Annotated in this window: 48 protein-coding genes and 1 pseudogene (1 of these 49 only partly in view); 27 read left to right on the forward strand and 22 right to left on the reverse strand. The window is 70.7% G+C overall.

The features are described from left to right. From ACZ4XD_RS18425 to ACZ4XD_RS18435, 3 genes are all read left to right on the forward strand, one after another. Positions 1 to 1,974 carry a cellulase family glycosylhydrolase gene (locus tag ACZ4XD_RS18425; RefSeq protein ID WP_468043275.1) on the forward strand — a complete coding sequence of 658 codons (1,974 nt, stop codon included), beginning with the start codon at positions 1 to 3 and terminating at the stop codon, positions 1,972 to 1,974. Positions 1,975 to 2,045: 71 nt separating this feature from the next. Then, entirely contained in the window at positions 2,046 to 2,948 is a 903-nt protein-coding gene (locus ACZ4XD_RS18430; protein ID WP_468043277.1) for an aminoglycoside phosphotransferase family protein, read from the forward strand. 116 nt (positions 2,949 to 3,064) lie between these two features. Next, positions 3,065 to 3,367, forward strand: coding sequence for a hypothetical protein (locus ACZ4XD_RS18435; protein ID WP_468043279.1), 303 nt, complete (start codon positions 3,065 to 3,067; stop codon positions 3,365 to 3,367). Between the two features lie 43 nt (positions 3,368 to 3,410). Here the strand turns inward: ACZ4XD_RS18435 and ACZ4XD_RS18440 are convergent, their stop codons facing one another. After that, on the reverse strand, positions 3,411 to 4,559 hold the full coding sequence (locus ACZ4XD_RS18440) for a Glu/Leu/Phe/Val family dehydrogenase (RefSeq protein ID WP_468043281.1): 1,149 nt from the start codon (positions 4,557 to 4,559) through the stop codon (positions 3,411 to 3,413). Next, entirely contained in the window at positions 4,552 to 7,524 is a 2,973-nt protein-coding gene (locus tag ACZ4XD_RS18445) for an FAD-binding and (Fe-S)-binding domain-containing protein (protein WP_468043283.1), read from the reverse strand. The genes ACZ4XD_RS18440 and ACZ4XD_RS18445 overlap by 8 nt, the downstream gene beginning before the upstream one ends. Positions 7,525 to 7,680: 156 nt before the next feature. Here ACZ4XD_RS18445 and ACZ4XD_RS18450 point away from each other — a divergent pair, with 156 nt between their 5' ends. Further along, a complete protein-coding gene (locus ACZ4XD_RS18450; protein ID WP_468043285.1) occupies positions 7,681 to 8,595 on the forward strand; it encodes a LysR family transcriptional regulator in 915 nt (304 codons plus the stop codon). A gap of 79 nt (positions 8,596 to 8,674) precedes the next feature. Here the strand turns inward: ACZ4XD_RS18450 and ACZ4XD_RS18455 are convergent, their stop codons facing one another. After that, on the reverse strand, positions 8,675 to 10,072 hold the full coding sequence (locus tag ACZ4XD_RS18455; RefSeq protein WP_468043287.1) for an amino acid permease: 1,398 nt from the start codon (positions 10,070 to 10,072) through the stop codon (positions 8,675 to 8,677). Positions 10,073 to 10,459: 387 nt separating this feature from the next. Beyond that, positions 10,460 to 11,374 (reverse strand): LysR family transcriptional regulator, encoded by a 915-nt coding sequence (locus ACZ4XD_RS18460; protein ID WP_468043289.1) that lies wholly within the window; start codon positions 11,372 to 11,374, stop codon positions 10,460 to 10,462. A 182-nt stretch (positions 11,375 to 11,556) separates the two neighbouring features. Between ACZ4XD_RS18460 and ACZ4XD_RS18465 the strand changes: the two genes are divergently transcribed. The 4 genes from ACZ4XD_RS18465 (at position 11,557) to ACZ4XD_RS18480 (ending at position 17,911) form a co-directional block, all read left to right on the forward strand. Continuing rightward, positions 11,557 to 12,726 carry an NAD(P)/FAD-dependent oxidoreductase gene (locus ACZ4XD_RS18465; protein WP_468043398.1) on the forward strand — a complete coding sequence of 390 codons (1,170 nt, stop codon included), beginning with the start codon at positions 11,557 to 11,559 and terminating at the stop codon, positions 12,724 to 12,726. A gap of 29 nt (positions 12,727 to 12,755) precedes the next feature. Continuing rightward, positions 12,756 to 14,147 carry a 2-oxoadipate dioxygenase/decarboxylase gene (gene hglS, locus ACZ4XD_RS18470; RefSeq protein WP_468043291.1) on the forward strand — a complete coding sequence of 464 codons (1,392 nt, stop codon included), beginning with the start codon at positions 12,756 to 12,758 and terminating at the stop codon, positions 14,145 to 14,147. A 45-nt stretch (positions 14,148 to 14,192) separates the two neighbouring features. Continuing rightward, a complete protein-coding gene (gene amaB, locus ACZ4XD_RS18475) occupies positions 14,193 to 15,722 on the forward strand; it encodes an L-piperidine-6-carboxylate dehydrogenase (RefSeq protein ID WP_468043293.1) in 1,530 nt (509 codons plus the stop codon). A gap of 377 nt (positions 15,723 to 16,099) precedes the next feature. Then, positions 16,100 to 17,911 carry a M28 family metallopeptidase gene (locus ACZ4XD_RS18480; RefSeq protein WP_468043400.1) on the forward strand — a complete coding sequence of 604 codons (1,812 nt, stop codon included), beginning with the start codon at positions 16,100 to 16,102 and terminating at the stop codon, positions 17,909 to 17,911. A 78-nt stretch (positions 17,912 to 17,989) separates the two neighbouring features. On the opposite strand, the gene ACZ4XD_RS18485 is transcribed toward ACZ4XD_RS18480, so the two are convergent. The 4 genes from ACZ4XD_RS18485 to ACZ4XD_RS18500 all read right to left on the reverse strand — a co-directional run bounded on the left by ACZ4XD_RS18485 (position 17,990) and on the right by ACZ4XD_RS18500 (position 22,011). Next, on the reverse strand, positions 17,990 to 18,316 hold the full coding sequence (locus tag ACZ4XD_RS18485; RefSeq protein WP_468043295.1) for a hypothetical protein: 327 nt from the start codon (positions 18,314 to 18,316) through the stop codon (positions 17,990 to 17,992). A gap of 138 nt (positions 18,317 to 18,454) precedes the next feature. After that, positions 18,455 to 19,297 (reverse strand): DUF1206 domain-containing protein, encoded by an 843-nt coding sequence (locus ACZ4XD_RS18490; RefSeq protein ID WP_468043297.1) that lies wholly within the window; start codon positions 19,295 to 19,297, stop codon positions 18,455 to 18,457. Positions 19,298 to 19,449: 152 nt separating this feature from the next. After that, complete coding sequence (locus ACZ4XD_RS18495; RefSeq protein ID WP_468043402.1) at positions 19,450 to 20,739, reverse strand: PP2C family protein-serine/threonine phosphatase; 1,290 nt, start codon at positions 20,737 to 20,739, stop codon at positions 19,450 to 19,452. A gap of 378 nt (positions 20,740 to 21,117) precedes the next feature. Next, positions 21,118 to 22,011: a Vgb family protein gene (locus tag ACZ4XD_RS18500; protein ID WP_468043299.1), complete on the reverse strand. Its 894-nt coding sequence runs from the start codon at positions 22,009 to 22,011 to the stop codon at positions 21,118 to 21,120. 484 nt (positions 22,012 to 22,495) lie between these two features. Here ACZ4XD_RS18500 and ACZ4XD_RS18505 point away from each other — a divergent pair, with 484 nt between their 5' ends. Next, positions 22,496 to 23,383 carry a SigB/SigF/SigG family RNA polymerase sigma factor gene (locus tag ACZ4XD_RS18505; RefSeq protein WP_468043301.1) on the forward strand — a complete coding sequence of 296 codons (888 nt, stop codon included), beginning with the start codon at positions 22,496 to 22,498 and terminating at the stop codon, positions 23,381 to 23,383. A 111-nt stretch (positions 23,384 to 23,494) separates the two neighbouring features. Here the strand turns inward: ACZ4XD_RS18505 and ACZ4XD_RS18510 are convergent, their stop codons facing one another. The 6 genes from ACZ4XD_RS18510 to ACZ4XD_RS18535 form a co-directional block, all read right to left on the reverse strand. Beyond that, positions 23,495 to 23,914: a PPOX class F420-dependent oxidoreductase gene (locus ACZ4XD_RS18510; RefSeq protein WP_468043303.1), complete on the reverse strand. Its 420-nt coding sequence runs from the start codon at positions 23,912 to 23,914 to the stop codon at positions 23,495 to 23,497. A 246-nt stretch (positions 23,915 to 24,160) separates the two neighbouring features. Next, the gene (locus ACZ4XD_RS18515; RefSeq protein WP_468043305.1) at positions 24,161 to 25,396 is read right to left on the reverse strand and encodes a SpoIIE family protein phosphatase; all 1,236 of its coding nucleotides are present in this window, start codon (positions 25,394 to 25,396) and stop codon (positions 24,161 to 24,163) included. Between the two features lie 101 nt (positions 25,397 to 25,497). Continuing rightward, positions 25,498 to 26,256 carry an IclR family transcriptional regulator gene (locus tag ACZ4XD_RS18520; protein WP_468043307.1) on the reverse strand — a complete coding sequence of 253 codons (759 nt, stop codon included), beginning with the start codon at positions 26,254 to 26,256 and terminating at the stop codon, positions 25,498 to 25,500. 130 nt (positions 26,257 to 26,386) lie between these two features. After that, a complete protein-coding gene (locus ACZ4XD_RS18525; protein WP_468043309.1) occupies positions 26,387 to 27,181 on the reverse strand; it encodes an aminotransferase class IV in 795 nt (264 codons plus the stop codon). Between the two features lie 158 nt (positions 27,182 to 27,339). Further along, positions 27,340 to 28,758 (reverse strand): hypothetical protein, encoded by a 1,419-nt coding sequence (locus ACZ4XD_RS18530; protein WP_468043311.1) that lies wholly within the window; start codon positions 28,756 to 28,758, stop codon positions 27,340 to 27,342. Beyond that, the gene (locus tag ACZ4XD_RS18535; protein ID WP_468043313.1) at positions 28,751 to 30,187 is read right to left on the reverse strand and encodes a GDSL-type esterase/lipase family protein; all 1,437 of its coding nucleotides are present in this window, start codon (positions 30,185 to 30,187) and stop codon (positions 28,751 to 28,753) included. Before ACZ4XD_RS18535 ends, ACZ4XD_RS18530 begins: the two co-directional genes overlap by 8 nt. Before the next feature lie 378 nt (positions 30,188 to 30,565). Here ACZ4XD_RS18535 and ACZ4XD_RS18540 point away from each other — a divergent pair, with 378 nt between their 5' ends. Then, the gene (locus tag ACZ4XD_RS18540; protein WP_468043315.1) at positions 30,566 to 31,192 is read left to right on the forward strand and encodes an alpha-ketoglutarate-dependent dioxygenase AlkB family protein; all 627 of its coding nucleotides are present in this window, start codon (positions 30,566 to 30,568) and stop codon (positions 31,190 to 31,192) included. An 88-nt stretch (positions 31,193 to 31,280) separates the two neighbouring features. On the opposite strand, the gene ACZ4XD_RS18545 is transcribed toward ACZ4XD_RS18540, so the two are convergent. The 3 genes from ACZ4XD_RS18545 to ACZ4XD_RS18555 form a co-directional block, all read right to left on the reverse strand. Then, a complete protein-coding gene (locus tag ACZ4XD_RS18545; RefSeq protein WP_468043317.1) occupies positions 31,281 to 31,559 on the reverse strand; it encodes a hypothetical protein in 279 nt (92 codons plus the stop codon). A gap of 253 nt (positions 31,560 to 31,812) precedes the next feature. After that, positions 31,813 to 32,577 carry an ankyrin repeat domain-containing protein gene (locus ACZ4XD_RS18550; protein ID WP_468043319.1) on the reverse strand — a complete coding sequence of 255 codons (765 nt, stop codon included), beginning with the start codon at positions 32,575 to 32,577 and terminating at the stop codon, positions 31,813 to 31,815. 119 nt (positions 32,578 to 32,696) lie between these two features. Beyond that, positions 32,697 to 33,305, reverse strand: a complete 609-nt coding sequence (locus tag ACZ4XD_RS18555; protein ID WP_468043321.1) for a TetR/AcrR family transcriptional regulator — start codon at positions 33,303 to 33,305, stop codon at positions 32,697 to 32,699. A 119-nt stretch (positions 33,306 to 33,424) separates the two neighbouring features. Here ACZ4XD_RS18555 and ACZ4XD_RS18560 point away from each other — a divergent pair, with 119 nt between their 5' ends. Beyond that, positions 33,425 to 34,339, forward strand: a complete 915-nt coding sequence (locus ACZ4XD_RS18560; protein ID WP_468043323.1) for an alpha/beta fold hydrolase — start codon at positions 33,425 to 33,427, stop codon at positions 34,337 to 34,339. A 254-nt stretch (positions 34,340 to 34,593) separates the two neighbouring features. Beyond that, on the forward strand, positions 34,594 to 36,051 hold the full coding sequence (locus tag ACZ4XD_RS18565) for an NF041680 family putative transposase (RefSeq protein ID WP_468043325.1): 1,458 nt from the start codon (positions 34,594 to 34,596) through the stop codon (positions 36,049 to 36,051). A gap of 243 nt (positions 36,052 to 36,294) precedes the next feature. On the opposite strand, the gene ACZ4XD_RS18570 is transcribed toward ACZ4XD_RS18565, so the two are convergent. The 3 genes from ACZ4XD_RS18570 to ACZ4XD_RS18580 form a co-directional block, all read right to left on the reverse strand. After that, entirely contained in the window at positions 36,295 to 37,542 is a 1,248-nt protein-coding gene (locus tag ACZ4XD_RS18570; protein WP_468043327.1) for a glycosyltransferase, read from the reverse strand. Between the two features lie 133 nt (positions 37,543 to 37,675). Further along, entirely contained in the window at positions 37,676 to 38,737 is a 1,062-nt protein-coding gene (locus ACZ4XD_RS18575) for a class I SAM-dependent methyltransferase (protein WP_468043329.1), read from the reverse strand. 224 nt (positions 38,738 to 38,961) lie between these two features. After that, a complete protein-coding gene (locus ACZ4XD_RS18580; protein ID WP_468043331.1) occupies positions 38,962 to 40,125 on the reverse strand; it encodes an acyltransferase family protein in 1,164 nt (387 codons plus the stop codon). Between the two features lie 475 nt (positions 40,126 to 40,600). Between ACZ4XD_RS18580 and ACZ4XD_RS18585 the strand changes: the two genes are divergently transcribed. After that, the gene (locus ACZ4XD_RS18585) at positions 40,601 to 41,680 is read left to right on the forward strand and encodes a S1 family peptidase (protein WP_468043333.1); all 1,080 of its coding nucleotides are present in this window, start codon (positions 40,601 to 40,603) and stop codon (positions 41,678 to 41,680) included. Positions 41,681 to 41,877: 197 nt separating this feature from the next. Further along, positions 41,878 to 43,728, forward strand: a complete 1,851-nt coding sequence (murJ, locus tag ACZ4XD_RS18590) for a murein biosynthesis integral membrane protein MurJ (RefSeq protein ID WP_468043335.1) — start codon at positions 41,878 to 41,880, stop codon at positions 43,726 to 43,728. Positions 43,729 to 43,765: 37 nt separating this feature from the next. Here the strand turns inward: murJ and ACZ4XD_RS18595 are convergent, their stop codons facing one another. Continuing rightward, entirely contained in the window at positions 43,766 to 44,197 is a 432-nt protein-coding gene (locus ACZ4XD_RS18595; RefSeq protein ID WP_468043337.1) for a phosphatase domain-containing protein, read from the reverse strand. A gap of 453 nt (positions 44,198 to 44,650) precedes the next feature. Here ACZ4XD_RS18595 and ACZ4XD_RS18600 point away from each other — a divergent pair, with 453 nt between their 5' ends. From ACZ4XD_RS18600 to ACZ4XD_RS18645, 10 genes are all read left to right on the forward strand, one after another. After that, positions 44,651 to 45,325, forward strand: coding sequence for a hypothetical protein (locus ACZ4XD_RS18600; protein ID WP_468043339.1), 675 nt, complete (start codon positions 44,651 to 44,653; stop codon positions 45,323 to 45,325). Positions 45,326 to 45,449: 124 nt separating this feature from the next. Next, positions 45,450 to 46,193 (forward strand): IPT/TIG domain-containing protein, encoded by a 744-nt coding sequence (locus tag ACZ4XD_RS18605; RefSeq protein WP_468043341.1) that lies wholly within the window; start codon positions 45,450 to 45,452, stop codon positions 46,191 to 46,193. A gap of 171 nt (positions 46,194 to 46,364) precedes the next feature. After that, the gene (locus tag ACZ4XD_RS18610; protein ID WP_468043343.1) at positions 46,365 to 47,429 is read left to right on the forward strand and encodes an IPT/TIG domain-containing protein; all 1,065 of its coding nucleotides are present in this window, start codon (positions 46,365 to 46,367) and stop codon (positions 47,427 to 47,429) included. A 194-nt stretch (positions 47,430 to 47,623) separates the two neighbouring features. Beyond that, positions 47,624 to 48,271 carry a GNAT family N-acetyltransferase gene (locus ACZ4XD_RS18615; protein ID WP_468043345.1) on the forward strand — a complete coding sequence of 216 codons (648 nt, stop codon included), beginning with the start codon at positions 47,624 to 47,626 and terminating at the stop codon, positions 48,269 to 48,271. A 370-nt stretch (positions 48,272 to 48,641) separates the two neighbouring features. Next, complete coding sequence (locus tag ACZ4XD_RS18620; protein WP_468043347.1) at positions 48,642 to 49,649, forward strand: AraC-like ligand-binding domain-containing protein; 1,008 nt, start codon at positions 48,642 to 48,644, stop codon at positions 49,647 to 49,649. 152 nt (positions 49,650 to 49,801) lie between these two features. Further along, positions 49,802 to 50,038, forward strand: coding sequence for a hypothetical protein (locus tag ACZ4XD_RS18625; RefSeq protein ID WP_468043349.1), 237 nt, complete (start codon positions 49,802 to 49,804; stop codon positions 50,036 to 50,038). An 84-nt stretch (positions 50,039 to 50,122) separates the two neighbouring features. Continuing rightward, positions 50,123 to 50,653, forward strand: a complete 531-nt coding sequence (locus ACZ4XD_RS18630; protein WP_468043351.1) for a MauE/DoxX family redox-associated membrane protein — start codon at positions 50,123 to 50,125, stop codon at positions 50,651 to 50,653. Positions 50,654 to 50,666: 13 nt separating this feature from the next. Continuing rightward, entirely contained in the window at positions 50,667 to 51,218 is a 552-nt protein-coding gene (locus ACZ4XD_RS18635) for a TlpA disulfide reductase family protein (RefSeq protein WP_468043353.1), read from the forward strand. Beyond that, entirely contained in the window at positions 51,215 to 53,116 is a 1,902-nt protein-coding gene (locus tag ACZ4XD_RS18640; RefSeq protein ID WP_468043355.1) for an ABC transporter ATP-binding protein, read from the forward strand. Before ACZ4XD_RS18635 ends, ACZ4XD_RS18640 begins: the two co-directional genes overlap by 4 nt. Continuing rightward, the gene (locus tag ACZ4XD_RS18645) at positions 53,113 to 53,709 is read left to right on the forward strand and encodes a S26 family signal peptidase (RefSeq protein ID WP_468043357.1); all 597 of its coding nucleotides are present in this window, start codon (positions 53,113 to 53,115) and stop codon (positions 53,707 to 53,709) included. The genes ACZ4XD_RS18640 and ACZ4XD_RS18645 overlap by 4 nt, the downstream gene beginning before the upstream one ends. 87 nt (positions 53,710 to 53,796) lie before the next feature. On the opposite strand, the pseudogene ACZ4XD_RS18650 reads toward ACZ4XD_RS18645, so the two are convergent. Beyond that, a pseudogene (locus tag ACZ4XD_RS18650) lies at positions 53,797 to 54,331 on the reverse strand (hypothetical protein); the annotation flags it as partial. Positions 54,332 to 54,501: 170 nt separating this feature from the next. Between ACZ4XD_RS18650 and ACZ4XD_RS18655 the strand changes: the two are divergent. The 3 genes from ACZ4XD_RS18655 to ACZ4XD_RS18665 form a co-directional block, all read left to right on the forward strand. Continuing rightward, positions 54,502 to 55,065: a GNAT family N-acetyltransferase gene (locus tag ACZ4XD_RS18655; protein ID WP_468043359.1), complete on the forward strand. Its 564-nt coding sequence runs from the start codon at positions 54,502 to 54,504 to the stop codon at positions 55,063 to 55,065. A gap of 125 nt (positions 55,066 to 55,190) precedes the next feature. Next, positions 55,191 to 56,690: an MFS transporter gene (locus tag ACZ4XD_RS18660; protein WP_468043361.1), complete on the forward strand. Its 1,500-nt coding sequence runs from the start codon at positions 55,191 to 55,193 to the stop codon at positions 56,688 to 56,690. Positions 56,691 to 56,829: 139 nt separating this feature from the next. After that, positions 56,830 to 56,967, forward strand: the 5' end (the start) of a protein-coding gene (locus ACZ4XD_RS18665) for a hypothetical protein (RefSeq protein ID WP_042158598.1). The gene runs 378 nt beyond the window's last position; 138 of the gene's 516 nt are visible here — the first part of the coding sequence; its start codon is at positions 56,830 to 56,832; its stop codon lies beyond the right edge, outside the window.

Raw genomic sequence — 56,967 nt, forward strand, 5'->3', positions numbered from 1 at the left:
ATATGCCGCGTGCTGACGGGACTCGCCGTCTCCTGGGCGGCCGCGGCCTTGCCGGCTGCTGCCGCGGCCTTGCCGGCTGCTGCCGCGGCCTTGCCGGCTGCTGCCGCGGCCTTGCCGGCTGCTGCCGCGGCCGGACCGTCCGCCGCCGGGAAGGCCGCGGAGGCGTGGACCGCTCCGCTCTCCACCAGGGGCCGTTACATCGTCGACGCCGACGGCCGGCGCTTCCGGCTGAAGTCCGCCAACTGGGACGGGGCACAGGGTTCCTGGAACGGTTCGGGCGATATCGATGACCCGGCCGGCCACCACGGCGGCCAGAACTCCCACGGCATACCCCTCGGCCTCGACCGCGTGGGGATCGGCGCTCTGCTGGCGGACTTCCGGGCGCTGGGCCTGAACAGCGTCCGGCTGCCGTTCTCCAACGAGATGCTCCATGCCACGGCCCCCGTGCCCGATGCCGCGGTCGCCGCCAACCCGCAACTGCGCGGCAAAACACCGTTGCGCGTCTTTGACGCCGTGGTCGAGGCGCTGACCGCGGGCGGCTTCGCGGTCATCCTCAACAACCACACCAACACCACCCGATGGTGCTGCGGTCTCGACGGCAACGAGCGGTGGAACAGCCGCCAGTCCACCCGGCAATGGGCCGATGACTGGGTCTTCATGGCCCGCCGCTACCAGCACAACAGCCGCGTGGTGGGGGCGGACCTCTACAACGAGGTGCGCCGTGACGTCCTGGACGACCCCAACTGGGGCCTGGGCGACAGCCACGACTGGCAGGCCGCCGCGCAGGAGGCGGCGGACCGGATCCTCACCGAGGCCAACCCCCGTCTCCTCATCGTCATCGAGGGCATCAACTGGACCGGCGTGCCGGTGGACGGTCTGCCACACGGCCGCCCCACCCTGGCCCCGGTCCGTACGCTCTCGCACACCCTCGTCACCTCCGGGAAACTCGTCTACTCGGCCCACTTCTACGGCTACACCGGCCCGCACCACAGCGGCGCCACAGGGGTGGGGGAGACCAGTGACCCCCGCTACCAGGACCTGACCCGCGACCAGCTCCGTGCCGTACTGCACGACCAGGCGTTCTACGTCTCCGCGGAGAGCGGTCAGCATTTCACCGCACCCCTGTGGATCAGCGAATTCGGCGTCGGCTCCGAGGAATCAAACCCGGCTGCCCGTGCCTGGTTCGGCAACCTCACGGACTACCTCGCCGACACCGACACGGACTTCGCCTACTGGCCGCTCGTCGGCTGGAGCACCGACGGCCAGGACCGGCCGGCCGGGGACAACTGGGCCATGCTGCGGTACGACAACACCGGGCGCCGCAGCGAAATCCTCGACGGCGCCGACTGGCGGGCGGCCGCATGGCACCGGCTCATGACCGCGCCGCAAAAGACGGGACCGGTGCCGCCGGCCCCCGCCTGGCACCTGCTCACCACCGACCACCGCGACTTCGTGCAGTCCCTGAGCGCCCGCTCGCTGGGCGACTGGGACAGCGGCGCCCGCAAGGCGGCCTGCCCCGACGGCGAACGGCTCATCGGCCTCAGCCACACCCGGGGCCGCGGACTGTGCACCGACGCCCCCACGGCCCGCCCTGTGCACACACCCGGCAGCACCCCCACCGTGGTGCGGGACGAACGCCATGTCCCCGCCGGCGGCGACTGGGCACCCGGCTACAGCAAACTCCAGTGTCCCGACGGCCACTTCCTCACCGGCTACAGCCTGCGGGGTGAGAGGGTCTCCGCCGCGTTGTGCACACCGGCCCGCACCGCTCTCGGCACGGGCGGCAGCACCCTCTGGTTCGACCGCGGCGACAACCGCCCGCCCGGCGGTCCCGGCGGCGACTTCGCCCACGGTCACTACAAGGGACAGTGCCCCACCCGCTCCTACGCGGCATGCATCGCCTATACCCACCGCATCGGCCACCTGGGCCGCCCCGACGCCCTGCTCTGCCGCCCCCTGACCGGAGAAAACTGAGTCGCCCCGAAGGGCCGGCCGGGGTATCAAGGGAGGCTGTCCACGACACCGTTCCGATGCGGAGGGCGCCCATGTGCGCGCGCAGGATGCACCCCGACGAGGCGGACACCGACGTGCCTCTCGTGCGCCGTCTGGTGGCTGCGCAGTTTCCCCGGTGGGCGGACCTGCCCGTCACGATGGTCGACTCCGCCGGCACCTCCAACGCCATGTTCCGGCTCGGCGACGACATGGTCGTACGGCTCCCGCGCATCGAGGGGGCCGCCGCCGACGTGGCCAAGGAGCACCACTGGCTGCCACGGCTGGCCCCCTCGCTCCCGGTTGCCGTACCGGGACCGCTGGGCAAGGGCGCGCCCGCCGAGGGCTACCCCTGGCCGTGGTCCGTCTACCGCTGGCTCGACGGGGAGACACCGGCCACCGGCCGCCTGGCCGTGCCCCACGCGCTCGCGGCGGAGCTGGCGGAGTTCGTCACCGCGCTGCACCGGATCGACCCCGCGGACGGGCCGCCGTCCTACCGCAGCGAATCCCTGGCGGCCCGGGACCACGCGACCCGCGCCGCGGTGGCGGAGCTGCCCGGCATCATCGACACCGGCGCGGCGATCGCCGCCTGGGAGACGGCCCTCCAGGCGCCCGCCCGGCCCGGCCCGGCCGTCTGGATCCACGCAGACCTGCAACCAGGAAATCTGCTGACCGTCCGGGGACGGCTCGCCGCCGTCATCGACTTCGGCTGCCTCGGCCTCGGCGATCCCGCCGTTGATCTGATCGTGGCGTGGTATCTGCTGCCGGCCGATGCGCGCGGCGCCTTCCGTACGGCCCTGGGGGCCGATGACGCCACCTGGGCCCGCGGCCGCGGCTGGGCGCTGTCGATCGCGCTCAACGAACTCCGCTACTACCGCGAGACCAACCCGGTGATGGCGGCCACCGCCCGGCAGGTCATCGAGGAAGTCCGCATCGAGCATGCGCAGGGCGCCGTCTGACCGCGGATCACCGTCGGGCGTGCGGTCCGCCGGGCCCGGCCGCACGGCCTCGGCCCAGGCGCGTGGGGCCGGTCGTGGAGCCGGAGGTGACCGATGCCCGGAATGATCGTTCTCAGGTGGTGAAACGTATCGTCACCACCTCGTTCCTTGTCCTGTCCTGCCTGGTCCCGGCCGCTCCGGCGCAGGCCGACGGCCCCGAGCGGATGCCCCGGGTGGCGGGCCAGGGCCTGGTCGCCGCCTACCGGGCCCTGAACTTCGACACCTCCGTCCAGCTCCGGGACGGGCGCGGCGCCGGCCGCCATGTGCTGTGGCCGGCGAGCTGGAAGGTCTGCTCGCAGAGCCCGGAGGAAGGCGCACCCCTACAGGGCCGCCATGCCACGCTCACCGTCGTCAAGACCCATGAGGCGTGTCCGGTCTGATACCCCTCGCGTGCGGTGCTGCGGTGCTCCGGTGCCGCGGGGCTCAGTCGCGCGGCAGACGGCCCTTGCTCCGCATGGCGGCGCGGACCCGGTCCTCGGCGAGGCGGCGGCCGGCGGCATGCGGGGTGATGTCCTGCTGCCGGGCCTCGTCCAGGACCGTCACCGTGTTGGCCCGCAGCCTGGCCGAGACCGATGCGAAGATGCTCGCTGTGCCGGGCCGGAACCCGGAGTAGCGGGCATCCATCGCGAAGGCGGCCGCGACCACACCGCCGGCATTGGCCACGAAGTCGGGCAGCACGGTCACACCGCGCTCGGCGAGAATGCTCCGGGCCTCCGCCGAGGTCGGCAGGTTCGCGCCCTCCACGATGAGCTTCGCCTTGATCTCGTGCGCGGTGCCGCGGTGGATCACGTCCTGGAGCGCGGCGGGCACCAAGATGTCGCAGTCCACGGTGAGTTCGGCGCCTGCGGGCAGCGCGGTACCGGCCGGGTAACGGGTGACGAAGTGGTCGCCGTGCTCGTCGCGCGCCGCCAGCAGGGCCTCCACGTCGAGACCGCTGGGGTCGTACCGCACCCCGTGGGCCGTGGACACCGCCACGATCGTGGCACCCAGCTCCGCGAACCGCGTGGCGGCCGCGCTGCCGACCGCACCGAAGCCCTGGAGGGCGACCCGGGAGCCGGCCAGCGGCAGCCCCTGGTGCTGCGCCGCGGCGTCGGCCGCCTCGGCGACCCCGTAGCCGGTGACGCCGAGCTTGTCGTAGGCCACCCCGCCGAGATGCTCGGGGGTGCCGACGGCGGCACCGCGGTCGCCCAGCTCGTCCTGGATGATGGCGGCATCACTCTCGGTCAGGCCCATGTCGAGCCCCATCACATACTCGCGGGGCACCTCGTTGGACAGCGCACGGGCGAAGGCGCGCAGCACCGCCTCCTTGTCGCGGGACGCCGGGTCGGCGACGATGCCGGCCTTGGCGCCGCCGTAGAAGAGGTCGACAGCCGCCCACTTCCACGTCATGACACGGGCCAGCCGGGAGACCTCCTCCACGGTCACGCCGGGGCTCATCCTCGTGCCGCCCTTGCCGATACCGCGGGCGGTGTTGTCGATCACCAGGACGCCCTTCATGCCGGTGCGCCGGTGCGAGACGACGACGATTTTCTCCGGGCCCCACTCGTCGACGAGGGAGAGTGCGTCAGTCACGGGAGTGTTCCTTCTCGGTAGGAAGCGTAGGAAGTGTAGGAAGCGAAGGGAGGCCGGCCCGGGCGGTGGTGCCGGCCGGGCGCAGTGCCTGGGCGATCAGCTGGGCGAGATGGGTGCCGCGGCGCGAGGTCTGCTGGGCGATCTGGGTGCGGCAGCTGAAGCCGTCGGCCAGGATCCGGGTGTCCGCCGGGGCCGAGCGCACCGCGGGGAGCAGGACCTGTTCGCCCGCGGCGACGGAGACGTCGTAGTGGCCGCGTTCGAAGCCGAAGTTGCCGGCCAGGCCGCAGCAGCCGGAATCGAGTGCGGTGTTGTCGATGCCCAGCCGGTCCAGCAGCGCGCTGTCGGCGCTGAAGCCGGAGGTGGCGTGCTGATGGCAGTGGGTCTGGCTGATCGAGCGGGCCTCGATCCGCGGGGGCTGCCAGTCGGGGACGTGGTGGACGAGGAGTTCGGCGAGGGTGAGGGTGGCGCGGGAGAGGGCACGGGCGTCCTCGTCGCCGTCGAGGAGTTCGGGCAGATCGGTCTTGAGGGCTGCCGTGCAGCTCGGCTCCAGTCCGACGACGGGGAGGCCGGCGGCGACGGCGGGGGCCAGCGCGGCGGTGGTGCGCCGGGCGATGCGGCGGGCCGTGCCGAGTTGTCCGGTGGTGATCCAGGTGAGTCCGCAGCACTGCGTGCCGTCCGGGACCTGGACCCGGAACCCGGCGTCTTCCAGCACGGCCACCCCGGCCTGGAGGACCTCGGGGCTGAAGTGGTTGTTGAAGGAGTCGACCCACAGCACGACCGGGCCGCGCCGTCCGTCGCCCCGGGGCGTCCGGCCGCGGAACCAGGCCAGGAAGGTCTGCCCGGCGAACCGGGGGAGTTCCCGCTGTGCGTCGATCCCGCCGAGGCGTTTGACGGCCGGGGCCAGGCGGGACGAGGTGAGCGCGTTGACCAGCCGGGGAGCCCGGGCGGCCAGCCGCGACAGCAGCGGCAGCCAGCCCATGGTGTAGTGCGAGGCGGGCCGGAGCCGTCCCTTGTAGTGGTGGTGCAGGAACTCCGACTTGTAGGTGGCCATGTCCACTCCGACGGGGCAGTCGGCGCTGCATCCCTTGCAGGACAGACACAGATCGAGGGCGTCGCGGACTTCGGTGGAGCGCCAGCCGTCGGTGATCACTTCGCCCTGTGTCATCTCGTACAGCAGACGGGCGCGGCCGCGGGTGGAGTCCTTCTCGTCCCGGGTGACCCGGTAGCTGGGGCACATGACGTCGCCGCGGTGGTCGGCGGAGCGGCATTTGCCGACGCCGACGCAGCGGCGGGTGGCCTTGGCGAAGTCCCCGTCGTCGGCGTGGAAGGGGAAGACCGTGGCCAGGGGAAGCGGTGTGCGGTGCGGGCTGACGCGCAGATTCCCGTCGACCGGCAGCGGCTGGACGATCATGCCGGGGTTGAGGCCGTTGTCGGGGTCCCAGATGCTCTTGAACTCCTCGAACAGCGCGATGATGTCGGGTCCGTACATCAGCGGCAGCAGCTCGGAGCGGGCCTGCCCGTCGCCGTGCTCACCGGACAGCGAACCACCGTGGGCGGCGATCAGCCGGGCGGCGTCGGTGACGAAGGCGCGGAAGACGGCGGTGCCCTGTTCGGTGCCGAAGTCGAAGTTGATCCGGACGTGCAGACAGCCTTCGCCGAAGTGCCCGTAGACGGCGCCCTGGAGCCCGTGGTGAGCCAGCAGCTCGGTGAACTTGCGCAGGTAGGAGCCCAGTTGGTCGGGTGGAACGGCCGCGTCCTCCCATCCGGGCCAGGCTTCGGCGCCCTCGGGCGAACGGGTGGCCAGCCCCGCGCCGTCCTCCCGGATCCGCCACAGTGTGCGGGCGCGCACGGGGTCGGTGATGACCTCGCTGCCGGTGCATCCGGCGGCTCGGCGCGCGGTCTCGGCCAGCGCCTCGGCCTGCCGGGGCAACGCGTCCGCGGTACCGCCGAGTTCGGCGAACAGCCAGGCCCGTGCGGCCGGCAGGGTGTCGATGGCGGCCCGGGTCGCGGGCCGGGTGACGATGTCGGTCAGCGCGTGGTCGAGCCCTTCCAGCGCCAGCGGCCGATGCGCCAGCAGGGCGGGGACCGCGTCGGCCGCGGCGCAGGCGTCCGAGAACCCGAGGACGACCAGGGCCCGCGCGGGGGGAGGGGAGAGGAGACGGACGGTCGCCGAGAGGATGACGGCCAGTGTGCCCTCGCTGCCGACCAGCGCGCGGGCGAGGTTGAAGCGCCGCTCGGGCAGCAGCTGTTCCAGTGCGTAGCCCGATACCTGCCGCGGGAACCGCCCCAGTCCGGTGCGCAGCACCGCCAGATGGCGTTGGGCGAGACCGTGCAGCGACGCGATCAGTTCGCCGCGGTCGTCGCCCGCCGCGATGGCCTCGTCGATCTCCTCCGCGGTCATCTCGCCGAGCCGGACCACCGTGCCGCGGTAGGTGATCACTTCGAGTTCCACGATGTTGTCCGCGGTGCGGCCCCAGGCCAGGGAGTGTGATCCGCAGGCATTGTTGCCGATCATGCCGCCGAGCGTGCAGCGGCTGTGGGTGGACGGATCGGCGCCGAACAGCAGGCCGTGCGGTGCGGCGGCCCGCTGGAGATCGTCCAGCACGATGCCGGGCTCGACGGTCGCGGTCCGGGCCTGGGGGTCCAGTGCGAGCAACCGGTGGAAGTAGCGGGAGAAGTCGAGCACCCCGCCCGGTCCGACGGCCTGCCCGGAGGTGCTGGTGCCCGCGCCGCGTGCGGTGACCGGCACGCCCAGCCGACGGCAGACATCGAGCGTGTTCCGGATGTGCCGCCGCTCGCCGGGGAAGACGACGGCCAGCGGGATCTGCCGGTAGTTGGAGGCATCGGACGCGTACTGTGCCCGGCGGCCGGCGTCGCCGGCGACCTCTCCGCAGTCCCCCGCGCCGAGGGCCTCGGTCACGGCCGCCGCGTCGAGGCTGCCGGGGCCCTGCGCTGTTGTGGTCACCGTGCTTGCTCCTTTGTGCTCACCGGTCGCGTTCGGCATGGTGAGACCACGATGTGGGCCCGAGGGGGCAGGGACAAGGCCCAGCAGGGCGCGAGTATTGACGCTTGAGGGCAATGAATGCTTATGCTCGCCCACCGCGTCCCCGGGGAGCCCGCCTTGCTGAAGCCACTGCATCTGCTCACGCTGAAGGCCGTCGTCCGCAGCGAGTCGTTCGCACTCGCGGCCCGCGACCTCGGCTACACCGCTTCCGCCATCTCACAGCAGATCTCCGCCCTGGAGAAGGAGACCGGGCTGGTGCTGTTCGAGCGGGAGGCGCACGGTATCCGCCCCACCGCCGCCGCCCACCGGCTGGTCGATCTCAGTACCCATGTGCTGGCCGCCATGGACGATCTCGACCACCAGGTGCAGGAGCTCGCCACCGGCGCCACCGGCCGGCTGCGGCTGGGCAGCTTTCCCACAGCCGATGTCCGGCTGCTGCCCTCGGCGCTGTCCGCCCTCGTCGAGACCCATCCGCACGCCCGGATCCAGCTGGAGGAGGCCGAACCCGACGAACTCCTGACCGCGCTCAGCCAGGGTGATCTGGATATCGCGCTGGTCTACGAGTACGGCCTCAGCCCCCGCCAGTGGCCCGCCGGCCTGACCCGCCATCATCTGCTGCGGGAGGACCTCATCCTGCTCAGGGCCCGGGGCAGCGGCCTGAGCGCGCAGCTGTCCCAGCTGTCCCGGGCCCGCTGGATCACCAGCCGGGAGGACACCGCCGGGGCGCGGTCCTTCGTCCGGCTGTGCGCGGCCGCGGGCTTCGAGGCCGCCGTCGCCTTCCGCAGCAACAACTACGCCGTGGTGCGGGAGCTGGTCTCGGCCGGCCTCGGCGTGGCGGTGGTCCCGGCACTCGGCCACCTGCCCAGTGACGAGGTCGAAGCCACCCGGCTCACCCAGCGCTCCGCGCACCGTCAGGTGATGGCGCTGCACCGCAGTGAGAACAGCAATCCGCTGCTCCCCGCCGTGCTGAGCTGTCTGCGCCGCGCGGTGCCGTCCGGTGAGCCGTATCTGCATCCGGCGGAGGACGCCTGACGGTGACGGCGGAGGCGGGCTCCGTCCCTCCCGGGGAGGAGGGAGGGACGGAGCGCCGGCAGGGGTGGCCGACCGCCCGTCACGGGACGGGTGTGGGCTCGGCCTCGTCGGATTCGGACAGGTCGTCCAGGGTGTCGAGATCCACCGAGCCGCCCGGCATGACCTGGCGGGTGTGCCGGTAGCCGTACGCGGCGTAGATGACCAGGCCGACGGCCAGCCAGCAGCCGAGCCGCACCCAGGTCTCCCACTGGAGGAACGACATCAGCCAGAGGGAGAAGACGATGCCGAGGAGGGGTACCACCGGCATGCCCGGACACCGGAAACCCCGCTTGAGGTGCGGCTTCCGGTAGCGCAGCAGCAACACGGAGGCGGACACCACCACGAACGCCAGCAGCACGCCGATATTGGTGAGTTCGGCGACGGCGTTGATGGGCAGCACCCCGGCCAGCACGGCGGACACCCCACCGATCAGCCAGGTGGCGCGGTGCGGAACCTTCCGCTTGGGGTGGATGGCGCCGAACCAGGCGGGCATCAGGCCGTCCCGGCTGAGGGCGTACCACAGCCGGGAGGCGCCCATCATGAAGGAGAAGGTCACGGTGACGATGCCGATGACCGCGCCGACCGCGATCACATTGGCCAGTCCGCTCAGCCCCACGCTCTGGAACGCGCTGGAGATACCGCTCTTCGGATTGATCTCGCTGTAGTGCTGCATACCGGTGAGCACCACACAGACCAGCACATACAGCACCATGGAGACCGCCAGCGACAGCATCATCGCCTTCGGCAGCTTGCGCCGCGCCTCCAGTGACTCCTCCGCGGCCGTACTCAGCGCGTCATAGCCGAAGACGGCGAAGAAGACCGTCGCCGCCCCGGTGAACGCCCCGCCGAGACCGAACGGCGCGAAGGGCTGGAGATTGCCGCTGTCGACCTTGGTGAAGCCGACCACGATCACCAGCAGCACGATCGCGATCTTGACGATGGTCAGCACCGTCTCCACCCGGGCCGAGGTGCGGGTGCCACGGGTCAGCAGCCAGGCCACACCGAGGCAGATCGCCACCGCCAGCAGGTCGATCTTGTGCCCGGCCCCGGTGCCGGGAGCGCCCAGGGCCCAGGCCGGCAGATGGATGCCGACGGCCTCCAGCAGGAAGCCCAGATAGCCCGACATCCCGATCGCCACGACGGCGACGATCGCGGTGTACTCCAGGAGCAGATCCCAGCCGACGATCCAGCCCACGATCTCCCCGAGCACCGCGGCACAGTAGGTGTAGGACGAGCCGGCCTTCGGCACCATGCCGGCGAATTCGGCGTAGGCGAAGGCCGCGCAGAGCGAGGCGGCTCCGGCCACCAGGAACGAAATCAGGACGGCGGGACCGGCGACATCCCGGGCGACGGCCGCGGCCAGACTGAAGATGCCGGCCCCGATGATGGCGCCGATGCCGATCATCGTCAGCTGGGTCAGGCCCAGCGTGCGCACCATGCGCGCACCGGTGGGCTGTTCTTGGGGAAGAGTTCGCCTGAATACCCCCTTGGGGCCTCTTCCCAGCAGCGCGGGGAGTGCGGATTTCGGGGTGTGATGAGGGGACATCGATCGCTCCCTGTCAGGCACCGGCAGCACGACGGGCCACCGTTGTGGCGTGGGTCACCACTGGCCTGAAACCATCGCTCACGAGGTCCCCTGGCAAAAGAGACCGCAGGGCGACAACTTGCGGTGCTGAGCGCAAGGAGAACTGGCGCAGTCGCATCACAGGGTGAGGGCGTCGGGCTCTCGTGTAAGTCGCATCTTGTTCCTCGGGGCAGGCCGACTCGCCTCGGAATCAAGGACGTTGTGCGGGCGGGTGGGCCGTCCCTGACTCACGGGGCGGGCCTATTCGGAGGGCTCGTTGCGCTCCCCGGACACCGCCCGCAGGACATCGACCAGAGCCGTCACCGTGGGCCGGTGCTCCACGGAGGAACGGAACATCACCACGATGTGCCGCTCGATCCGCTCCCGCAGCCGCAGCACGTCCAGGCGGGACGCCCGCAGGCCGAGCATCAGATCCGTCACCGTGCTCACCCCGATCCCCGCCTCGACGAGCGCCAGCGTGGCCGCGGTATCGGTCACCTCGTGCCGGACCCGCGGTTCGACACCCGCCCGCCGGCAGGCGGTGCGCACCGCACGCCCGTAGTAGCTGTCCGCCGACGGCAGGATCCAGCCCAGCTCCTGGGTCTCCGCCAGGCCGATCACCTCGCGGCCCGGCATCGATCCGGCCGGTACCGCCAGCGCGAACCGCTCGCGGTACAGCCGCCGCACCCGCAGGGCGGGCTCGCGCGGAATCGGCACATCCGGGTAGTCCAGACCGAGCGCCAGGTCCACCGCGCCGGACGCCACGGCGTCATAGACCTCGTCCACATCCATATCGCGGCTCTGCACCGTCAGCGCGGGATGGGTCCGCCGGACCTCCTGGAGCGCCGGCGGCAGCAACTCGGCGGCCGCCGTGGCGAACAGCCCCACCTGGAGGACGCCGGAGATCTCGTGCCGGGTGCGCTCCAGGGCCTCGACGGCTTCCGCCTCCGTGGACAGGATCCGCTCCGCATGGCGGGCCAGCGTCCGGCCGGCATCGGTCAGCTCCACCCGCCGCCCGACCCGCCGCAGCAACTCCATGCCCGCGGCCTTCTCCAGCGCGGCGATCTGCTGGGAGACCCCGCCGGGCGTGTATCCAAGGGCCTGGGCCGCCGCGGTGATCGTGCCGCGCCTGGTCAACTCCACCAGGGACCGCAGCTGGGCACTCGTCCAGTCCATATAGAGATCGTAATAGATCAGACGCAGGAACTGTTCGTAGACGTCAACGGTCGGGGTGCTGCACGATGACGGGCAGCTAGCTGATCAGCACTCCTCGCCATGCATTGACAGCCCAGTCCAGGTGCCGGACGGACGCCCACCGGCACCGGGCCGGGCCTCTGGAAGGGATCGGCCTCTTGTCCATGTCATCCACCTCCCGCACCGTCCCGCCCACGGCCGACGTGGTGATCGTCGGCGGCGGTGTGATGGGCACCAGCATCGCGTTCCATCTGGCCGAGGCCGGGGTCCACAACATCGTCGTCGTCGAACGCGGTGAGCTGGGCAGCGGCAGCTCGGGCAAGCCGATCGGCGGCGTACGGGCGCAGTTCTCCGACCCGCTCAACATCGCCCTGGGCAGCAGGAGTCTGCGTGCCTGGCAGGACTTCCCGCAGCGGCCCGGTGCCGACATCCGGCTGGACAGCGTCGGCTACCTCTTCCTGCTCACCAGCGACCAGCAGGCCGCGGATTTCGAGACCGGCGTCCACCTCCAGAACGGCCTCGGCGTCCCCAGCCGCATGATCGGGCCCCGCGAGGCACAGCAGCTGTGCCCCTACCTCAGCACCGACGGGCTGGTGGCCGCCGCCTACTCACCGACCGACGGCCATGCCCGGCCCGGACTCGCGGTCCAGGGCTATGCGCGCGCCGCCGCACGTGCGGGGGTGGTGTTCGCCCCGCACACCGCCGTCACCGGTCTCGACACCACCGGCGACCGGGTCACCACCGTCCACACCGACCACGGCCGGATCTCCTGCTCCACGGTCATCTGTGCCGCGGGCGCCTGGTCCGCACGGATCGGTGCGATGGCCGGCGTTCACCTCCCGGTGCGCCCGGTGCGCCGCCAGCTCGCCTTCACGGCGCCGCTCGCGCCGCCCGCCCCGCGCATCCCCTTCACCATCGACTTCGCCTCCACGGCCTACTTCCACAACAGCGACGACGGACTGCTCTTCGGTCTCGCCGACCCCGAGCAGGCCGACGGTTTTGACACCACCTGGACACCGGACTGGCTCCGGCTCTTCCGCGCCGCCGCACGGCGCCGGGCCCCGGCCCTCGCCGACATGGAGACCCACGACGGCTGGGCCGGACTGTACGAGGTCACCCCCGACCACAACGCACTGATCGGACGCTCCGGCACGCTGCCCAACTTCCTGTACGCCACGGGGTTTTCCGGCCATGGCTTTCTCCAGGCCCCCGCGGTCGGCGAGATCATGCGCGACCTCCACCTCGACCGCACCCCGTTCGTGGACATCACCCCGCTCAGCGCCGACCGGTTCACGACCGGTGCCGAAACCCGCCCCGAAGCACACGTGGTGTGACTTCCCCCGACCGAAAGGCAGACCTGTCGATGTTCAGTCAGTGGCAACTGCGCGCCGCCTTCGCCCGGCGGCTCTCCGACATGTACGGGCGGGAAGTCCCTGCCTACACGACGCTGGTGGACGTCTCGCACGAGGTCAACGAGGAGGTGCTGCGGGAGCGGGGCGCCGACGCCGAGCGCCTGGGGTCGATCGGGCGGGTGACCGCGGAACGGCACGGCGCCATCCGGGTCGGCACACCCGAGGAACTCGGACAGGTCGCCCGGATCTTCGGCGCCCTGGGCATGCACCCGGTCGGCTTCTACGACCTGCGGGAGGCCGCCGGCAGCGCGATCCCCGTCGTCTCGACCGCCTTCCGGCCCGTAGGCGGTGCGGAACTGGCGCGGAATCCGTTCCGCGTCTTCACCTCCCTGCTCACCCCGGCGGACCCCCGCTTCTTCGACCCCGAACTCCGCGCCCGACTGGAGAACTTCCTCGCCGGACGGCAGCTGTTCCCCCCGGAACTGCTGGCCCTGGCCGACCGCGCGGAAGCCGCCGGAGAACTGTCCGACACGGACGCCGAACGCTTCCTCCACCTCGCCGTGCAGGTCTTCGAACTCTCCCCGGAGCCGGTCGACAGGGCCTGGTACGAAACCCTGGAGAAGGTCTCCGCGGTCGCCGCGGACATCGGCGGCGTACGCAGCACCCACATCAACCACCTCACCCCCCGTGTGCTGGACATCGATGCGCTCTACCGGCGGATGACCGAGCGCGGTATCGAGATGATCGACGCCATTCAGGGGCCGCCCCGGTGGCCGGGCCCCGATGTCCTGCTGCGCCAGACCTCCTTCCGTGCCCTCGCCGAGCCCCGCGCGATGCGCACCCCGGACGGCGAGGTGATCAGCGGGGCCCTGCGGGTGCGCTTCGGTGAGGTCGAAGCCCGTGGCATCGCCCTCACCCGCCGGGGCCGGGCCCGTTACGACGCGCTGCTCGCCCGCGTCGACGAACTGACCGCCCGTGATCCGCAGGCCGACCGGGCCGATGTCGCCCGCGCCGTGTGGATGGCGGAACTCCCCGACACCGAACACGCCTTCGCCGCCCAGGGCCTGGCGCACTTCACCTATCACGTCGTGCCCGGCCGGCCGGCGGACGGCAGCCGCCCGCCCGCGGGCCTCGACGCCCTGCTGGACCAGGGCTGGGTGCGGGCCGAACCGATCGTCTACGAGGACTTCCTGCCGCGCTCCGCAGCAGGCATCTTCCAGTCCAACCTCAGCGACGAAGGCTCCAGGAACAACGACCGCACCGGCATCGCCTACGACAGCGCCTGGCTCTCCGGCGCCATCGGACGCGAGGTCCTGGACCCCTTCGACCTCTACGAGGAACAGCAGAACCGCTCCCTCGCCCAGGTCGCCCGAGAACTCGCCCTGGACGGACTGCCCGGCTGACCCGGCCGAGCCGTCACCCCACCCCTCCCCACCCCAAGGAGCATCATGACCGCCACCGCCCTCCCCACCACCGAGGACCTGCGCACCCGCGCCCGCGCCGCCCTCGCCCGCGTCGGCGTCACCGTCGAGGAAGGCGGCGACTTCCACGCCCGCAGCCCCATCACCGGTGAAGACCTCTTCGGCCTGCGCGCCGCCACCGCCGCCGACACCGAGGAGGCCCTCGCCGCCTCCCGCGAGGCGTTCCTCACCTGGCGTACCACCCCGGCGCCCCGCCGCGGCGAACTCATCCGCCGACTGGGGGAGTTGCTGCGGGAACACAAGAGTGACTTGGGCGACCTCATCACCATCGAAGCGGGCAAGATCCGCTCCGAGGCACTGGGCGAGGTCCAGGAAATGATTGACATCTGTGACTTCGCCGTCGGGCTGTCCCGTCAGCTCTACGGCCGGACGATCGCCTCCGAGCGCCCCGGCCACCGTCTCGCCGAAACCTGGCACCCGCTCGGTGTGGTCGGTGTGATCTCGGCATTCAACTTCCCCGCCGCCGTCTGGTCGTGGAACACCGCCGTCGCCCTGGCCTGCGGCGACACCGTGATCTGGAAGCCCTCCGAGCTCACCTCGCTGATCTCGCTCGCCTGCACCCGGCTGCTGGACCGGGCCGCCGAGGAGGTCGGGGCACCGCGTGATGTGCACCGCCTGCTGCTGGGGGACCGCACTGCTGGGGAAAAGCTCGTCGACGATCCCCGGGTCGCGCTGGTCAGCGCTACCGGTTCGACCCGTATGGGACGCGAGGTCGGCCCCCGCGTCGCGGCCCGCTTCGGCCGCAGCCTCCTGGAACTCGGCGGGAACAACGCCGCGGTCGTCGCCCCCTCCGCCGACCTGGACCTCGCCGTCCAGGGCATCGTCTTCGCCGCGGCCGGCACCGCGGGGCAGCGCTGCACCACCCTGCGCCGTCTCATCGTCCACCGGGACATCGCCGACACCCTGATCGCCCGGCTGACCGCCGCCTATCAGAAGCTCCCCATCGGCGACCCCTTCGACGAGACCACCCTCGTCGGGCCGCTGATCACCCCGCAGGCCCTGGACACCATGCAGGACGCCCTGGTCCGCGCACAGGCGGAGGGCGGCAAGATCCTGGCCGGCGGCAACCGGCGCCTCACCGACGCCGCCCCCCGGGCCAGTTACGTCGAGCCGGTCATCGTCCGCGTCGACGCACAGACCGATGTGGTCCGCGAGGAGACCTTCGCCCCCATCCTGTACGTACAGACCTACGAGACCCTGGAGGAGGCCATCGCGCTGCACAACGATGTCCCGCAGGGCCTCTCGTCCAGCATCTTCACCCGTGACCAGCAGGAGGCCGAGCTCTTCCTGTCGGCGGAGGGCTCCGACTGCGGTATCGCCAACGTCAACATCGGCACCTCCGGAGCCGAGATCGGCGGCGCCTTCGGCGGCGAGAAGGAGACCGGCGGCGGCCGTGAGTCCGGTTCCGATGCCTGGCGCGCCTACATGCGCTCCGCCACCAACACCATCAACTACTCCAGCCGGCTCGCCCTCGCCCAGAACGTCAGCTTCCTTTAGGCCACGACCGCTTGACGGGACGTCATCCGCGTGAGCGGAACCTGTGCCCCCGCCCTGGCTTCCCAGCCGGGGCGGGGGTTCGTCGTGTCACGGAGGGCCCGGCGCCGGGTCCGGGAGCCGCCGCAGGCACCGGTAAGTGCCCGGATATCGGGCGCCACCTGCCGTTTTTCGACAAACACCGCTCCACGCGGGGACATCCGTTGACGTCGTGGGTGCGGTGGTGTGATGGTACGGCGGCTTGGGTCATGGACATGCCTTCCCCCGCCGCGCATGAGCCCCACCTCGTCGCAGCCGGCCGGACGGCAAGGCGCTGCCACGGCCCGGCGCTCCACCAGAACCTCCGTCGGTAGCACTCCCTACCCCCTCAAGGAGTCATGGTGTTTCGAAGATTCGCGGTGGCCGGGGTTTCCCTCGCCGCCACCATCGGAGCGGCCGCACTGGCCGTGGCCCCCGCGGCCGCGGTGACCCCCCGGACCCACCCGCCCCACTCCGCGATATCCACCGGCCAGGCCGCAGGCGGCGCTCCCGGAACAGCGGTCAACGGCCCCTCCGTCCCCGGCGCTTCGGCGGCCGACGCCCCGGACATCGATGTGGCCAAGGTCCAGGCACATCTCACCGAGCTGAACGCCATCGCCACCCGCAACGGCGGCAACCGCAAGTCCAGCGGGCAGGGCTACCGGGACTCCGTCGCCTACGTCAAGAACAAGCTCCAGGCGGCCGGCTACACCGTCACCGAACAGCCCTGCACCTCCGGCTGCGCGAGCGGGGCCGGACCCAACGTGATCGCCGAATGGCCGCAGGGCGACGCCACCAAGGTCTATATGTTCGGCTCCCACCTCGACAGCGTCGGCGCCGGTCCGGGCATCAACGACAACGGCTCCGGCTCGGCCGCGCTGCTGGAGACGGCACTGACCCTCGCGGAACAGCACCCGGCCATGGCTGCCCGGGTCCGCTTCGGCTGGTGGACCGACGAGGAACAGGGCCTCAACGGCTCCGACTTCTACGTCGGTTCGCTCTCCGCCACCGAGCGGTCGAAGATCAAGGCGTACTACAACTTCGACATGGTCGCCTCGACCAACGGCGGCTACTTCATCAACCACATCAACTCCACCGCCGCCCAGCCGATGAAGGCGTACTGGGACTCCCTCAACCTCCAGCCCGAGGAGAACACCGAGGGCGCCGGGCGCTCCGACGATTACTCCTTCGAGCAGGCCGGCATCCCGACCTCCGGATACGCGATGGGGGCCGGCGCCAGAAAAACCTCGGCGCAGGCGGCCAAGTGGGGCGGCACCGCCAGCCGTGCCTACGACCCCTGCTACCACCAGTCCTGTGACACCACCAACAACATCAACGCCACCGGACTGAACCGCAGCGCCGACGGCATCGCCTACACCCTGTGGAAGCTCGCCGTCACCAACTCCACCCCGGCGAACGACTTCTCCCTGGCCACCAGCCCGGCCACCGGCAGCGTCGACCCGGGCGGCTCGGCCACCAGCACCGTCTCCACGGCCACCACCAGCGGATCCGCCCAGACCGTGCAGCTGTCGGCCACCGGCGCTCCGGCCGGGGTGACCGTCTCCTTCAACCCTGCCTCGGTGACCTCCGGCAGCAGCTCGGCCATGACCGTCGCCACGACCTCGGCCACCGCACCCGGCACTTACCCCCTCACCATCACCGGTACCGGGTCCGTCACCCACACCACGACCTACACCCTGACCGTCCGGGGAACCGGCGGCTGCACCGCCCAACAGCTCCTCACCAACGGCGGATTCGAGAGCGGCACCACCCCGTGGACAGGTGACACCGGGACGATCGGCGCCCACGCGGGTCAGTCCGCCCACAGCGGCAGCAGATTCGCCTGGCTCGGCGGCTACGGCTCCTCCGCCACCGATACCCTCAACCAGTCGGTGACCGTGCCCGCCGGATGCGCCAAGGCCACGTTGACCTACTGGCTGCACATCGACACCGATGAGTCCGACCGCGTCGCCTACGACACCTTCAAGGTCAAGGTGGGCAGCACCACCCTGACCACCCTCTCCAACACCGACGCCTCCAGTGGCTACACCCAGCGCACCCTGGACCTGAGCCGCTATGTCGGACAGCGCATCACCCTGACCTTCACCGCCACCGAAGACGCCAGTCTCCAGACCAGCTTCGTCGTCGACGACGTGGCGCTCCAGACCGGCTGATCCCGGCTGTTCCCGGCTGATCCGACGGCATCGGAGGGGCGGGCGCCGGTGTGCCCCGCCCCTCCGGTGCCGGAGGCGTCAGGCCGTCGTCCCGCCCGTCGGGTAGCACACCGCGCTGTAGTGGCCTCGGTCGCCGGTCGGTGTCCAGCCGCCGGCGCCATGGTCCGGGTCGGCGAGGACGAAGCCGTTCTCGTGCAGTTGCACGCCGAGCGGGCCGGCCGGGAAGCCGCTGCCGTCGGGGGTGTCCTCGACGGGCCACAGGGTGACGAGCAGGGCCTCGGTGTCGCCGGTGTCGGGCTCACGGTCAAGGCTGGCGATTTCGAGGTGCCAGCGACCGTTCCGGACGAAGGCCTCCGCCCGGAACACCGCTCGTACCGTTCGGGCGTTCTGATGGGTCTCGGTCATGCGCGAGGAACTCCTGTCATGGGGCAGGGGAGTGGTCGGTGCGCGGCGCGAATTCGGTAGGCCGTGCGGCGAGGCTGAGCCGTGCGATGACGCGGGAGAGGCGCTGCCTGCGCGGCGCGGCGCGGCGTGGTGGCGTGGTCAGACGTTGCGCCACCGGGCCATGGTGAACGAGAAGAGGCCGAACAGGGCGAGACCCGCGGCGATCGCGGCCAGCAGCCAGGGGCCGGCCGAGGTGTCCGCGAAGGAGCGGAGGGTGTCGTCCATGCCCTTGGCCCGGTCGGGATCGTAGGTCACCGCGGCCTTGACGACGAACACCCCGGCGGCCGCGAACACCCCACCACGGGCGAGACCGCCGGATATGCCGAGCACATCGATCCCGCGCCGCAGCCGAGGCGACATTCCGCTCCGGTCGAGATGCTTGTGGAACGTGCGGAGAACGGCGCGCACCGCGATCCAGACCCCGGCGAGGGCAACGCCCACACCCGCGGCGGCCACCAGCCAGGGGCCACCGGGCAGGCCCAGGGCCTGGGCCGTGGCATCCCGGGACTGCTGATCGCTCGACCCGCTTCCGCTGCCCTTCTCACCTGCGGCGAAGGACACCACGGAGAGCGACACCACGGCATAGAACACGAAGCGGGCGAACGACAGCAGTCGGGTACCGGCCTTGTGCCCGTCGGGCCCGGCCGCGCCGAACCCCGCCTCGGACAGGCGCCACAGCGCCATCCCCGCCAGGCCCACACCGAGCGCCCAGATCAGTACGTTGCCGAACGGCCGGGCGGCGAGCTCTGCCAGCGCCCCGCCCCGGTCGGCCTGCTCACCGGAGTCACCGAACGCGATCCGCAGGGCCAGCACCCCCACGAGCAGGTAGATCACGCCCCGGGCCACGAAACCACCACGTGCCGCAACGCGGACCGCCGAGCTGCGGGCCGCGCGGTGGGCCGTGCCTCGTCCGAGGTGGGGTACCGCGGTGGTGGTGTGCATATGTGGCCTCCAGAGGCTTGACCCAGCTGTCGGGTGCCCTCCGTTTGCCCCTGGCCGCAGAACGGAAACCACCGGGCCCGCCGGCCGCAGCCGCTCCGCATACGCCGTCGTCGTCCCGCTCCACCGCGAAGGCGCCCCCGGCGCGGACCGCGTCACGGGGCGTCCGTGCCGGGCGTCGTCCACGGGGTGGGCAGGGCGGTGGCGGGGGTGGTGTGCTCGGGGAGACCGGCGAGGGCCTCGACACGGGCGGGGCGGTACGGGGTGGGGCCGCTCCACTCCAGCAGCAGCACGGTGGCATCGTCCTCCAGCCGTCCGTCGTGGTAGGCGAGATGACGCCGGATCAGCCGCCGCAGCGTCTCGGGTACGGGCAGTCCATCGGCGTGGTGCTGGATGAGGAAGTCGGTGAAGCTCTCCAGGCCGAATTCGTGTCCCCTGCGATCACGTGCCTCGGTGATGCCGTCGGTATAGAGCAGCAGCCGGTCGCCGGGCTCCAGTTGGTCCCGGCACAGTGTCGGCGGCACGCCCAGGTCGGTGCCCATGGGAGGGGCGGGCGAGCAGGACAGCGTCACGGCCGTACGCCCCTGGCGGATGATGACCGGCGGAGGGTGTCCGAGGCTGGTCCAGGTCAGCGCTCCGGTGCCGGCGTTCAGCTCGGCGAGGATGCCGGTGGCGAAGCGGTTCGAGCTGAACTGCGCCACGAGGGCCCGTTCCACCTCCCCGGCGATCTCCAGGATGCCGCGGTCCTGCCGGCGGTGGTTACGGCTTGCGGCGAGCGCGAGGTTCGCGGTCAGCCCGGCGGCCGTGTCGTGGCCCATGGCGTCGAAGAGCGCCAGGTGCACGGTCTCCTCGGCGATGGCGTAGTCGAACACATCGCCGCTGACCTCATAGGCCGGCTCCATCACCGCACTGATCAGCACCCGGTCGGTGGCGAAGGTCCGGGGCGGCATGACGCGCCACTCCATCTCTGCGGCCACCTTCATCCTCCGGCGCCGCACCAGCCGGGCGTAGGTATCGCTCACGCCTCGCTTGCTGACCAGCATCAAGGCGATCAGCCCGCCGAGGTTGCGCAGGTCCTGGGCCGCTTGGGCGTCCATCTCCGAGTCCGGGGCGGCGGTGGCGCGCAGCACCCCCAGCCGTTCGGTGCCGTCGAGCATCGGCACCCACCACTGGTCCGCCTCGGAGCTGCTGCCCGCGACGATGGCCCCGGTCTGGAACGCCCGGCCGGCGAGCGTGCCTTCCACCCGCACCACGTCCGCCGCCGACTCCGTCTCGCCTTCGGGACCGGAGTCCTGCCCGCCGAGCCGGCACAGGATGACCTGCTGGAGGTCGGCCAGGTAGATCTGCACATCCAGCCAGCCGACCTTGGCCGCGTGCTTGGCGACCACGTCCGGGATCTGCTCCAGGGTGACCACATGGCTCGCGGCGATGAGGTCACCCAGCATCCGCCCCCGGGCGGCAGGACTGCTCATGGAGGCACCTTTCCTCGGGCGTCGGCCCACCGGGCCGTCCGGCCCGTGGGCTGTCCCTTCCGCGGCATCCTCGGCTGCCCCTGCGGCCAGTGGCGATGCCTGTGCTGTCGATGGTGACACCCGGACGGAGCTCGCCGACAGCGACACCGCGGTACGGCACCGGAGCGACCCCTCCGGGTTGCGGACGGTGGGCGCTGAGTGACCGGAAGCGATGCGTCACTCACGCCGCGACCCAGCGGGGTGACAAGGCCACCGGTTCCGTGCCGCCATCGCCCGCAGGCAGCCCTGCCGACGCCACCGCAGGCAGCCCTGCCGACGCCACCGCAGGCAGAGATGAACCGCTCGCTCTGCCTAGAGCGCCAGCCGGGCCACCACGCCGACCTCCAGCGCCACATAGAGAGCACCGTCCGGCCCGAAGGCCAGGCCATGCGGTTCGGACGAGGCGATCGGCAGGTCGTACTCCTCGATGCGGCCGTCCGGGGTGATGGACCCGACGCGGTTGGCTCCCCATTCGGTGAACCAGTAGTCACCGGCCGGTCCGGCGGCGATCGCATGGGGCCGGGACGCGGGGTCCGGGAGCGGGAACTCATCGATCCGGCCGTCGGTGGTGATCCGGCCTATTCGGCCGGCGCCTATCTCCACGAACCAGAGTGCGCCGTCCCCGCCGCAGGTGATGCCGACCGGCGCGGCGTTCTCGGTGGGGAGGGGGTGGAGGGTGATGTCCCCGTCGAAGCTGATGCGACCGATCGCATGCGCTTGATTGAGGGTGAACCAGAGGGCGTCATCGGGCCCGGTGGTGAGGGCTGAGGGGAACGCGCCGCTGAGCGGCAGCGGAAATTCCGTCACCCGGCCGTCCGCGGTGATCCGTCCGATCCGGTCGCCGTGCAGCTGGGTGAACCACAGCGCTCCATCGGGGGCGGACACCATGCCGAAGGGGCCACTGCCCGGAGTGGGGAGGGGGAACGAGCTCACCTCGCCGGTCACGGTGATCCGCCCGATCCGATGGTCCCGGCTCCGGGTGAACCACAAGGCGCCGTCGGGGCCCGAGGTGATGATGGACGGTCCACAGTCCGTGGAGTCGAGGGCGAAGCGGTCGAGTTGGCCGTCCGGGGTCAGGCGGGCGATCTGCCCCGCGTGGACCAAGGTGCACCACAGGGCGCCATCTGGTCCGGTGGTGAGGGCATACGGGCCCGCGTCCGCGTCGGAGACGGGGATCTGCTGGAACGAGGCGGTGCGTCGGGTCATCGGTGGGGCTGGTCCTTTCGACGGGGTGCGGGGTGCGGGGTGGGGCGTGCGGGGCCGTGGTCGGGAGTGGGGGAGCGGGCGTACGTGCGGGAGCGGCAGCGTCGGAGCAGGCCGACCGGAGCGTCGCTACTGCTACTTCAGTTGCATTAAGAATGCTGCCACGGCGCCGCCGCAGAAGCAACAAGAAATTTGGCGAGCTCTCCGTCGCGGCGAGCGGCGCTGCCGGAGGGGCGAGTGCGTCCGCAGATGTCAGCCGGCGGAGGGGCTGGCCCCGGAAATCTCCAACGTCAGGTACCCCGCGCGCAGTTGATTGCCCGTCGAGGACTCCCGCCGAGGGAACGCCGCCCGCCGCCCGCACTCACCGAAAACTCCGGTCGCCACCGCTCGCCCCGGGGCAACGCACCGGAAAGAGTGGACATGCATGTGTCAGCGTCGGGTAGGGGAGCGTGCGACGGGGGCTCAGCAACAAGGCGGGAGCCAGAGCATGAGGACCAACAGCACCACGGCGGCCGGAATGGAGCCGGAGACCACGTCGAAGGTGTGTGCCGTTCCGGCTCTGACGGTGCTGCCGCACATCGAGGCGCCGCAGCGCGTCGCCCCGGCCGACGCACGGGAGTTGTCCAAGCTCTTCCTCGCGCGGCTGGAGTCGGTGGAGGAGGGCACGCCCGAGTACCAGTACGTGCGGAACACCCTCATCGAGATGAACCTCTCCCTGGTGCGCTATGTCGCCCGCCGGTTCTCCAGCCGCAGGGAGTCCATGGAGGACGTCCTTCAGGTCGGGACGATTGGTCTGATCAAGGCGATCGACCGCTACGACCCCTCCCGTGACGTGGAGTTCACCACGCTGGCCGTCCCCTACATCCAGGGCGAGATCAAGCGCTTCTTCCGCGACACCACCTGGTCGGTGCGGGTGCCGCGGCGCCTCCAGGAGCTCCGGATCGACCTCGCCCGCGCACGGGAGCAGCTGGAGGGGGAGGGCAGTCACGAGCCGTCCGTCGCGGAGCTCGCCGACCACCTCGACCTGCCCGAGAGTGAGGTGGCGGAGGGCCTGGTGGCCTGCAACGGCTACGACAGCGACTCCATCGACCGGCCGATCCAGGCCGGCGGTGGCGGCAAGCAGCAGACCGGTTTCGTCGCCGACCTCATCGGTGCCGAGGACCCTGCCCTCGGCCTCGCCGAAGACATCCAGGCCCTCAAGCCACACCTGGCCAAGCTCGACGACCGCGACCGCACCCTTCTCCAGCTGCGCTTCGGGGCGGAGATGACACAGGCCGAGATCGGCGAGGAGCTCGGCCTCTCGCAGATGCATGTCTCGCGCCTGCTGACCCGCGCCTGCACCACCCTGCGCGAGGCATTGCTCGCCGAGGGCTGAAGCGCCGGCCGTGACGCCGGCTCAGAGGCGTGACCAGGGAGTCCCCCGGCGGCCAGGGCAGGTGCCGACCGGGCGCGGGTCCAACCCCCACCGCGCCGGGCCCGCTCGTGATCAGCCGGCCTGGCTGCTGTCCTTCAAGCTGCCCCAGCCGTGCCAGCGGTCGATCTCGATCCAGGCGCTGACCCGACGGCGGTCCCGCTGCGGGTACGGCTTGCCGAGGTACTGCTGTGCCAGTCGGTCGATATCGGTGAGTGCGTCGTCCGCCCGGATGTCGGCGACGCGGCCGATGAGGCTGAGGTGCGTGTACCAGTTGCCCTCGTCCAGCACGGTGAGCGTGACCCGCGGATCGTTGCGGAGGTGTGCCAGCCGTTTGCGGCCTTCATCCATGTTGACCAGCACCCGGCCGTGGTCCCAGAGATACCAGGTGGCCGTGGAGACCGGCTGCCCGTCCGCCCGCAGCGTCGTGATGACCGCGGGGTTCGCCTTCCCCAACATGGTGACTGCCGCATCGGGAAGCGGTGGTTTCGACATCTGAGGTGCCCTCCACTACGGTGCCGCCCGCCGGTCGGGACGTTCGACATGATCGACATCAAAGACTGTACTCAGCTCACCTTTCCCCTTCCTGCTGACCGGGGCGACCGGGCGCCGGGGTGACCGGGGGCGACGGGGCTACCGTGGCCCCGGCACCCCCCCGGCGTCCCCCGCCCACGCCACCGCCGTCCGACCGGGCACCGATCACGAGAAACGAGGCCCAGGGTCCGCTCCCACCCCCGCTTCCTATTCGGCGGGCACCGGCCGCGAAGGGCACCGTTCGACCGGCCCATCGACGGCACTCGATACCACCGGGGCGACGACCGGCTTCCGGAGCAGCAGCATCGCGGCGTCGTCATGGAGCTCTCCGCCCACATGTGTGAGCAGATCTTCATGGAGCGCGGCGAGCGTGCGGGACGGCTCCTCGGAGAGATGCACCGCCAGCCGCTCCACGAGCGGGTAGAACTCCCGCTCGTGGTCGCGGGCCTCGGTCACGCCGTCGGTGTAGAAGAGCAGCTGGTTTCCGTCGGCCAGCGCTACTTCCTGGAGGGCCGGGGACTCGTCGGCCAGGGCCCGCAGGCCGAGCGGCGGGGTCGGCCGGGCGGGCTCCACGGGCAGCACGCCCGAGTCCTGGACCAGCAGCGGAGCGGCATGCCCGCAGTTGACCAGCTCCATCCGGTCGGCGTCGGGGTAGCCGGCGATCACCGCGGTGACGAAGTCGTCCGGTCCGAGGTTGCGCGCCAGGCTCCGTTCGATGCGGTGCACGACGTCGAGCAGATCCGGTTCGTCGTAGGCCGCTTCCCGGAAGACGCCCAGGACCAGAGCGGCGACGCCGACCGCCGGCAGTCCCTTGCCGCGGACGTCGCCGACGATGAGCCGGATGCCGTACGGGGTGGGTACCAGTGCGTACAGGTCCCCGCCGATCCGCGCCTCGGCCGCGGCGGCGCTGTACCGGACCGCCGCCTGGAACGGCCCCACGGTCGCGGGGACCGGCTTGAGGAAGGCGTGCTGCGCGGCCTCGGCGACCGAGCGGACCGCGGCCAGTACCTGTTCCCGACGCCTGCGCAGGGTCGCGGCCAGACTGCTGGCCAGGGTCACGGCGGACAGGGCGGACAGCACGATCGCCAGCTCACGATCCGGCGTCCCGGCATGGATTCCGACGGCCGCGCCCAGTGCCACGGCCAGCGCCCCGATCCGGAGCACTCCCCACCGCCCGCTGGTCGCGGCGGCCAGCGCGGGGCCGACGGCGAGCAGCGGCAGCCAGCTCATCCCGGTACCGCCCGTCAGGGCGAGGAGCGTGACGGCCGCGATGATCAGAACCGGTACTACGGAGGCGAAGTGCCGGCGGACGCCCGCGCCGCGGGACGGCGCCTCGCCCCGCGGCCGGACGGCGCGCCGGGCAGCCATCCGCAGAGCGGACAACGGATGCGCAAGCTGCCACTGTGGCCGGTGGTCGTGGTGGTGGGTTCGGGGTGGGCGCATCCTCGTCCGGGGCTCGCTTCCCTGCTCATGACACTTACGTGCCTAAATGTCCGTTTCATCTAGGAAACGGGTGCAGAGTGGCGGCCGCAAGGACCGGAATTTCAGATAGTGAGCGACAGTCCCCTGGTCACGCGGTCCGCGGTCGGAAGCAGCCGGTCCCGGATCTCGTCGATGCGGGCGATCCGGTCCGCCCGGAGGGAGACGCCGAGGGAGCCGAGCGTGTCACCGCTGTACACCGGTACCGCGACACAGAACGTCCCGAGGGCGTACTCCTCCATGTCCGTCACCGCCGGTGTCAGGGGTGTCGTGCCGAGCCGTCGGAGGAGTTCGGCGCGGCCGGTGATGGTGCGCGGGGTGAGATCCACAAGGGGATGCCGTGCGAGATAGTCGTCGCGGGTCTCGTCGTCCAGCTCGCGCAGTACGCATTTGCCCAGCGCCGTGGCGTGCCCGGCGTCCTCGAAGCCCACCCAGAGGTCCACCCTCGGCGCTCGTGGGCCGTCGACGATCTCGGCGACCCGGATCTCGCCGTCCTCGTAGAAGGTCAGGTAGGCGGCGGCCGAGAGTTCGTCGCGCAGCGCCGCGAGCGCCGGGCGCACCCGGCTCAGCAGCGCCTGGCCCCGTCCGCCGGCATGCAGCGTGGTCAGCTTCTCGCCCAGGACGAAACCGCCGTCGTCCAGCTTCCGGATGTATCCGTCGTGCGCCAGCGTGCGCAGCAGGTGGTACGTGGTGGCCAGGGGCAGCCCCGTCTCCCGAGCCAGCTGCTTCGCCGGCGCACCACCTTCGTGCGCGCCGACCGCTTCCATCAGCCGGAAGGCTCGCTGGACGGAGGTGATGAGGGTGGGGCCCTCTCCGTTGCCCATACGTTCAGCCTGCTCCTGGCGCCCCACGCGGGCAAGGGTCGTCCGGCCGAAGCTCACCCTCGCTTGCGGACGGTATGCGCCGGAGCGCACACGGCGAGCAGGAGGGCAGCAGGCGCCTCGGTGGCGGTGATCAGATCTCGTCCCAGGCGGCGGCTCCGTACAGGCTCCGCACCGTACGCACCAGCTCCGTATCCGCCGGATAGCGGGTGTCGTCGATCGCCGAGACGGCGGCCACTCCTTGGGAGTTGGAGATGAACGCCCCGTCGAAGGAGGCCAGGTCGTCGGTGTGGACCGGCCGTTGTGTCCAGGAAATCCCGGCCCGGTCCAGTTCCCGTCGGAGCACCAGCATGGTGGTGCCCTGGAGGGCAGGCGCGTCGGGCCAGACGACCGTCGCGCCCTCGACGAAGCCGATGTTGGTGGTCGCGCCCTCGGCCACCGCACCGTCCGGCGCCGCCAGAAGCGCCTCGTCGTACCCCTCCTGCCGCACCCGGTCCAGGTGGTACCGCTGCCCGAAGCCGCCGAGATGCTTGAGATGGGCCGCGGGCCGCTGGTACGCCACACTGCGCAGCCGCTTCGCTGCCTCGGCCTCGGGCTCGGGCACCGGGGGACGGACGGTCACGACCGTGACGGGCCCGTCGCCGGGCTCGGGGTGGTAGACGTAGACCCGGACCGCAGCGTCCTGGCTCCGTTCAGGCAGCGCGTGACGGATCCTGCCACGGACCAGCTCGCCGTCCAGCTCCACACCGAAGAGCTCACGGGTGGCCTCGTCCAGCCGCCGCAGATGGAGATCCAGCCCGCGGACCCGGCCTCCCCTGACCTGCATGGCCGTGAAATGTCCCTGGCCGCTCAGCATCTCGAACAGCAACGGATCGGCCTCGGTGCCACGGCCGTTGATCTCTATGCGGGGTGCGGACGAATCGGTCATGATCAACATGTTAGGTGCCGGTCGGGTGGTGAGGGCACCCGTCTCAAGTGGTGGGAGGGGCGGCCCGCGACGACGCCGGGGTCGCGCGGCGCCGGACCGGCCACCACGGTGGCGCGGTGCGTGCCCGTCCGCAGCCGGGTGGGCACGCACCGTCCGGGTCAGCCTTGTTCGGGCGGGCAGGCAGGAACGATGGTGTGCACCCAGCCGATGATCTGGAGGCCGGGCTGGGTCAGCGTCCGGCCGTCCCACTGTGCGCGCAGGTGGTGGCTCCTGGCGCTGTCGCTGGAGTGGAAGCCGCCCATCTTGAACGGTCCCCATCCGACGTCCGCGCTGGATTTGCTGGCCCGTTGGGCGTTCTCGATGTCCTTACGGCCCCACTTCGCCGTGATTTTCACGTCCCGTACGCACAGAAAGGCCGTGGGCAGCATGGGGAGCGAGGTGCCCTCCTGGGCGCGGGTCCCGTCGGATACCTGGTGGCGCGGCCAGCCCGAGACGCTCCAGTACGGGGCCCGGAAGAGCGTGCCGTCGAGCCAGGGGCGCGAAATGGTGCAGAGGCAGTATTTGAAGGAGACCTCCAGATCCCTCGTCGCCTCGTCGGACCGCTCCCGCTCTTCCCTCCCTTCGCCGCTGCCGCCGACATTGAAGCCCCAGAAGCCGAGGCCGTAATTGCCGTTGACCGCGTAGTCGTATGCTTCCTTGCTGTCGTTCTCCACCGTCGTGCCGGCGGAGATGGTCACGGTCGGCCAGTCCTCCGCCTCCTCCGCCGACACCCAGCCGCTGGGGATGACGGTGCTGCGGTAGGTCACCGCGGACGAGGGCCCCTGGAGGCTGGTCGCATACGACGAGAACAGTTCGTTGGCCTGGTTGAAGGCGATGGCCACCGCTTTGTTCTCGGTGGTGTTGACGACCGCGAGGGCGCTCTCGATGGTGTTGGCGTCCGCCCCGCGCCAGTCGTCCCAGGCCGCGGTGACGGGCATCCGCTGGGTGGGGGCGATCAGCGGCCAGGTCTCCGCGCCCTCCGGCGTCTTTTGGGCCTCCAAATAGGCCCCCTGATAGGCGGAGAGGGCTGCCTGGTAGGCCTGTTCGAGCTTCCGGTACTCGCGGTACGCGACGGAGGGGACGGTCTTTTCGGTGACCTCGCCGGTGTCCTCATCCGTGACCTTGACCGTCCGGTAGAGAACCCTGAACGCCGCCTCGTGCTTTTCCTTGATCTCTTGGGAAGGTTCGGGTTCATTGACGTTGGCGCGCAGGATGGTGCCGTACACGTCCGACACCTTGTCCGTCGACCGGGTGGTGACCGGGTTCGTCAGGTGGATCTCGTTGGCGAGTCGGGCCAGATTGACCGCAGCGCTGGTACTGCCCTTCATATTGCCCGGCGTCCAGGGCCGCGCGTAGTCCTTCGGGTCGACGAACCGTCCGGCCGGTTCGAGCGTCAGATACGTCTGGTCGGCCTGGAACGCCGGTTGCAGACGGGAGCCGCCGGCCCCCGGCGAGGTGCCGGTCAGTGCGGCGAAGAGCTGGTTGTAGATGGTCAGCGCCATCAAGTGGTCCTTGTTGAGTGCCGGGCTGTCAGTCATGGTTCTCTCCGGTCCTTCCGTTGTCGGCCGTCCCCGATGACACCGGGGAGAGTGCTGTGTCAGGAGGCCTGTTGGCCGGTGACCTCGGGCCGGGTACGGCCTCCAGCCGCATATGTGTGAAGTCCTTTCCGGGGGTGTTCTCGCAGGCCCATTCCTGGGGCCGGTCGCTGTCCGCCACCTTCTTGTGGAACCGTTCGAGGCAGTTGCCGAGCGCGCGTTGTCCGTAGTAGTTGGGGTGGAATGCCTCTTCCGTCTGCCCCTGGGAGTAATAGAGGCCGGTTCCCAGGAAACGCACCCATTCCGCCTCTTCCGCGGGAAGGGGGTGGTGCAGGCTTTCGCCCTGATGCGCCTGACGGGGGCCCTGGGCACAGACTTCGCGGTGCGCGAACGTCTCACGCAGGTCCAGGAAATGCACCTCCCGGGTTGCCGCGACGCTCTTCAGCCGGTCCGCGAGAGGGTCGACAAGCGCATCGCGCGCCCAGGCGGAATCCGCGTTGTAGAAGGGGCAGCCGCCGGTGAGATACCTGTCCCGGTACGTTTCCGGATAGCGGTAGCCGTTGCCCGGCGGGATCGGGGAGGGGTAGGTCTGCACGGCGATCTGGGCGCCGCTCTGGTGACGGCTGCGCAGGACCTTCTGAATGTCTTCGATGACCCGGTCCACCCGCTCCCCGAGGCCGTCGAGCAGGCCGGGGAGCTTCCGGTTCCAGGTGGTCTGGCAGGGCTTGGTGACCCTGGGTGCCATGAAGTTCGCCGCGCAGTCCCTGATGATTTTGGAGAACTGCAGGTCGTTCCCGCCGATCGAGAGCTGGACGAGCTTCACCTTGTGGTCGTTGAGGAATTCTCTGAGCTGATTGAGCTGTGGGTCCTCCCCTTTGAAGTCGGTGCCGTCCAGGCGGACATTCTCGGTCGTGGCGCCCGAGCAGGCGAAGTTCTTGGTATGCCAAAACCTCGCGGATTCGATTTCCGACGCGTCGGAGCGGTGGCACCCGTTGAACTTTCCGGTGACGGGATTGCGGTAGGACTCCACATAGACCTTCGCGGGGTCGTTCTTGGTGCACCTCGTCCCGTCGTGGTGGCAGCCAAGGGCCGCGCGGTCGGTGCCGTACATATCCGTGGTCTCGTCCTCGCGCAGGGAGATGTTGCCCTGCCAGCGGCCTCCCTCGCCGGAGATGAAACTGTCCCCGAGGGAGACCGCGTAGGTGGTCCATGGAAGTGCCGCCGCTGTGCCGGCGGCGGCGCGCTGTGTCCCCGCGGCCGGGGAGGCGGCGGGCACCAGAGGCCAGGTGAAGACGGCGCACCCCGCAGCCAGGGCCAGCAGCCTGGTCGCACGTGACCGGCTGCGATTCGATGACGCGGACTGCCGTATGGGGGCGTCAAGTTGTTTGCCGAAACGGGGAGTTAATCGGGTCCATTGAGTGGGAGATGTCATGGGGCAGGTTCCCTTCCCTGGGTTCCCACGGCTGCGTCAGGTGTTGCGGCGCTCATGCCGGAGCCCGCGCCGTAGGGAATTCCACGGGGTGACGTGGTGCCGGGGAGGGCATACCCGTGGCACCGGCCCAGCCCTTCGGCGACGCATCCTCTCACCCGGAGAAGAATCAGGACGCACGAAAGTGTGAGGGAAAACGTTTCGCGGACGCCGTTTCCCTCGTACGGAGGAGCGAGAGGCGGAACCTCGGCCGCCGACCCCGGGCGGGAGGTACCGGACCTCGGCCCCGCGCTGCTCCGGATCCCGTGAGCCCCAGCCCCCTGTTCCCGCTCGCCCCGCCTCACCAGAACACGCATTCGATTAAGGGCGTACCCTGACGGCATGGCCAGGCATCTTCAGGGCTCGCTCTTCGATCAGACCGACGAGGTCCGGCTCGGTCCGCTGCGCGGGATACATCGGTCCGAGCTCGGCGACGGTGCCTGGATCGACCTGCTGCCCGGTTGGCTGAGCGGCGCCGACGCCCTGTTCGAGCAGCTCGCCGCGGAGGTTCCCTGGCAGGCCGAGCGCCGGCGAATGTATGAGCAGGTGGTGGACGTACCGCGACTGCTTGCCTTCTACCAGGCCGAGGATGCCCTGCCGCACCCCGTCCTGGATGAGGCGAGGGAAACCCTCTCCGTCCACTACGCCGCCGAGCTCGGCGAACCGTTCACCACGGCCGGCCTCTGCTATTACCGGGACGGCCACGACAGCGTGGCCTGGCACGGCGACCGGATCGGCCGCGGCAGACAGGAGGACACGATGGTCGCGATCCTGTCCGTAGGCGCGCCGCGCGATCTGCTGCTGCGACCGCGGCGCGGCGGCGGCTCGATACGGCACCCGCTCGGGCATGGCGATCTGCTCGTGATGGGCGGCTCCTGCCAGCGGACCTGGGAGCATGCGATCCCCAAGACCGCCCGAGGGGCCGGGCCGCGGATCAGCATCCAGTTCCGGCCGCACGGCGTGCGCTGAACGCCGGGACGAGGTTCCCGCGTCATGGCAGAGGGCCCCCGAGCCGGTGATCGGCTCGGGGGCCCGGGAACTGCTGGGGGCGCCGCGATCAGTGTCTGTGACACACCAGGTGGCCGCGGTGCCACGTCCGCGTCCAGTGGCCCGGGTGGCGGTGGCCGTGCCGGTCGCGCCAGGCCGGGTGCCAGACCCGGACCCAGTGTCCGCGAATCACATGACACCGGCCCCGGTCGACATGCTTCGTGGCGTAGTGGTCGCCGTGGTGCGACGGCGTGGCCGAGGCGGCCCCCACCGAGGAGAAGGCCGCGCCTCCGGCGAGGGCCACGGTGGCGGCGCCGAGAGCGAGGGCGCGCTTGAACCCGTCAATCATTGCGGATCATGCCTTTCTGCATTGCCGTGATGGTGACCGCCCCGCCGTTGGCCGGGCAGGAATGACCATGCACCTGTGGCGCTCACTCCATCCCGCCAACGCCCATGGTTTTGCACAATGCAGACAGAAGCCGGAGAAAAGCAGAAATCCTATGAATGTGGTCGATGGGCGGGAAATCGCAGGATGGTGGCCGATCTCGAAAACATCGACCGGGGCGTGGCGGGAATTTTGTGCGCCCCCGGGCCGGCTCGCCTCACTCCGTCGCGTTCTCCTCCAGCAGCGTCACGATGGCGGCGTGCCCCGTCTCCCGGTGGTACTCGGCGGCGTGCGTTCCGTCCGGTGCGCGGACGATGAGTTCGACCAATTCGGTGCCCTCGGGGCGGGGGCTGCGGCGGACCTCGCAGCGGCTGTCCGGGGACGCGCCCGCTTTCCGGCGCAGCTCGCTCTCGGTGTCCTTGCCGCTTTGCTCATGGGCCATGTGCCACGCCGTTCGGCCCTGGGCGTCGGTGAGTTGCGGGCTGGCGCCATGGCGCAACAGGGCCCGTACGACCGCGATCGATCCCCGCTCGGCCGCCAGCATCAACGGGGTCCGGTCGCCGTGGCTCGCGTCCGGATCCGCCTGGCCTTCCAGCAGGAGCTGAGCGGTCCGGTGGTGGCCATTGGTGGCCGCCCACATCAAGGGGGTGTAGGAAGTGCCGTCATCCTCCCTGAGGTTGGGATCGGCGCCGTGGGCGAGCAGTGCGCCCACCACCTCCTCGTGGCCCCAGCAGGCCGCCGCACACAGCGGCAGCCCCTCGCTTCCCGGCTCTCCCCTGCTCTCCGTATCGGGGGTGGCTCCGGCTTCGAGCAGCAGTCGCACCATTTCCGCCTGCCCCGAGACGGCAGCCAGGTACAACGGCGTCTCCCCGTCGGTGGCCGGCGCGGACGGGGAGGCACCCTGCCGCAGGAGCGCCGCCACGGTGCCCGCCTGGTCCTCGTAGATGGCGGAGATGAGTTGTGCGGTCAACGCCTCGGTCATACAGGGTCCTTCCTCGGGGGAGCCGGTCCGGCGCAGCGTACGACGTCCCGCCGGGGGCCGCCGTGGCCGTGGCGCATCCGGCGACGGCAAGGCGGGGCGGGGCGCGGCGTGCCGTGGGTTCAGCTCCCGTTCGGGAAGAGCCGGTCCAGGTGGTGGCGGAGGATCACCGTGGCGGCCTCCGGGGTGCGCTGGCCGACCAGGACGCTGGTGCCGAGGCCGGCCGACAGGGCGAGCAGGCTGATGGCCTCGGTGCGTACCTCCAGGCCGGGTGGGGTGAGACCGGCCTCGCGTGCCCGTTCCAGCTGGTCGCCCAGTGCGTCCTCGGCGGCGTTGGGGGCGTCGATGAACGGCTGCGCGGCCAGTGCCTCGTCCGTCACCGCCAGGACGGCGTAGGCGGTGTGGACGAGGTGGAAGGTCCGGCTCTCCTCGTCCGTGGGCAGCGCTTCGAGGAGGACGGCCTCGATCACCGCGCGCGGCCCCGGCGCGTCCCCGGCGGCCCGGACCCGGTCGGCGATGCGACTGCTGAGTCGGGTGGTCAGCCACTGGAGGCCATGGAGCAGCAGCTTTTCCTTGGTCTCGAAGTAGTACTGCACCAGCCGCAGGGACACCCCCGCCTCGGCGGCCACCTCGCGCATCCCGGTGGCGTGCAGTCCGCGCCGCCCGGCCACCCGTACCAGCGCCTCGGCGATCTGCGCGCGCCGCTCCTCGTGGTCCACCCGCTTCGGCATCAGCCGCCGCCCTCCGCTCAGTTCGTTCCGTCCGGCCGGTGAGACCGTTTCATGGTACCGCTGTATCAGCTTGGTGATACGGTGGTACCACTAAACCTGATGTCCGGAGGGGGCCTGCCATGCCTGAAACCAAGACGCGCGACCGTGATCCCGCGGTCGGCCGCTATGCGAACGAGGCGCTGCGGGACCGGTACTTCGCCGCATGCGACGCGGTCTATGCGCTGGGACCGGCCCCGCAGGGGGAGTTGACGGTAGCGACCCGTTTCGGGAGCACACATGTCTACCGGTTCGGGCCGGCCGACCCCGGTGCCGCCGGCCGGACCCCCGTGGTGCTGGTGCACGGTGCCGGGGGCAACTCGTCGATGTGGTATCCGAACGTCGCCGCGCTGAGCGCAGAGCGCCCGGTCTACGCGGTGGACACCGTCGGCGATCCGGGCCGCAGCGTGCAGCGCGCGCCCATCCATCAGCCCGAACGTGCCGCTCAGTGGCTGGACGAGACGCTCGACGGCCTCGGGCTCGACCAAGTCCACCTCGTCGGGTCCTCCTACGGCGGATGGCTCGCACTGAACCAGGCGCTGCACCGGCCCGGCCGGCTGGCCTCCGTCACCCTGCTGGACCCGGGCGGCCTGGAGAAGGTGGGGGTCCGGTTCTTCAGCTGGGTCTTCCTCAGCCTGCTGGCCACCTTCGCGCCGAAGGCGATGCGTCCGCGCCTCGCCGCCTGGCTCGAACAGCCGGTCTTGGTGGTGCCGGAACTGCGGACCATGGTGCGGCTGGGCGTCCGCGCCTACCGCATCCGCCGCCCGGCTCCGCTCCCGCTCACCGAGGCCGAACTGCGAAGTATCCGCACCCCGTTGTACGTGCTGCTGGGGAAGCGCAGCCTGATGGTGCACCCGGAACGGCAGCGGGAACGCGTCCCGCGTCTGGTGCCCGGCGCCCGCGTCGAGATCATCGCCGACACCGGTCACGGGCCGCAGATCGACCACGCGGACCAGGTCAACATCCGTATGTTGACCTTTATGGACGACATCAACTGAGGGGAATCCCGGTCCGGTTGGCGATGCAGCGGGACGGCGGGCTCCTTGCCGTCCGCCCCGGCCGACCGGCCCGGCGTCCCATCGGGCGGCCGCTCCGCCCCTCCTCAAGACCTAGCTTGATCTTTAACGTCCGGCGTCGAATGGTGCGTCGAACTTGATCACTCGGTTCGGTAACCGCCGTACACGGAAGCGGCCTTCGTCTGAACATGTGCTCCGACCAAGGAACACACACGCCCAGTACGAAGGCCGTGAGGATGAGTCTGCTGCATCGCGATGCCCGGCGAGATCCGTTGGCGGAACTGTCATGCTTCCGGGGCGAGTTCTATTCCTGTCTCACGGCTCGTTCGGATGCTTTGTTCGAGCTGGCTGATGCTGTTCTGTGCGGTGACGGACCGGTGAGGTCGCTGGCCGAGCTGTCGCTGGTGGGCGAACACCGCCGCGGACATGGCGGGCTCTACGCCGCTGTGGCCCACGGCCGGGTGGATGCGGTCCGGCTGCGGCGGGTACTGGCCGAAGCGCCACTGCCCCGGGCTGCCGACGGCCAGCTGGTCCTGGCCGTCGACGTCACCTGCTGGCTGCGGCCCGACGCCCACACCTCACCACAGCGGATCTTGTGTCACACCTACGGCCGGGGCAAGGACCAGCACATCCCTGTTCCCGGCTGGCCGTACTCGATCGTCTGCGCCCTTGAGCCAGGCCGCAGCTCGTGGACGGCACCATTGGACGCACTGCGCCTGGCCCCCGGGGACGACACCGCAACCGTGACCGCCCGGCAGCTGCGCGAGCTGCTGGAGCGATTGATCACGGCGGGACAATGGCGAACGGGCGACCCGCACGTCCTCATCATCGCGGACGCCGGATACGACGCACCCCGCCTTGCGTTCCTGCTCAAGGACCTGCCGGTCCAAGTGCTAGCCCGAATGCGCTCGGACCGGGTCCTGCGCAGGGCTGTCCCGGCCCGGCTGCCGCACACCCTGGGCCGCCCACCCCGGCACGGAGTCGAGTTCGTCTTCGGGCAACCCGACACCTGGGGCACCCCGGACACCGAAACCGTCACCGACACGCGCCTCTACGGCACCGCCACCGCCCGCTCCTGGGACCGGCTCCATCCCAAGCTGACCCACCGGTCCTCCTGGGCCGCAGCCGACGGCACCCTCCCTGTCGTGGAAGGGACGGTGATCCGTCTGGACATCGGCCACCTGCCCAGCGGAGCAACCCCGAAGCCGGTCTGGCTGTGGTGGTCAGGCACCGATGCCCACGCCGCCGACACCGACCGCCTCTGGCAGGCATACCTGCGACGTTTCGATATCGAGCACACCTTCCGCCTGTTCAAGCAGACCCTCGGCTGGACCTGTCCTAAGATCCGCACCCCCGAGGCGGCGGACCGCTGGACCTGGCTGATCCTCGCCGCCTACACCCAACTCCGTCTCGCCCGCACCCTGGCTGCCGACCTGCGTCACCCCTGGGAAAAACCAAGCTCCCCGGACCGACTCACCCCAGCCCGTGTCCGCCGCGACTTCCGGCACATCCGCCCGAAGGCCGCCTGCCCGGCCAGAGCACCGAAACCCTCACGCCCTGGCCCCGGACGACCACCAGGCCGAAAGAACACCCGGCCCACCCCACGCCACGACGTCCACACACCACGCAAAACGCAGCCAGCGAAACGGCAAACGAAGAAGACAACCACCTCACGGCCCCGCCGCACAGGTTAAAGATCAAGCTAGGGGGTGTCCGCAAAGTCCCGCCTGGCTCGCGACGCCTGGCACGCACTCCCCCACGCCTGAACGGCGCGGGGGGACCCCCATGCTGTGTTGTCGGGATCGTCCACGTAGACCCACTACGAGGACGACCCTCCGCCTTGCGAGCGCACGCACCAGACGCCGCGAGCCCCGCCCTCCGGGCGGACGACGGGACTTTGCGGACACCCCCTAGGCCACGGCGCCCCGGCCGCCCCGTCACCGCCCCGCCAGCTGCTCCACGGCCGTCAGGACCCGGCCGGCCCCGTCCTCCGCGCCGATCAACGCCGAGACCTGCCGGGCGCGATGACGGTACCGGGGGTCGTGCACGGCCTTCCGCAGCGCCTCCGCCAGGTTTTCCGTGGACAGTCGCCGGAACGGCACCTTCCCCGGGCTGACCCTCAGCGCCGTGAGACGCGACGCCCAGAACGGCTGGTCCAGCATCATCGGCACCGGGACCGCCGGTACCCCCGCGCGCAGACCGGCCGCCGTGGTGCCGGCCCCCGCGTGATGGACGACGGCCGCCATCCGCGGGAACAACCAGGAGTGCGGCACCTCGCCCACGGTCAGCACATCGTCCCCGTCCACCGCCAAGCCGGCCCAGCTCGCCTGCACCACACCGCGTACCCCGGCGAGCTTCAGGGCCCGGGCCACCAGCCGCCCCAGTCGCTCCGGATCGCTGGGCTGCATACTGCCGAAGCCCACGAACACCGGTGGCGGGCCGGCGGACAGGAAGTCCGCGAGCCGGGGCTCCGGCGTCCAATCGGGGCTCTCCGACGGCCACCAGTAGCCCGCCACCTCCATCCCCCGCCGCCAGTCGGCAGGCCGGGGAACCACCACGGGGCTGAAGCCGTGCTGGACGGGCCAGGTGGCCCGACGCCGTTCCAGGGCGGCCGGCGGCACGCCCAGCCGGCGCTCCAGATGGCGCACGCCAGGGGCGAAGGCCCGGGTCAGCAGGGACTCGGCGCACCGTGCCGCGGCCCGGTTGGCGAACGGCCCCATCGACGGCATGTCGAAGATGACCGGCGGGAACTCCCGGGTGGGTGCGAGGGGTTGCAAAAAGACACCGAGGCTGGGCAGCCCCAGACCCTCCGCCGCCACGAGCCCCAAGGGCGCCAAACCGCTGGACAGCAGCACGACTTCGGCTCCGGCCGCACAGGCATCCGTCACCGCGTCGGCCATCTCCGGCGCCAATTCCCGGGCCAGCTTTATCTGTTCGACCTTGGAAAGGCCGGCTCCCGACCCGCCCTTACCCGGCCCGGTTCCCTCCCGGGAATCCGCTCCGGCGGTGGCGTACCGGTCGAGTGGAAGCGGGCGGAAACCGAGGCCGCAGCGGCGGACCGCCTCGGCCGAGCGCGCATGGGTGGCCATCACCACCCGGTGCCCGGCTTGCCGCAGCCGGGCACCGAGGCCGGTGTAGGGAGCCACGTCGCCGTGCGACCCCGCGGTAGCGATGAGGATGTGCATAGTCGGCAGTGTTCCGTTCCCTGAGTTCCGGCGATTCCGACCACGTACTGCTTCACTCGGGTGGGCTATCCGCCGCAGCCCCGTGGAGCCGAAAACGCTTGTCTTCCTGCACGGTTGTGCAGGGCGCCCGCGGTCAGTCCCGGCGGGCGATCACCCGGTAGGCGTTGGAGAGACGGGTGCGCCGGGTGAGCGGCGCGAGCAGGATGTCGATTCCGAAGAGGACGAGTAGGGCCGGCGCGACGGCCAGCAGGGCCAGCCTGCGGACCCAGCGGCTGACCGGGCCCGGTTTCCTGGGCAGCCACGGCAGATCTTCGCCCGGCAGCACCCAGTTGAGCACGTTCACGGCCGCAGACGTGAGATCGGTCGGGATGTGCGGCTCCCGCCGGTTGGTGGCCACCACGGTGAAGCCCTGTTCGGTCAGTGCGCCGCACAGGTTGTCCAGCGGGATGAGGTGCAGATGCTGTGGCTGCAGCCAGGGGCCCCACCAGCGGCCGAGTAACCGGGCGGCGGTGGACTGGGGGTCGGGTACCTCGATCAGGAGATGCCCGCCGCGCCGGAGCGCCGTATGCGCGGCGGCCAGCTCCTGCCGTGGCGCCAGAGTGTGTTCCAGGTAGTGGTACATGCTCACCACGTCGTACTGGGCGCTGAGTTGACCCGCCAGACCGGCGAAGGAGCCCCGGTAGGCACGAGTGATCCGGCCGTTGCGTACGCCGATCTCGACGCCTTCGCCCCAGTCGAGCCCGTGGAATTCGGTACGCGGGTGGATTCTCCGGGCCTCGGCGCAGAAGTGGCCGTGGCCGGTACCCACGTCCAGCCAGCGTGCGGGGCGGCTGAACGGGAGCATCGCCCGCGCGCGGGCCCGGTAGAGCCTGACCGCGAGGGGCGAGGCGGCCATCCGCGCCATCGTTGTCTCGCCCAGGCCGTCGTAACAGTCGCGGTAGTAGAAATCCAGCCCGTCCGCGCTGAGCCGGGGGTTCTGGAATACGTGCCCGCAATTGCGGCACTGGTCGAGTACGAAGTGCCCCGGCTTGCGCTGGGGATGGTTGGTGGTGCACAGACGGCGGCGCAGGCGGGCAGAGGTGCACCAGGGGCAGGTGGCGCGCTCCGGATCGAAGAACCGGTCCAGCCCGTGCGCCAGCTCGTCCTGGTAGCGGGGTCTGTGGGCGGCGATCTGCTCGCTTCGCTTGTTCCTCACGGGGAGCCCCTTTCAGCTGTAGTCCTGGTGGCGTGGGCGCGGCTGTCGGTGTGGGCGGTGAACGCGGTACGCGAGGTTGGATTTCCTCGGCCGTATGGCCAGCAGACCGAGCCGGAGCGGCGGGTCGGGACGGGCGGCCGGCTGCCGGTGCGTCGCCCCGAGCGCGCACCGCGACGGGCGGGCCGGGCCGTCCGGCTGCGGCCGGCCGGGGCACCGTCCGGCGCTCACGAGGCCGCCGCCGTACGGGTGCGGTGCCGGGCACGGGCACGTGGTGTGGAGAAGCGACGCACACAGGGGCGCTCCACCCCCGCGTACAACAGCCATGAGGCCAGCAGAACGAGGGGGAGGCCGAGCAGCACCACGCCGAGATTGCTCCAGCCGTGGTCCCGCAGCCCCAGGTACAGCAGCCCCAACACCAGGAAATGCACGAGATACATGGCGTAGGAGAGCTCACCGAGGAACACACAGGGCCGGCTGCGCAGCAGCGAGGGCCGGTCGCGCAGATCCAGCTCCGCGGTCGCGTACACCAGCATGACGAGCGGCGCCACGGTCGAGGCCGCGTACAGGAAGCGCTGCGGAAGAAACGCGGGGTTCATGATGACCGCGCTGATCACACCCAGTGCGGCCGGCAGCACACCGATCCGCGGAATGCGGAGGCCCGATGAGGCGATCCGCGCCGCCATCATCCCGAGCACGAACTCGGGCAGCCGGACGATCGGCAGCATGTACAGAAACCAGTACTCGGAAAACGAGGCGCTGTCAGGGCTGACCACGAGCGCATGGAACAACGGCAGCGACCACACGAGCGCGATCGCCGTTACCGCGCCGATCAGCAGTCCACGGGGCGACAGCCGCTTGACCCTGGGCAGCAGTACGGGGAAGAGGAAGTAGAAGAACATTTCGGCGGCGAGGGACCAGGAAACAGGGTTGCCAGCGGAGACGAATTCATGGCTGGGGACCCAGGTGTGCACCAGGAAGAGGCTGGCCAGACCGGCCGCTATCCCGGAGCCCGTGGTGACGGCCGCCGTACCGGCACAGGCCAGCGCGGTGACCACCACACACCAGGTGAGCAGGTGATTGGGAAAAATTTTGGCGGCCCGCCGCCGCCAGAAGGCGCGTGCGGTGTCGTCCGGGCGGGCGGAGTGCGTCAGCACATAGCCGCTGAGAATGAAGAAGAGCGATACCGAGCTTCCGCCCAGCCACACTTCGGGCCCGAGGGTCTCGGCGAGATGTGGATCGATCATCAGCCGGCTGTGCGTATAGAGCACCCCGACCGCGGCGGCAAAGCGCAGACCGGTCAGCGACGGCAACCGTTTGGGGACGGCGGACGCGCCGTCCGCACCCGGCGGTGTCGCCTCCCCGTGCTCGGCAAGGGGACCTCCCGCCATGCCGGTTGACTCGGACGACGGACCGGAAAGAGGGTGCACGAGGGGCCTCCTGCGGGGGAAACTCCCGGGCCCGTGGCATCACTCATTGACGTATGGCTGCGCCGGTGGGTCGCCCGGGATCGGATGGAAGGACTGGTCCTTGCCCCGTGCGGAGGAATGGGCGGCCCGTCGCGCGGATAGCACGATTGACCCACTGGGGCACGCCCCGTGCATAGGGTGGGTGACCCGATTTCACTCGTACGGTCCAGCATTTGGTGAAGCCGCCGGTCCGCCGCCGTACAGGTGATTCCTGCGGTCCTGTGGCCGGGCGGGTGTGGGGCGCGGCGGGGCCAGGAAGAGATACGTCCGCGCCGCGATGTCACGCCCTCGGGCCGCGGAACGGTGCCGACAGCCCCTCAAGGGTGGGGAAGGAAACCACGCGACCGCATCCGGGCCCGACCCCTTGCCCGGTCCAACCGCCACCAGAGGTTCCGAGTTGAAGCACACCCGCGTACCAACGCCCCGCACCGTCCTCACCGGTGCCGCTCTGGTGGTGGCCCTGACCGCCGCCACACTCACCCTGAAGACCGCCGAGGCCGCCCCCGCCAAGGCCCCCGATCCGCCGACGGCCACCGCCGCCGGACAGCGCGCCAAGGGCATCAGCTCCACCCTCGGTGCCGACGGCGCGGGTGCCTACTACGACGCCAAGCACCGCAAACTCATCGTCAATGTCACCACCGAGGCCGCCGCGGCCAAGGCGCGGGCGGCCGGTGCCGAAGCCAGGGTCGTCAAGCACTCACTCGCCTCGCTGGACGCCGCCCGCGCGACCCTCAAGAGGCAGGCCACCATCCCCGGCACCTCCTGGGGGATGGACCCCAGGATCAACAAGGTGGTCATCACCGCCGACCGCACGGTCCGGGGCGCCAAGCTGGCGCAGCTCCAGCGGGTCGCCGCCGCGCTCGGTGACCGCATCGTCCTCAGACAGTCCACGGGCACCCTCCGGCCGCTGATCGCCGGCGGTGACGCCATCTGGGGTACCCGGGCACGCTGCTCGCTCGGCTTCAACGTCACCAGGGGCGGACAGCCGTACTTCCTGACCGCGGGGCACTGCACCAACGCCGTACGGAGCTGGTCCGCGACACAGGGCGGCGAGGAGATCGCGGTGACGGAGGCCGGCACCTTCCCCGGTGACGACTACGGGATCGTGAAGTACACCGCCGCCGGCATCGTGCACCCCGGACAGGTGGATCTCTACAACGGCAGCATGCAGTCCATCACCCGGGCAGGCGATCCGATCGTGGGCCAGAAGGTGCGGCGCAGCGGCGGCTCCACGCATGTGCACGACGGTGACGTCATCGCGCTCGAAGTGACCGCCAACTACCAGGAGGGCGCGGTCGACGGTCTGATCCAGGCGACCCTCTGCGCGGAGGCCGGGGACAGCGGCGGAGCGCTCTTCGAGGGCGACACCGCCCTCGGTCTGACCTCGGGCGGCAGGGGCGACTGCTCCGCGGGTGGGGTGACGTACTACCAGCCCGTGCGCGAGGCCCTCGAAAAGACCGGAGCGCAGCTCGGCTGAGCACCACAAAAGCCGGGGACCGCTCACCCCGCGGTCTTTGAAGACACCGGGCCTGTCCGGCGGATCAGCGTCGGACAGGCCCTGTCGCTGCCTTGACCAGGTCACCTGTCGGACCGTCAGCCGACGGGTGAAAGAGTGTCCCGTTGAGTGACGACGGGGCCCGGTGCCGGGCCGGGGGCGGACGAGGTGGGGCAGAGATGAATGCGCAGGAGCGGGAGAACGACGGCCGGGGTCAGGGGGGCCACGTCCTGCCGGATGACACGGTCCCGCTGCGGCCACGCCTGGGGAACCACCACGCGAACCCGTCTCGCGAGGCGTACGACGGCGGGGTGGCGAACCCGCCGGGTGAGCGGCGGGTTCCGGTCCCGTCCCCGGCCGGTGAGCCGATACCCGAGCCGAAGCGGTCGGGGAGTGGCGCCTCGGGTCTGCTGAAGTCCAGCGCCGTCATGGCGGCGGGCACCTTCGTCTCCCGCATCACCGGCTTCCTCCGTACGCTCGTCATGGCCGCGGCGATCGGCGTCGGCACCCTCAACGACTCTTACCAGGTCGCCAATGTCCTGCCCACGATGATCTACATCCTGGTCGGTGGCGGGGCGCTGAACGCGGTCTTCGTGCCGCAACTCGTGCGCGCCATGAAGCAGGACGACGACGGCGGTGACGCGTACGCCAACCGTCTGATCACCCTGGTCATGGTGGTGCTGGGGAGTGTCACGGTCCTGTGTGTGCTGGCGGCTCCGCTGCTGGTGCACATGATGTCGCCGGATATCGCCGCCGACCCGCGCCGGATGGCGGTCACGGTGGCCTTCGCCCGGTACTGCCTGCCCACCATGTTCTTCATGGGCGCACATGTGGTGCTCGGCCAGATCCTCAACGCCCGGGGCCGCTTCGGCGCGATGATGTGGACCCCGGTGCTCAACAACGTCCTGATCATCGCCACCTTCGGCGGCTTCATCTGGGCCTTCGGCGGCTTCACCGACTCCCGCGTCAGTCCCGCCACCATCACCCCCGAAGGGGTGCGGCTGCTGGGCCTCGGCACCCTCCTGGGCCTCGCCGTACAAGCGCTGGCGATGCTGCCGTATCTGCGCGACGCCCGGTTCAGACTCCGCCCGCGCTTCGACTTCCGCGGGCACGGACTGGGCAGGGCCATGGGCCTGGCCAAATGGACCCTGCTCTTCGTACTCGTCAACCAGGCCGGCCTGACCGTCGTCACACAACTCGCCACCAAGGCCGGCTCACTCGCCGAACGGGCCGGGCACTCCGGCGCCGGGATCACCGCCTACAACTACGCCCTGCTGCTGTGGCAGATGCCGCAGGCCATCATCACGGTGTCGGTGATGACCGCGGTGCTGCCACGGATGTCCCGCGCGGTCCAGGAGGAGAATGTGACCGCGATCCGCGAGGACATCTCCCACGGACTGCGGACCTCCGCCGTCGCCATCGTGCCCTGCGCGTTCGCCTTCCTGGCGCTGGGTATGCCGGTGGCCACGCTGCTCTACGCCGGCTCCGATGCCGACGGCGCCCGGGGCATCGGCTACGACCTCATGGCCTTCGGCCTGGGGCTCATTCCCTACTCGGTGCAGTACGTCGTGCTGCGTGGCTTCTACGCCTACGAGGACACCAAGACCCCCTTCTACAACACCGTCGTCGTCGCCGCGGTGAACGCCGCCGCGTCCGGGGCGTGCTTCGTCCTCCTCCCGGCGCGCTGGGCCGTCGCGGGAATGGCCGCCTCCTACGGTCTGGCCTACGCGGTCGGGGTCGGCACCGCCTGGCGCCGACTGCGCAAGCGGCTGGGCGGCGATCTGGACGGCTCTCGTGTGCTGCGTCCCGCCGCCCGGCGTTGCCCTGCTTCCTTCCCCGCGGCCCTCGCCGGCGGTGGTGTGGCGTACGCGCTCACCCGGGCCGTCGGCAGCGACGCCCTGGGCTCACTCGTGACGCTGCTGGTCGGTGGGGGTGTCCTGCTCGGTGTCTTCGTGCTCCTCGCGCACTGGATGCGGGTGTCGGAGCTCAGCGCGATGGTCGGCATGGTCCGGGGACGCCTCGGACGCTGAACGCGGGTGGGGCGGGGCGGCCGACGGGCCGGCGCCGTCAGTCGGCGAAGCGGCGGACGTAACGCTTCTGCCAGGGGGTTTCGACGGCCCGGGGGTCGTAGTTCCGGCGAACGAAGTCCACTGCCTCGCCGGCCGGAACGCCGTCCAGCACAGCGAGACAGGCCAGCGCCGTCCCGGTCCGGCCACGGCCCCCGCCGCAGGCGACCTCGACACGTTCGGTGTCGGCCCGCGCCCAGGCCGCACGGAGCGCGGCTTGGGCCTCGGTGTGACTGCTGGGCAGCCGGAAGTCGGGCCAGCGCAGCCACTGGGATTCCCAGGGGACCTCGGGTGGCTGCTTGCCGAGGAGATAGACGGCGAAGTCCGGCGCCGGACCCTCCGGCAGCGGTCGGCGGAGCCCCCGGCCTCGGATCAGACGACCGGAAGGGAGCTCCAGGACTCCGGGGTCGGCGGCGTTCCAGGTAGCGGTCATCCGGACACCGTATCGGGGCAGCCGATCAAGAAGGGGTCATTCAGCGGTAGTTGGTGCCGTTCGCACGTGGCGGCAGCCGGCGGCCGGTGCGCACTCGGTGTGTCAGGACCGGGGTGAGCCACGCGGCAGCGCCGGTGGTTTTGCGGCGCCTTCGATGCGCGCTCTGCCATTCGAGTGAGGGGGCGTCAAGGCGCTTGCAGCTGTGCTCACCCCAATGGATAACTGGTCACATTCCAAACCGGTGGGCTGCCCATTCCTCTCGGGGGAGTGGCAACTTGCCTGCCCTTACGCCCGATTGAGAGTGCAGGCGGCGATGCGGCCCTGGCATCCGCGGCAGGCGCCCTCCCACGCTTGAGGAAGTGCATTCACCACTCGGTGCCCCGTCGCGGGCACCGACTGGTGCGGTAGCTCACGTCACCTCTTTCTGGGGGCGTCATGCGAACTGTCCGCACGTTGCGATCCCTCCTCGGGATCTGTGCGCTGACCCTGGGACTGACCGTGGCGATGGCCGCGGCTCCGACCAAGGCACACGCCCAGGTTCCGGTCCTGTGCAGCGAGACCTCGCTGGTGAACGCGATCAACTCGGCCAACGCGGCCGGCGGGGAAACCCTGGCCCTCTTTCCGTTCTGCACCTACCAGATCACCAGCGCTCACGGGACCTCGCCCCACGGGGCGGTGGGACTGCCGCCGATCACTACCCCGATCACCCTGCTGGGTATGGGAGTCACCATCACCCGCGCTCCTGGTGCGCCGGCCTTCCGGATTCTTCAGGTGGAGGGCGCCGCGAACGTGCCGGGCACCAAGGGCCAGTTGAGCGCGGTGGGTCTCACCATCCGCGGTGGCAGCGCGGTCTCTCCGTATCCGGGAGGCGGCCTCTCGAACCTGGGTGGCACGGTCTCGATGCTCTCCAGTGCCGTCACCGGCAACTCCGCCATCGCCGGGGGCGGCATCTACAACGACAACGGCAGCATCACGCTGACCACCAGCTCCGTCACCGGTAACGAAGCCACCTCCAGCGGGGGCGGCATCTACGTCAACTCGGGCGGGGTGACCTTGCTGGGCACGTCGGTGCGCGACAACACCCCGGACAACTGTGCCCCGTCAGGCAGCGTCATGGGCTGCACCTGACGGTCCCGGCCGAGGTCTCGGCCGACTGCTCCACCACGTAACACCTCGACCGACGACGGCGCACGCGGCCATCCGGTCCCGGTTCAGCACCCCCTCTCACACCTCTCGTCAAAGGAGCATCACCATGCCCATCTCCCCCAACCAGGGATCGACCGGCGGCGGCACCACGGTCGTCATCACCGGCACCAACCTCGGTGGCGCCACCGCCGTGAAGTTCGGCACGAAGAACGCCACCATCACCGCCAACACCGCCACCTCGGTCACCGTGACATCGCCCTCCGGCACGGGCACCGTACCGGTGACGGTGACCACCCCCGGTGGTACCAGCAACCCGCTGCAGTTCTTCTACGTCGGCGCGCCGTTCAAGTCCTCCCTGTCACCGGTGAGCGGTGTGACCGCGGGCGGTGACACCGTCACCATCAACGGCACCGGCCTGACTACCGCCACATCGGTGTCGTTCGGCGGTGTCACCGCGACCCCGACCGTGGTCAACGACGGCCAGCTGACCGTCACCGTGCCGGCAGGTGTGGGGCCGGGACCGGTGGGTGTCTCGGTCACCACCGCCGGCGGCACCAACAACGGCCTGTCGTACACCTACATCGACGCGCCCACGATCGTCAGTCTGAACCCCACCTCCGGTTCGGCGAGCGGCGGTACGGTCGTGACGCTCACCGGCACCAACCTCAGCACCACCCAGTCGGTCGCCTTCGACGGCACCCTCGCGCCGTTCTCCGTCCTCAGCGACACCAGCCTCTCGGTCGTCACCCCGCCCGGCACTGCCGGTGCCGTGGATGTCACCGTGACCACCAGCGGCGGCACCGCCACTGCGACCGATGCCTTCACCTACGTCGCCGGGCCCGGCATCTGACCGGACCCTGAGCCGCCGATGGCCTGGTCCCGCGACCAGGGCGGGGCGGTCAACCTGCCCGGACAGGGGAGACCGCCCCTGTCCGGGCCCTTTCTCCCTCCCATGACGAGCCTCGGCCCGGTTCTTCCGCTCAGGGCCGGCAGGGGCTCAATGCCCACGAAGGACCTGGCTGTGAATCGCTCCGCACACCCGCCCACCTCCTCCGCAGAGCCGTCCCTTGCGGCCACGCCCACCGTCACATCCGTCTCTCCGACGTCCGGTTCCACCGCGGGTGGCACGGCGGTGACGGTGACCGGCACCGGCTTCACCGGCGCCACCGCCGTCCGCTTCGGCGCCACCCACGCGGCGTCGTTCACGGTCAACTCCGACACCCAGATCACCGCCGTCAGCCCGGTCGGCAGCGGAACGGTGCAGGTCACCGTGACCACCCCCAGCGGCACCAGCAACCAGTTCGTCACCTACACCTATGTCACCGCCCCCGTGCCGAGCCTCACTTCGGTGAGTCCCAGTTCGGGTCCGGCGTCGGGTGGGACGGTGGTGACGTTGTCGGGTTCGGGGTTTTCGGGTGCGACGGCGGTGCGGTTCGGTGGGGTGTCGGCTGCGTTTACGGTGAATTCGAGTACGCAGATCACGGCGACGGCGCCGCCGGGTTCGGGGACTGTCCCGGTCACGGTGACGACGCCCGGGGGGACGAGCAATGGTGTGTCATTCACCTACGTCTCCGCGTCCGTGCCGGTCCTGACCTCCGCGAGTCCCAACTCCGGCCCGGCCACGGGTGGGACGACGGTCACGCTCACCGGCACCGGCCTGGCGTCCACCACCGCGGTGCGCTTCGGGGCCACACCGGCAACATCCTTCACCGTCGTCTCCGACACCCACCTCACCGCCGTCGCCCCTCCCGGCACCGGCACCGTCCAGATCACCGTCACGACGCCGGGGGGCACCAGCAACGGCCTCTCCTACACCTACACCGGTGCCCCCACGCTGAGCAGCATCAGCCCCAACCAGGGGAGCACCTCGGGCGGCAGCACCGTCACCCTCACCGGCAGCAACTTCGCCCAGACGACCACGGTGCTCGTAGGCGGCGCGCCCACCGGGTTCACCGTCGTCTCCGACACCCATCTCGTCGCCGACATCCCAGCCGGCGCCGCCGGCCCGGTCAATGTCACCGTCACCACCCCCGGCGGCACCAGCACACCGGCGGTCTACACCCGAGTCGCGTCCCCCCAGATCTGATACGCCGAAACGCCTGACAGCCCGTCACAGCCTGTCACAGCCCGTCTCCCGTGGGCTGTCCGGCACTGAGGTGGCAGCGAGCGGTCCACTCCCCGCTCGCGGGACGCGGAGACGCACGTAAAGCAGATGCCGCGGCACCACCCGGTCACGTAATGTGCTCGCCCGGAAAGTGGCACTTACTTCGGGAGGGCTGAATGATTCCGGAACTGGTCAGGACCTGGGCGTCCGGCTGGGCCATATCGCGACACACGCCGACGCCGACGGCAAGGCCCTGGGGGCTCTATATCGAGGTGGGCAGGCCGGACCAGGTGGGGCGCCATGTCCTCCCGGACGCCTACGAGTCGCCGGTGCGCGAGGCCGCTGCCTCGGTCACCGTGCCGCACACCTGGCTCAAGGTGCCCATTGAGCCGGCTGAGGTGGGACGCTGGCTGCCCGCCGGCTGGGTGGTGGACAAAGATGAGGCGGGCCATCTGATGGCCACGGACCTCCGGACCACGGCACCGACGGCACCCGAGGGCTACACCGCAACGGTGGAGACCCGAGACGGCGTCACCTCCGTCCAACTACGTGACACCGCTGGGGAGTTGTCCGCCCAGGGCCAGATGGCCGTCCTCGGGCGGGCCACGGTCATCGACCGCGTCACGACCGAGCAGGCCCATCGCCGCCGCGGGCTGGGTGCCTTCGTGATGCGCACCCTCGCCGATCACGCGGTGGCCGACGGCGCGACCCTCGGCGTCCTGGGCGCGACGGACGAAGGGCGTGCGCTGTACGAGACCCTGGACTGGAAGGTGTACGCACCGCTGGCGGCGTGCATTTATCGGCCTCAGGGGGCGACGGCGTGAATCCTTGGGGCGGCGGGCGGCGGGCGGCGGGCGGCGGGCGGCGGGCGGCGGGCGGCGGGCGGTCGGCAGCCGGCAGGTCCGGCACCGTCGGCCCGGCGGAATTCCTTCACCCGTACCCCCTCGTTGCTGATAGCGCGGAAAGGGCAGCGGGCGGACGGTGGATTCTCTCCCAAGAGCGTTTGCCGCGGGGCCGCAAAGGCGGCTCCGCAGCGGGCGATGCTTAACGCTCTTTCTGAACGGATCATCCAGCATTCGTAGAACGGCCGGTCTTCATTCGCAGAACGGCCGGTCTTCTACTCGGCCGTTCAGACCCGTTCCCCACATACTCGGGCCACGACGGCCGGAGCCAGCACGGAGAGGCGGGGGAACGATGCTGGTGAACCACTTCAGCACCGAGATGGTGGCTGCGCAGGACCGATTCGAGCTGTGGGAGGAATTCGCCGTTCACTCTCATATGCGCAACTGGATCCGCAGCGACCATGAAGACGACTTCCGTGCGACGATGCGGGTGCTGAACATGGGGGACACGCAGATATCCAAGATGACCTTCCCGAGTCTGGAGGTCGTGCGGACTCCGAAGCTCATACGGCAGCAAAGTGATCAGGAATTCTATCAAGTCAATTGTGTCCTGAGTGGTTCCGGTGGCGTTTCCCAGGGGGAGCGGAATACGTCCATCCGGCAGGGGCAGTTGGTGCTCGTGGACAGCGGACTGCCGTTTCGTGGGCGCCTGCGTGGCGGCGCGGAGGACTATGCCGCGATGATCATCCAGCTGCCCCGGGAGTTGCTGCCACTGCCGCGGAAAACCGTCCAGCGGGTGACCGCTCGCCCGATATGCGGCGGCCAGGGAATGAGCGCAGTGCTCTGGCGCTGGCTCGCCGAAGTCCATGCCCGGGCCGAGGAGTTCACTCCCGCCGATATCCCCACCCTGCGTTCGGTGACCGCGGATCTCCTCGCCGCGGCACTCGGCGGTTGCCTGGACGCCGAGGACACGATGACCCCGGAATCCCGGCGACGTGCCTTACAGGTGCAGATCCGCGACTTCATCCGCCGGAACCTCGGCGATCCCTCCCTTTCCCCCGCCACCATCGCCGCCGCCCACCGGATATCGGTCCGCTACGTACACCAGTTGTTCGCCGAGGAAGGCACCACGGCCGCGGCCTGGATTCGTGGCCGCCGCCTGGAACGCTGCCGCCGCGACCTCGCCAACCCCCACCTCCGGTTCCGCCCCATCCACGCCATCGCCGCCCAGTGGGGCTTCATCGACTCCGCGCACTTCAGCCGCGCCTTCCGCACGGTGTACGGCATGCCGCCCCGCGACTACCGGCAGCACGCCCTCCGCGGCCCCGTGCGCGAATCGACAAGCGCTCTGCACGGATAGTCAACGCGATCCGCCGCTCTTCTCGGCATCGTCGTGTCCGGGCACCGACGCAGGACGTCCGAGGTCGTCAGCCGGGCGTACCGAAGCCGGTCCCGCACACCCTTCATGCACCACGACGCGAAGTCGTGGGCCGAGCAGAACTTGGAGCAGTCATGTTCGCAAGGATGGAGACACTGGGGAGCAGACTCCTCGAACGCATCGTGCCGAAGGTGGCAGCCGAGGCCTCCGGCACCTCGTGCGACTACCAGTACCTGTGTGTACGGGGCACCAGCGGATGTAACGCGACCGGCCACACGTGGTGGAAGTACCGGCTGGCGTGCACGGATGGTTCCACCGGCAACTGGATCTTCGGGTACTGCGACAACTGCACGCCCGGCGACTGGAACTGACCGACCACGCGCCGTGTTCCTGGGGCCGGCCGCCGGGCCCGCCCCAGGAACGCCCGCTCCCGGAGGGACGCCATGGTCTACCTGATGACCGGTCTGAAGTGCCTGGTCGGTGTGGTCTTCCTGCTCGCACTGTGCGGAAAGACGGTGGTCCGCGGTGGGTTCGGCGGCTTCGAACGGTCACTGCGCGATCTGCGGGCGGTGCCGCGGGCGTACCTGCGGCCGGTCGCGGTGCTCGTCGTCGTCGGTGAAGCGGGCGTGGTACTGGCCCTGGCGGTGCCCGGCCGGGTGACGGCGTTGGCGGGCTTCGGGCTGGCCACGACCCTGCTGCTGGTCTTCACCGCCGGTATCGCGCGCGGGCTGCGACGCGGTGCCCGGACCCCCTGCCGATGCTTCGGCGCCTCCACCACACCGCTGGGGCCACACCATCTCCTCCGCAACCTGCTGCTCGCCGTGCTCGCCGTCCTGGGCGCGACCACCACAGCCGTCGCCGCGCCGGACGGCCACCCGGCCGGGGCACTGCTGGCGGCAGCGGCCGGCCTCGTCCTCGGCGCGCTCGTCGCCGCCCTCGACGAACTGCTCGCCCTGTTCCAGCCGATGACGCCGCAACGACGATGAATCCGGAGCCGCTATGTCCTTCCTGACCGCCGCGGTCGTACTCGTCGGAGCGCTCAGTGCGCTCAACCTGGTCCTCGTCCTGGGGGTGGTCAGACGGCTGCGGGAACACAGTGCGCTGCTGACCGGCCGCCGCGGTGCCCCGTCCGCGGACATCGAAGTCGGCACGCGGATCGCCGAGTTCGAGACCGTGACCGAGGCCGGTGAGCCCCTGACCCGGGCGTCACTGACCGAGGCGGGGGACCTGCTGGTGGCGTTTCTCTCGCCCGGCTGCGCCCCCTGCGTCGAAAAGCTGCCGGGGCTCGTGGCCCACGCGCGATCCCTGTCCGGCGGGCGCCGTCGTGCCCTGGCCGTCGTGGTTGGCGAGCCGGGGGAGGCCGCCGCGTTCGCCGCACCGCTCGGCCCGGTCGCCCACGTGGTGGTCGAGGAGCCCAACGGCGCGCTGAGCAGAGCCTTCGGCGTGCATTCCTATCCCACGTTGCTGCGGATCGGCCCCGATGCGGAGGGCCGGCCGGTGGTCATCTCCAACGCCGTGGACCTGACGCGCCCGACGGCGATGGCCGTATGAAGTCCGTACCGAAGCCCGCGGCGTCCGGTTCCGTATCGCACGCACCCCCGCAGTCCGCACCGGACGAGGCCGCTCCGCTCCGTCTGGCCCGGTCGGCCTGCGCCCTGGTCGCGACGGCGGCGCCCGTCCTGCTCACCGGCTACGCCGTCCTCACCCTGGCCGCCGGCGTGCTGCCCGTGGCGACGGCATGGCTGACCAAACTCGTCCTGGACGCCTTGGCCGACGCAGCGCCGCTCTCGCAGGTCGTGCGGCCCGCGACGGGACTCGCGGCGGCCGGGGTCGTCCTGGTGCTGACGGGGGAGGTGGCCCAGTACCTGCGGGCGCAGCTGGGCCGGGAGGTCGCCGTCGCCGCGCAGGAACGCCTCTATCGGGCGGTGGACGGCTTCGTCGGTCTGCGCCGTCTCGAAGACCCCGCGTTCCTGGACCGGCTGCGGCTCGCCCAGCAGTCCGGCGGCGCCTCACCGGGCCAGGTGCTCGACGCGGTCCTCACCGTCGCCGGCTCCGTCTTCACCGTCACCGGCTTCCTCGGTTCGCTGTTCGTCCTCAGCCCGCTGATGACCCTCCTGGTCGCGGCCGCCTCGGTGCCGGTGCTGGCCGCCGAGCTGTGGCTGTCGCGGCTGCGGGCACGCCTGGCGTGGGACCTGGGCCCCGTGGAGCGCCGCGAGTTCTTCTACAGCACGCTGCTGTCGCGGATGGAAGCGGCGAAAGAGGTACGGCTGTTCGGCACCGGCGCCTTTCTGCGCGGACGTATGGTCGCCGACCGCCGGGCCGTGAACGCGGCGCGCCGCGGCCTCGATCTGCGCGAGGCACGGGTACAGACCGCACTCGGACTGCTCGCGGCACTGGTCTCCGGGGGCGGCCTGCTGTGGGCGGTGGCGGCGGCCAGGGCCGGCCGGCTCTCCGTCGGTGACGTCACGATCTTCGTCGCCGCCATCGTCGGGGTGCAGGGCGCCCTCGCCTCGCTCGCCACCGCCTTCGCCCGCACCCACCAGGCCCTGCTGCTCTTCGGCCACTACACCGCCGTGGTCGAGGCCGGCCCGGACCTGCCCGTACCGCGGGAGCCCCGGACGCTGCCACCACTACGGCACGGCATCGAGCTCAAAGACGTGTGGTTCCGCTACTCGGACGACCACCCGTGGGTGCTACGCGGCATCGATCTCTTCCTCCCGCACGGCACCTCGCTGGCCCTCGTCGGCCTCAACGGCGCCGGAAAATCGACCCTGATCAAGCTCCTGTGCCGCTTCTACGACCCGACACGGGGCGCCGTGCTGTGGGACGGCGTCGACCTCCGCGACACCGACCCGGCCGAACTCCGCAGCCGCCTCGGCGCGGTTTTCCAGGACTACATGAACTACGACATGACCGCGAGCGAGAACATCGCGCTCGGCGACATCTCCGCGCGGCCCGACCACGCGCGGGTCGCCGCGGCGGCGGCCCGGGCGGGGATCGCCCCCCAACTGGCCGCCCTGCCCCGCGGTTACGACACCCTGCTGTCCCGGATCTTCTTCGCCGGAACGGACCGGGACGACCCCGAAACGGGCGTCGTCCTGTCCGGAGGCCAGTGGCAACGGCTCGCCCTGGCCCGCGCCTTCCTGCGGGACCGCCGGGACCTGATGATTCTGGACGAACCCTCGTCGGGCCTGGACGCCGAGGCCGAGACCGAGATCCACTCCTCGCTGAAGCACCACCGCAGCGGACGCACCAGCCTGTTGATCTCGCACCGGCTGGGCGCGGTGCGGGAAGCGGACACGATCGCCGTGCTGCGCGAGGGCCGCATCGCCGAACTCGGCAGCCATGACGCACTGATGTCAGCCGGGGGTGAGTACGCCCGGCTGTTCGCGCTCCAGGCCGCCGGCTACCGCGACACCGCACCGGCCCACGACGGACGGCAACCATGAGGCCCGCGACGACTGCCGCTCTGCTCGGCCTCGCCGGACTGGTGCCCGCGGCCGCCGTCCTGCTGGGCCACCGCCTCGTGGTCGTGACCGTACGGGGCATGAGCATGGCCCCTGCCTACCTGGACGGCGACCGGGTGCTCGTCCGCCGCACCGCCCGCCCCACCCGCGGTCAGGTACTCGTCGTGGAACGGCCCGCCCTCCGCACCCGGTGGCCGGGCGGACCGCTGACCGCCACCGACGGGGCCAGGACGGTGGGCCGGCGCCAGTGGCTGATCAAGCGGGTGGCGGCACTCCCCGGTGACCCGGTACCGGAGGCCCTGCTGTCCACGTGGCCCCTCGGCCTCCCCGGCCCACCACCCCGGGTGCCGGACGGCACTCTGGTGCTGCTCGGTGACAACCCTCAACACAGCGTGGACTCACGGAACTTCGGGTTCTACCCCGTCGAGCGTGTGCTGGGGACGGTGGTCCGGACGCTGCGGCCGGACCGGACGCTCTGGCCGGACCGGACGCTGTGGCCGGACCGGGCCCGGCGGCCGGATGAGGCTTCCGGTGGCCGGGACGGGGCCGGGTCCGGGGGGGCACCTAACACCTGATGGGCAGTCAGGTCATTAAGCTTGCCCGTTCCGTGGTCGCGAAGGCGCGAACAACGTAGACACGGTCAGGCCCCGACTCCCGTCCCCTCACTCCTCGACCGCACTCCGCCAGAAGTCCCGCATCAGGGCGGTCGCCGTCGGTGCGGCCAGTTCCAGCTGGCTGAGCAGGATGGTGACGGTGCCGGTGGACGCGGTGAGATGCGCTGCCGTTCCGGTGCCGCCGATCCAGCCATAGCGTCCCGGCACATTCCAGGTGTCGATCACCTGGATGTCCACCGAGCCGCCGAAGCCCCAGCCCTGGCCCTCCAGGAACAACCGGCCGGCCTCGCGCTGGGCGGGAGTCAGCTGGTCGGTGGTCATCTGCCGCACCGAGGCGGGCGACAGCAATGGGCGGCCGTCGACGCTCCCGTCGGCGAGCAGCATCCGGGCGAAGGCGTACCAGTCGTCGACGGTCGAGACCAGGCGGCGCGACGAGCTGCGGTTGCGGCGGTCCCTGTCTCAGATCGCTGAACAGCAGTCCGACGGCCGGCAACGAGAAGTCGGACGGGAAGCCGTGTCCGGCACGGGAGGTGAGCAGATCGAGCACGGTGATGGGTCTGGTGGCGGGGACCACTTCGTCGAGCCACCGGATCAGGGGACAGGGCAGCAAAAGGGCAGGCCGGGGCCCGACGGACACGCCGGTGTGGCACTATTTCGCCGCGGTGCACAAGCGGCGGAGAGCCGGCGCCGCTCGCGCCGGGGCCAGGCAGCAGGAGAGCCGGTGCGGATGAGCCGTGGCGGACGGGGGAACTTGTGTTTGCGATATCGCTGGGTGATGACGGTGCCGAGCTGCGGCCGCTGGAGCCGTGGCATGCCGGGGAGTACCTCGCGCACATGGACCGGGGCCGCGAGTACATCGGCCGGTATGTCGCACTGCCGGACCACACCACGGACCTCGCGTCCGCCACCGCGTTCCTCCAGATGTACGCGGACAAGGCGGCTGCCGACAGCGGTCGCCTCTACGGCATCTGGAGTGACGGGGTACTCGTCGGCGGTGTCCTGTTCCGGACGTTCGACCTGGCCACCGGCACCTGCGAGGTCGGCTGCTGGCTGGAGGAGTCGGCGGTCGGGCGCGGTCTGATCACCCGCGCGATCCGGATACTCATCGACTGGGCCGTCGAGCAGCGCGGGATCCACCGCGTGGAGTGGATCGCGTCCTCGGCCAACGCCCCGAGCCTCAAGATCGCCCAGCGGCTCGGCATGGTGCGCGAAGGCGTACAGCGGGAGAGCTATCCGCACCGCGGCGTACGCCATGACATGGAGGTCTGGTCGGTCCTGGCTCCCGAGTGGCGCCGCCGGCGGGAAACCACCGGCTGACCTCGGCGGGGGCCGGTCCCGAGGGTTCACCCGCGACTTGAGGGTTGTCCGCCCCTCGGCCCGGCGTCCGTAGGCCGGATCCGACCCAAAGTCTCCGGGCTCGGTTCAATGGAACGCTGGAAGTCATGAGTGCTGACAACAGCGAACTCCCAGGTCATCGGCCTGCTTTGGAGCCCCTCGACACCTCTGTCCCGCCCCGCTGGCGGGAGCTGCTCGGCCCGGCGCATCGTGGCGCGGCGATCGTGCTGGCCGCCGGCGTGCTCGTCGGCGCGGTCAATATCTATCTGGCATCGAGCATGCTGCCCACCGCGGTGGCCGAGATCGGCGGTGAGGGTTTCTACGCGTGGAACATGACGCTGTACCTCGTCGCCATGGTGATCGCGACGATGCTCGTCAGCCGGTTCCTCGCCCGATGGGGGAACGCCAGTGCCTACCTCATCGGGTTCGCCCTGTTCATGGTGGGCTCACTGGCTTGTGCGGTGAGTCCGACGATGCCGGTGTTGCTGGTGGGCCGCTGCTTTCAGGGCCTCGGCGCCGGGTTGTTGTCCGGGCTGGGGTTCGCCGTGATTCGCTCGGCGCTGCCGCGTCGGCTCTGGACCCGTGGCAATGCGCTGATGTCGGCGATGTACGGCGTCGGGAACTTCGCCGGTCCCGCGCTCGGTGGCCTGTGCGCCCAATTCGGCTCATGGCGACTGGCGTTCGTCCTGATGGCGGGGGTCGCGGCGGTGTGCGGCGCGGCGGTGCCCCGCGTACTGCCCCGGGGGGAACGCAGCGATGCAGCGGCTCCCGTACCGGTCGTCTCGCTGGCGCTCGCCATGGCCACCACCGTGGCCGTCAGCGTGGCCGGAATCCTGCACGACGCCATGGCGAGGGCAGCCGGCATCGCGATGGCGCTGCTGCTGGGCGTCGGGTTAGTCGCCCATGAGCGGCGCAGCGCCCGACGGGTCTTTCCCGACGCGACGTACCGGGCGGGCTCCGCGCTGAAGTGGGTCTATCTGACGCTCGGGCTGCTGTCCTTCGGCGTCGCTGTCGAGTCGTTCCTCCCGCTGTTCGGGCAACGCCTCGCCGGGCTGCCCCCACTCGCGGCCGGGTTCTTCGGCGCGGCGGTCTCCCTCGGCTGGTCGCTGACCCAGATCGCCGGCTCATCGGCGGTCCGGGAGCGCACCGTACGCCAACTCCGCACCACCGGACCGGTGTTGCTCGCCCTGGGCTTCCTCGTCCAGGGGCTGCTCCAGCGCGAGCACGCGTCGATCTGGTGGGTGGTCATCTGGGTGCCGGTGCTGTGCGTCGCCGGATCGGGCATCGGGCTCGCCTACCCGCACCTGTCCGTGGCCGCGATGTCGGCCGCCACTGATCCGGAGGAGGGACGGCAGGCGGCCGCCGCGATCGCCACCGTGACGACGATGTCCACCGCGTTCGGCACGGCGGTCGCGGGTGTCCTGGTCAGCCTGGGCGGCCCGACGATGCTCGGCTCGGCGCGATGGCTGCTCTTCGGCTTCGCCGTCCTCTGCGCCATCGGAATCGTCACCGCGCGCTCCGTGGATCGGACGAGCCGGCCCAGGCGGTCAGCGGCGGCCGAGGACAGCTCGGCGTCGTTCCCTGCCGAACGGTGCCCACGGCGGTAAATGTGCAATATGCCTGCGTCCGTCGTCCTGATGCGCCATCATGTGGCCAGCGCGCGCCGGGACCTCGGATCGGCCATGGGAGAGGTGTCGGCGGCGCCTCGGCAAAGTGCCCCAACGGGGCGCTACACAGGGGGAATTCATGAGGACCGTACAGCGAACACTGCTTTCCGGAGCGCTGACCGGCGTGCTGGCACTGACCATGGGAGCGGGTACCGCCGGTGCCTCGACGCCGGCCGGGCCGGGACCCGACACCGCGACCGGCGCCACCACCGTACGC

The sequence above is a fragment of the Streptomyces sp. NPDC029466 genome, assembly GCF_055574515.1.

What these genes read in the sequence shown, in the direction of transcription:
- ACZ4XD_RS18430 (WP_468043277.1), top strand. Translation starts at nt 2,046, where the DNA reads ATGTGCGCGCGCAGGATGCACCCCGACGAGGCGGACACCGACGTGCCT.
- ACZ4XD_RS18455 (WP_468043287.1), bottom strand. Translation starts at nt 10,072, where the DNA reads ATGGTGCGCACGCTGGGCCTGACCCAGCTGACGATGATCGGCATCGGC.
- ACZ4XD_RS18460 (WP_468043289.1), bottom strand. Translation starts at nt 11,374, where the DNA reads ATGGACTGGACGAGTGCCCAGCTGCGGTCCCTGGTGGAGTTGACCAGG.
- ACZ4XD_RS18465 (WP_468043398.1), top strand. Translation starts at nt 11,557, where the DNA reads ATGTCATCCACCTCCCGCACCGTCCCGCCCACGGCCGACGTGGTGATC.
- hglS (WP_468043291.1), top strand. Translation starts at nt 12,756, where the DNA reads ATGTTCAGTCAGTGGCAACTGCGCGCCGCCTTCGCCCGGCGGCTCTCC.
- amaB (WP_468043293.1), top strand. Translation starts at nt 14,193, where the DNA reads ATGACCGCCACCGCCCTCCCCACCACCGAGGACCTGCGCACCCGCGCC.
- ACZ4XD_RS18485 (WP_468043295.1), bottom strand. Translation starts at nt 18,316, where the DNA reads ATGACCGAGACCCATCAGAACGCCCGAACGGTACGAGCGGTGTTCCGG.
- ACZ4XD_RS18490 (WP_468043297.1), bottom strand. Translation starts at nt 19,297, where the DNA reads ATGCACACCACCACCGCGGTACCCCACCTCGGACGAGGCACGGCCCAC.
- ACZ4XD_RS18495 (WP_468043402.1), bottom strand. Translation starts at nt 20,739, where the DNA reads ATGCTGGGTGACCTCATCGCCGCGAGCCATGTGGTCACCCTGGAGCAG.
- ACZ4XD_RS18500 (WP_468043299.1), bottom strand. Translation starts at nt 22,011, where the DNA reads ATGACCCGACGCACCGCCTCGTTCCAGCAGATCCCCGTCTCCGACGCG.
- ACZ4XD_RS18505 (WP_468043301.1), top strand. Translation starts at nt 22,496, where the DNA reads ATGAGGACCAACAGCACCACGGCGGCCGGAATGGAGCCGGAGACCACG.
- ACZ4XD_RS18510 (WP_468043303.1), bottom strand. Translation starts at nt 23,914, where the DNA reads ATGTCGAAACCACCGCTTCCCGATGCGGCAGTCACCATGTTGGGGAAG.
- ACZ4XD_RS18515 (WP_468043305.1), bottom strand. Translation starts at nt 25,396, where the DNA reads ATGCGCCCACCCCGAACCCACCACCACGACCACCGGCCACAGTGGCAG.
- ACZ4XD_RS18520 (WP_468043307.1), bottom strand. Translation starts at nt 26,256, where the DNA reads ATGGGCAACGGAGAGGGCCCCACCCTCATCACCTCCGTCCAGCGAGCC.
- ACZ4XD_RS18525 (WP_468043309.1), bottom strand. Translation starts at nt 27,181, where the DNA reads ATGACCGATTCGTCCGCACCCCGCATAGAGATCAACGGCCGTGGCACC.
- ACZ4XD_RS18530 (WP_468043311.1), bottom strand. Translation starts at nt 28,758, where the DNA reads ATGACTGACAGCCCGGCACTCAACAAGGACCACTTGATGGCGCTGACC.
- ACZ4XD_RS18535 (WP_468043313.1), bottom strand. Translation starts at nt 30,187, where the DNA reads ATGACATCTCCCACTCAATGGACCCGATTAACTCCCCGTTTCGGCAAA.
- ACZ4XD_RS18540 (WP_468043315.1), top strand. Translation starts at nt 30,566, where the DNA reads ATGGCCAGGCATCTTCAGGGCTCGCTCTTCGATCAGACCGACGAGGTC.
- ACZ4XD_RS18545 (WP_468043317.1), bottom strand. Translation starts at nt 31,559, where the DNA reads ATGATTGACGGGTTCAAGCGCGCCCTCGCTCTCGGCGCCGCCACCGTG.
- ACZ4XD_RS18550 (WP_468043319.1), bottom strand. Translation starts at nt 32,577, where the DNA reads ATGACCGAGGCGTTGACCGCACAACTCATCTCCGCCATCTACGAGGAC.
- ACZ4XD_RS18555 (WP_468043321.1), bottom strand. Translation starts at nt 33,305, where the DNA reads ATGCCGAAGCGGGTGGACCACGAGGAGCGGCGCGCGCAGATCGCCGAG.
- ACZ4XD_RS18560 (WP_468043323.1), top strand. Translation starts at nt 33,425, where the DNA reads ATGCCTGAAACCAAGACGCGCGACCGTGATCCCGCGGTCGGCCGCTAT.
- ACZ4XD_RS18565 (WP_468043325.1), top strand. Translation starts at nt 34,594, where the DNA reads ATGAGTCTGCTGCATCGCGATGCCCGGCGAGATCCGTTGGCGGAACTG.
- ACZ4XD_RS18570 (WP_468043327.1), bottom strand. Translation starts at nt 37,542, where the DNA reads ATGCACATCCTCATCGCTACCGCGGGGTCGCACGGCGACGTGGCTCCC.
- ACZ4XD_RS18580 (WP_468043331.1), bottom strand. Translation starts at nt 40,125, where the DNA reads ATGGCGGGAGGTCCCCTTGCCGAGCACGGGGAGGCGACACCGCCGGGT.
- murJ (WP_468043335.1), top strand. Translation starts at nt 41,878, where the DNA reads ATGAATGCGCAGGAGCGGGAGAACGACGGCCGGGGTCAGGGGGGCCAC.
- ACZ4XD_RS18595 (WP_468043337.1), bottom strand. Translation starts at nt 44,197, where the DNA reads ATGACCGCTACCTGGAACGCCGCCGACCCCGGAGTCCTGGAGCTCCCT.
- ACZ4XD_RS18605 (WP_468043341.1), top strand. Translation starts at nt 45,450, where the DNA reads ATGCCCATCTCCCCCAACCAGGGATCGACCGGCGGCGGCACCACGGTC.
- ACZ4XD_RS18615 (WP_468043345.1), top strand. Translation starts at nt 47,624, where the DNA reads ATGATTCCGGAACTGGTCAGGACCTGGGCGTCCGGCTGGGCCATATCG.
- ACZ4XD_RS18620 (WP_468043347.1), top strand. Translation starts at nt 48,642, where the DNA reads ATGCTGGTGAACCACTTCAGCACCGAGATGGTGGCTGCGCAGGACCGA.
- ACZ4XD_RS18625 (WP_468043349.1), top strand. Translation starts at nt 49,802, where the DNA reads ATGTTCGCAAGGATGGAGACACTGGGGAGCAGACTCCTCGAACGCATC.
- ACZ4XD_RS18630 (WP_468043351.1), top strand. Translation starts at nt 50,123, where the DNA reads ATGACCGGTCTGAAGTGCCTGGTCGGTGTGGTCTTCCTGCTCGCACTG.
- ACZ4XD_RS18635 (WP_468043353.1), top strand. Translation starts at nt 50,667, where the DNA reads ATGTCCTTCCTGACCGCCGCGGTCGTACTCGTCGGAGCGCTCAGTGCG.
- ACZ4XD_RS18640 (WP_468043355.1), top strand. Translation starts at nt 51,215, where the DNA reads ATGAAGTCCGTACCGAAGCCCGCGGCGTCCGGTTCCGTATCGCACGCA.
- ACZ4XD_RS18645 (WP_468043357.1), top strand. Translation starts at nt 53,113, where the DNA reads ATGAGGCCCGCGACGACTGCCGCTCTGCTCGGCCTCGCCGGACTGGTG.
- ACZ4XD_RS18660 (WP_468043361.1), top strand. Translation starts at nt 55,191, where the DNA reads ATGAGTGCTGACAACAGCGAACTCCCAGGTCATCGGCCTGCTTTGGAG.